This is a genomic window from Kitasatospora sp. NPDC092039, assembly GCF_044756065.1.
Classification (GTDB): domain Bacteria; phylum Actinomycetota; class Actinomycetes; order Streptomycetales; family Streptomycetaceae; genus Kitasatospora.
Genome location: NZ_JBIVSD010000002.1, coordinates 590,404 through 647,241, shown reverse-complemented (window position 1 = coordinate 647,241; position 56,838 = coordinate 590,404). Strand labels below are relative to the sequence as shown.

Here is a 56,838-nt window from a genome sequence, read left to right as displayed (position 1 = left end):
CGTAGCCGGCCGCACTCTGGACGCCCACGATCGCCTTCTCGTGGAACTCCTCCAGGCTGCTGGCGCCCGCGTAGGTGCAGGAGCTGCGGACGCCCGCGATGATCGAGTCGATCAGGTCCTCGACGCCCGGACGGGCCGGGTCCAGGAACATCCGGGAGTGCGAGATGCCCTCCTCGAACAGCGCCTTGCGGGCCCGGTCGTACGAGGAGTCCTGGGCGGTGCGGTTGCTGACCGCGCGGGCCGAGGCCATGCCGAAGCTCTCCTTGTACTGCCGGCCGTCGGCGGCGGTCTGGAGGTCGCCCGGGGACTCGTAGGTCCCGGCGAACCAGGAGCCGATCATCACGTTCGAGGCGCCGGCGGCCAGCGCCATCGCGACGTCGCGCGGGTGGCGCACGCCGCCGTCGGCCCAGACGTGCTTGCCGAGCCGGCGCGCCTCGGCGGCGCACTCCAGGACGGCGGAGAACTGCGGCCGGCCGACGCCGGTCATCATCCGGGTGGTGCACATCGCGCCGGGGCCGACGCCGACCTTGAGGATGTCGGCGCCCGCCTCGACCAGGTCGCGGACACCGGCGGCGGAGACCACGTTGCCGGCCACGACCGGGATCTGCGGGTCCAGGCCGCGCACCGCGCGCAGCGCGGTGATCATGGACTCCTGGTGGCCGTGCGCGGTGTCGACCACCAGCACGTCGGCGCCGGCCTCGATCAGCGCCTTCGCCTTGCCCGCGACGTCGCCGTTGATGCCGACGGTGGCGGCGATCCGCAGCTTGCCGGCCGCGTCCACGGCCGGGGTGTACAGGGTGGCGCGCAGCGCGCCCTTGCGGGTGAGGATGCCGACCAGCCGGCCCTCGCCGTCCACGACCGGGGCGAGCTTGCGGTGCGCCTCGGTGAGCTTCTCGAACGCGGCCCGCGGGTCGATGCCCTCGTCCAGCACCAGCAGGTCGCGGGACATGACGTCGGCCAGGCTGGTGAAGCGGTCCACGCCCTGGCAGTCGGACTCGGCGACCACGCCGACCGGCCGGCCGTCCTCGACCACCACGAGGGCGCCGTGCGCGCGCTTGGGCAGCAGCGAGAGCGCCTCGGCGACGGTGGCGCCCGGGTCGAGCGTGATCGGGGTGTCGAAGACCAGGTGGCGCTGCTTGACCCAGGAGACGACCTCGGCGATGACCTCGGTGGGGATGTCCTGCGGGATGGCGACCAGGCCGCCGCGGCGGGCGACGGTCTCGGCCATCCGGCGGCCGGCGATGGCGGTCATGTTGGCCACGACCAGCGGGATGGTGGTGCCGGTGCCGTCGTTGGAGGAGAGGTCGACGCCCTGCCGGGAGCCCACGGCGGAACGGCTGGGGACCATGAAGACGTCGTCGTACGTCAGGTCGTACGAGGGCGTGAGGTCGTTCAGGAAGCGCATGAAGAAGGGCTCTCTGGCTGGGGGATACACCTCGGGTGCGGTTGCGGCGATGCCGCCGGAGCGCACTCGGGCGCCCGGCACCCAGCATTCGATTCTCCGGGAAGAGCGGGGGCAAAAGCCAGTTCGAGGAGCATTGCTGGGGCTGTGCACAAACCCCGTCGAATGCTCCGCGCGTAGACATGGAGGATCGTCCAAGGACCCCCTCCGACGTCCGGTTTTCGCCCCGGTCCGGGCCGCTCCCGTAGCATTCACGCGGTAACGGGCATGGCTTCACGCGTGTGGGCGTGGCGAGACGGGAAAGCGGCAGCAGGCGTGAGCATCGGGCAGACGGACATCGAGCAGGACCTGATCGAGAGCACCGAGGAGGAGATCGACTACGGTCCCGGCCTCGACCCCGAACGGCTGAGGCTCTGCCTGGAGGTGCTCGCCGAGCTCGACGAGCTGCACGTGGACCACCCGGACGCGATCACCGTCCGCAAGGCCGTCGGCGGCATATTCCGGACCCTCAAGCAGCGCCGCCGCCAGGAGACCCGGGCCCGCAAGACCGCCAACGACCGCGCGGTCACGGCCCGCACCGCCACCGGCGCGCCCACCCGGATCGACGACGAGACGGCCGGCGCCTTCGGCCTGACCACCGTCACCACCACCGAGATCGCCGGCGTCCTGGAGCGTCCGCGCTCCTGCTACACCTGCAAGCAGCGGTACGTCGAGGTCGACGCCTTCTACCACAACCTGTGCCAGAAGTGCGCGGTGCTGAACCGGTCCCGCCGGGACGCCCGCGCCGACCTCACCGGCAAGCGCGCGCTGCTCACCGGCGGCCGCGCCAAGATCGGGATGTACATCGCGCTGATGCTGCTGCGCGACGGCGCCCACACCACCATCACCACCCGCTTCCCCAACGACGCGATCCGCCGCTTCAAGGCGATGCCGGACAGCGCCGAGTGGCTCCACCGGCTCAAGATCGTCGGCATCGACCTGCGCGACCCGGCCCAGGTGATGGCGCTGGCCGACGAGGTCGCCGCGGACGGCCCGCTGGACATCCTGATCAACAACGCCGCCCAGACCGTGCGCCGGCCGCCGGAGTCCTACCGCGAGCTGGTCAACGCCGAGTCCGCGCCGCTGCCGGCCGGCGAGCTGCCGCAGTCCACCACGATCGGCCGCTTCGGCAGCGGCGGCGTCGAGCTGCCCGCCCTCCCCCACCAGGCGGGCGGCGAAGCGCGGCCGATCGCCGCCGAGGACGTCACCTCGCTCGCCCTGGTCACCGGCTCCGCCACGCCCGCCCGGATCGCGGCCGGCACCGCGATCGACGCCGGCGGCCTGGTGCCCGACCTCGCGGACACCAACAGCTGGGTGCAGACCGTCTCGGAGGTCGGCCCGGTCGAGCTGCTGGAGGTCCAGCTCTGCAACTCCACCGCGCCGTTCATCCTGATCAGCCGGCTCCGCCCGGCGATGGCCGCCTCCCCGTCCCGCCGCAAGTACGTGGTCAACGTCTCCGCGATGGAGGGCGTGTTCTCGCGCGGCTACAAGGGCGCCGGACACCCGCACACCAACATGGCCAAGGCCGCGCTGAACATGCTCACCCGCACCAGCGCCCAGGAGATGTTCGAGGCCGACGGCATCCTGATGACCGCCGTCGACACCGGCTGGATCACCGACGAGCGCCCGCACCCGGACAAGATGCGGCTCGCCGAAGAGGGCTTCCACGCCCCGCTCGACCTGGTCGACGGCGCGGCCCGGGTGTACGACCCGATCGTGCGCGGCGAGGCGGGCGAGGACCTGTACGGCTGCTTCCTCAAGGACTACGAGCGCGCCAACTGGTGACCAGCTGAAGGAGATGGCGAGTTGAGCACAGCACCGACCGCACCGCTGCTCGGCGCCGGGATCGTCGTACCCACCGGGGACGGCCGGGTGCTGGTCGGCCGCCGGATCACCGCCGGCGAGCCGCCCACCTGGAGCCTGCCCGGCGGCAAGGTCGACCCGGGCGAGTCCTTCGAGCAGACCGCCGCCCGCGAACTCGCCGAGGAGACCGGCATCGTGCTGCCCGCGGAGGGGATGCGGGTGCTCGCCGTCCACCTGGACCACGAACTCGGCCGGCCCCGGCTGACCGCCGCCGTACTGGCACCGCCCAGCCTGGCCGAGGCCGTGGTCACCGAGCCGCACGCCTGCGCGGGCTGGGAGCGCTTCCCGGTGGACGCGCTGCCGGAGCCGATGTTCTACCCGTCCGCGCTGGTGCTCGGCAGCTGGCTGCCGGGGCTGGACGTGGTGCGGGCGGACGGGACGCACGGCTACCCCGTCGCCCGCTGAATGCCGAGCGCTGACGGCTGACGGCTGACGGCTGACGGCCGCCGTCAGGGAAGCGGGCCTCCCGGCCGGGATCGGGCGCGAACGGGACGCACGGCGCAGGCAGGGGGTGACCCCACGACCACCCCCTGCCCCGTACCCCGGCCCGGCGCCCCCACGGTCGACCGGACCACGGCCGCGCCCAGGCACGGGGAGCGCCGCCACAGCCCCAGCCTGCCCGGAGCGGGCGGCGGATGCCGAGGGCCGAACGTCCCGGCCGCGGGGCCGAGCGGCCCTGGCGGCGGCGCCGAGTGGCCCAGGCGGTGCTACGGACGCGCACGACTCTTGTGCGCGAGGGGTCGCCGGGTGGACATTGGGGCGGAACGCCGTGCGTTCCCGCGTCCCTGAGGAGCCCTCACCGTGTCCAGCACGCCCCGTCCGGCCCGGCCCGGGCCGCCCCCGCGGCGCACCGGCCGGCGGCTGCGGCGGGCCCTCGGTGCCCGGCACGAGCCGCTCGTCCGTCCCGTCGACCGCTCCCGGGCCCGGGCCTGGCTGTCCGCCGTGCTCGGCACGGTGCTCGCCCTCGCGCTGTCCGCGGGCGCCGCCCTGCTCCTCTACCGCGCCACCGTGCACCAGGCCGCCGTCGACCGCGGACGGCTGCGCCAGGTCGACGCCGTGGTCCGCGCCGTCCCGGGCCGCGACGCCACCGCCGCCGGCACCGCGACCGCCTCCGGCAGCCGCTTCGCCGGTGGCTACAGCAACCGGATCGACGTCGACGCCGCCTGGACCGGGCCCGACGGCACCGAGCGCCGCGGTACCGTCCAGGCCCCGCGCTCCGCCGCCGTCGGCGGCCGCGTCCCCGTCTGGGTCGACCCGTCCGGCGCCGCCTCCGCTCCCCCGGCCGACCGGGTGGCCCTGGCCGTCTCCGCCGCCTGCACCGGCGCCGGCGCCCTGCTCGCCCTGCTGGCCGTACTCGCCCTCGCCCTGCGTCTGCGCCTCCGCGCCCTCGACCGCCGCGCCGAATCCGCCTGGACCGCCGACTGGGCCCGCCTCGAACCCCTCTGGAGCGGCCGCGCGGGCCAGCGGCACGAGGACTGACCCGCCGACAGCCCCTGGCGGAACGCCGGCGGCCGGTTCCGCCCCCCGACGGCCGGCCCCGGCGTCCGGTCAGTCACTGGTGGCGCCCCGGCAGGAGATGCCGTCAGGAGCGGCGTCCGGGCCGGAGATGACCGTGCGGCGCCCCGAACCCCGGAAGGAGGGCGGGAAGTCGACGCCTCCCCCGCCCTGGGCCTCGGCGGCGCGGACGGTGCCCGGCGAAGGCCGGTCGGTGCCGAACAGCTCCCCGGCCTCGGCCCCCCGCCAACCGCCTGGACCCGTCCCCGCCGACCGCGCCGCGCCGGGAGGCGGCCCGGTCAGCGGGGACGGGTCCAGGCCGGGTCGGCCCTGGCGGCGTGATGGGTGAGGGCGGCGACGACGAGGAGGAGGGCGAGGGCCAGGGCGAGGGCGACGGGCACACCGGCGTGGAGGACGAGGAGGGCGCCGAGGAGGGCGCCGGCGAACATCCAGACGGCCGAGGCGAGGCGGCGGCTGCCGGTGAGGTCGGCGGCGAGGGCGGTGATGGTCATGGTCAGCACGGTGGTGGTGAGGTCGGGCACCTTCAGGGCGCGGACCACCGCGTTCTGGCCGCCCATGGCGAAGCCGAGCAGCCCGATCAGGGTGTAGCGGGCCGGGTCGGAGGTGTGGCCGCCCGCGGCCGCCAGCACGGTGGCCGCCGCGACCAGCACCGCCTGGACGGCGACGGCGGCGGTCAGCAGCTGCCCGCGGTGGCCGGGCAGCCGGCGGGCGAGGTGGCCGCCCGCGAGGGCGCCGAGCAGGAAGGCGGCGAGCGCGGCCAGCGAGGCGGTGGCGGAGAGGTTGGCCGCGCCGGCCAGGGCGAAGCCGAGGAACACCACGTTGCCGGTCATGTTGGCGACGAAGACGTGGCCGAGTTCGAGGTAGCTGACCGCGTCCACCACCCCGGTGACCACGGTCAGCACCAGCAGCATCGGGACCAGCGGCCCGTGCTCGGGGTCGGGGGTCGGCATCGGGCCTCCAGTCGGGTCGGGCGGGGTCGGACCAGGGTTCGGGTGGGGCACGGACGAGGGCCCGGACGCGTCACGGGTGGCTCCGTACGGCCCGTCAGGCGAGCGCCGGGTTGCCGGGGTCCTCCGGTTCGTCCTCCAGGTGCCAGTGCAGGTCGCGCACCCCCGGTTCCAACGACAGCCGGGTGACGACCTGTTCGAGCGCCGGGGCGACCGATCCGGTGATCGCGACGGTGGCCCGCAGGCTGGTGGCGTCGCCGCTGTCGGTGCGGCGGGCGCGCAGTCCGGTCGGGGCGAGCCCGGAGGCGGAGAGGGCCTGGAGCAGCAGGGCCCGGATGTGGGTCTCGGACTTGCGGTCGCACTCCAGGTGGACGGTGGCACGGCTGGTGGAGTCCGGGTCGCTGCCGGACTGCGGGGCCCGGTCGAGCAGCCGGCCCGCCGGGCGCAGCACCAGGTGGACGACGAGCACGGCGAGCGTGCCGAGGACGGCGAACTCCAGCTCGCCGGAGGCGGCCAGTACCCCGACGGCGGCCGAACACCACAGCGTGGCGGCGGTGTTGAGGCCGCGTACGCCGGCGCCGTCGCGCAGGATGACGCCACCGCCGAGGAAGCCGATGCCGGAGACGACGTACGAGGCGACCCGGGTCGGGCTGCCGGCGTCGCCGACGGCCTCGCTGTACAGCACGAACAGGGTGGCGCCGGCGGCGACCAGGGCGTTGGTGCGCAGGCCGGCCATCCGGGCCCGCCACTGGCGTTCGACGCCGATCAGCGCGCCGCAGGCGACGCCGGTGGCGAGCCGGATCAGGAAGTCGGCGGTGGTCAGGGTGTGCACGACGGCACCTCCTTCACGGGAGGAGGGTACGGACGGGTGGCGGCCCGCCGCCCACCGGCCGTCCGTGCGGACGGTGGCACCGGGCGGTGGCACGTGGTCGGCGCGGTCGGCCGTCCGGCGCGCGGTCCGGACGACCTCGATGATGGCGACCGCCGTCGCGGCCGGTGGGTAGGCGCGCAGGGGCGCCCGGGGGCGTGAGCTGCGAGCCGCAAGCCGTGAGGCGTGAGCTGCGAGCCGTCCCGAGCTTAGACCGGCCGCGAACGACCCCGACCGGGTTTCCGCTCCATCCTCGACAGCTTTGTAGAAGTTTGACCGAAGCCGAGCACCCCGCCCCGGAAACCCATCGGGAGCCCCGGGAAGCCCGGAGGCCCCAGGAAGCCCGCACGGGAACCGTCCGGCCTTGCGTCACGTCCTCCGGCATATATAGTTCACCGACATATGCAGTTGAGCAGCCCACGAGGGGGAAGTGTGTCCCACGCCGATCCGACCCGGCCCGCGCCCGTCCTGCGCCTGGCCAACGTCACCCGTGTGCACGGGCGGGGCGCCGCCGAGGTGCACGCCCTGCGCGGCATCGACCTGTCCGTCCACCCGGGCGAGTTCGTCGCCGTCATGGGCCCGTCCGGCTCCGGGAAGTCCACCCTGCTGACCCTGGCCGGCGGGCTGGACCAGCCCAGCGGCGGCGAGGTGCTGGTGGAGGGGGTCGCGCTCGGCGGCCTCGGCCGCGGCAAGCTCGCCGACCTGCGGCGCCGTTCGATCGGATACGTCTTCCAGGACTACAACCTGATCCCGGCGCTGACCGCCGCCGAGAACATCGCGCTGCCCCGCGAACTGGACGGCGTCCCGGGACGCCGGGCCCGCCGGGAGGCGCTGGCGGCGCTGGAGGAGCTGGGCATCGGCGAACTCGCCGACCGCTTCCCCGACGACATGTCCGGCGGCCAGCAGCAGCGCGTCGCCATCGCCCGGGCGCTGATCGGCGAACGCCGGCTGGTGCTCGCCGACGAGCCGACCGGCGCCCTCGACTCGGCCACCGGCGAGGCGGTGCTCGCCGTGCTGCGCGCCCGCTGCGACGCCGGCGCCGCCGCGATGATGGTCACCCACGAGGCGGCGCACGCCGCTTGGGCGGACCGGGTGGTCCACCTGCGGGACGGCGCGGTCGCCTCGGAGGCCACCGGCCGCCGGGCCTCCGCCCACCTCGCCGCGGTGCGCCCGTCCGGCGCGGTCGGCGAGGTGACGCAGTGAGGCTCGGAGCCTGGCGGGTCGCCCTGCGGATCGCCCGCCGCGACGCGCTGCGCGCCAAGGGCCGCAGCGCGCTGATCGCCGCCATGATCGCGCTGCCCGTGCTCGGCGTCACCGGCGCCGACGTGGTCCACCGCAGCGGGCAGTTGACCCCGTCCGAGCGGGTGGAGCGGGTGGTGGGCGGCGCGGACGCCCTGGTCACCTCGCTCGACCCGGGCCAGTTGGTCGAGCAGGCCCCGATCGCCGAGGACGGCGCCTTCTCAGTCCCGCTCCGCCCGGGGGAACAGCCGACGGCCGAACAGCAGAAGAGCGCGAGCACCGACCCGGTCACCCTGATCGGTTCGCTGCTGCCACCCGGCAGCGTGCTCGTCCCGGCCCGGCCCGGGCCAGAGGCGGGCGCCACCTCGCCCGAGGGCCTGGTCCGCGCCCTCACCACCGAGGCCGACCTCGGCGACCCGGTCTGGCGCGGCCGGCTCGACCTGGTCGAGGGCCGCGCCCCGGCCGCCCCGCGCGAAGTGGCCGCCACCCGGGCCTTCCTGGACCGCTCCGGGCTCAGGACGGGCTCCACCACCACCCTCCAGGGCCTGGAGGGCACCACCTACACCATCACCGGTGTGGTGGAGCACCCGAGTGAGCTGGGCCGGGTCGAACTCGTCGCCCGGCCGGGCGAGTTGATCGATCCGCTGAGCACCGCGCTGGCCGCCGGCGGCCCCGCCGCGGAGAAGCCCGCGACCACCCGCTCCAGCTGGCTGGTCCGGCTGCCGTCCGGCGCGGCCCTCGACTGGGCCGGGGTCCAGCGGTTCAACGCCCACGGCTACACGCTGACCGCGCGTTCGGTGGCGATCGCTCCGCCGCCGGAGCGGGCCGTCCCGTACTACCGCGACTCGTTCCGCTACAGCGACCCGGCGCCCGCCATGAACACCAGGATCGTCGTCGCCACCGTGACCGGGCTGGCGCTTCTGGAGGTCGCCCTGCTCGCCGGGCCCGCCTTCGCGGTCGGCGCCAACCGCTCGCGCCGCCAGCTCGCCCTGCTCGGCGCGGCCGGCGGCAGCCGCGCCCACGTCGGTGCGGTGGTGCTCGGCGGCGGTCTGGTCCTCGGCGCGGCCGGGGCGCTGGTCGGCGTGGTGCTCGGCACCGCGGTGGTCGCCGTGCTGCGGTCACGGATCGAGCAGTTCGGCGGCGTGCGCTTCGGGCACCTCGCGTTCCCCCCGCTGGACCTGCTCGCGATCGCCGGGATCGGCCTGTGCACCGCGCTGCTCGCGGCCGCGCTGCCCGCGCTGCAGGCCGCCCGCCGCAGCGTCACCGCCGGGCTCACCGGCCGGGACACCGTGCGCGGGCCCAGCCGCCGGGTCACCGTCGCCGGCGTGGCGCTGGTCGCCCTCGGCGCCGTGCTCGCGATGTACGGCGCGACCGCGGTCCCGCGCGAACAGTCCGGCGTGGGCGGCTACGGCGGCCGGGTGCTCACCGTGCTCGGCGGATCGGTGGTCGCCGAAATCGGCCTGCTGCTCTGCACCCCGATGCTGGTCGCCCTGATCGGCCGGGCCGCCGGCCGGCTGCCGCTCGGGCCGCGGCTCGCGCTGCGCGACTCCGCCCGGCACCGCTCGCGCACCGCTCCGGCGGTGGCCGCGGTGATGGCCGCGGTGGCCGGTGCCGTCGCCATCGGCGTCTACACCACCAGCACCGACGCCGAGAACCGGCGCGACTACGAGCCGGAGGCGCCGTACGGTGCCGTCCAGCTGATCAGCCACGCCGACGGGCCCCGGCTCGCCGAGGAGCGCGCCGAGCTGGAGAAGCAGCTGACCGGGCTCGGCCCGCGCGGCGACCTCGCCCAGGTGGTGTACCGCTTCTGCGACAACTGCCTCAGCGTCGTCCAGCTCAAGGCCCCGGAGGGCCGGCGCGGCCTCGTCGCCCCGCCGCACCTGGCCGCCGGTGACGCGAACGTGCTGCACAACCTGTTCGCCGTCCACGACCCGGCCGCCGAGGAGGCGCTCGCCGCCGGCAAGCTGCTGGTCTTCGACCCGCGAGTGGTGGGCGCCGACGGCAAGGCCGTGATGGTGCTGCGCGGCGGCGGCCCCCCGGTACGGCCGGGCGAGGTGCCCAAGCCCGACGTGCAGGAGGTCCCGGTCGAGGTGGTGCTGGTGGACAACCCGGCCGCCGCCAAGTTCGCCCAGGGCCTGCTACTGCCCTCCGTCCTGCCCCGGCTCGGGCTGTCCTCCTATCCGACCGGCTCGGTCTGGCTGCCCGCCACCCCGCCCGACCGCAAGGCGCAGCAGCGCGCCGAGGCGGCCACCGTCCAGCTGGACCGCTTCGCCAGGCTCCAGGTGGAACGCGGGTACCAGCCGAAGAGCGACGCGCTCACCCTGGCGCTCACCGGCTTCGCCGCACTGGTCGTGCTCGGCGCCGCCGGGATCGCCACCGGCCTGGCGGCCGCCGACTCCCGGCAGGACCAGGCCACCCTGGCCGCGGTCGGCGCGCCGCCGAGGATCCGGCGGACCATGGCGGGCCTCCAGTGCATGCTGATCGCCCTGCTGGGCGCGCTGCTCGGGGCGGTCAACGGGTTCGTGCCCGCGGTGGGGCTGTTGAAGTCCCGGGCCACCGGGTTCGGAGCCAAGCCGGCGCTGATCGCCGCGCCCTGGGGCGAGCTGCTGCTGATCGTGCTGGCGCTGCCGGTGCTCGCGGGGCTGCTCGCGGCGCTGTTCACCCGGTCCCGCGTCCCGCTCGGGCGGCGGCTGTCCTGAGGGCCCGGCCGTTCTGGGGCCTGACCGTCCCGGAGGCCTCGGACACGGCTTGGACACGCCCCGACCACCGGCCGACACCACTTGGGCACCACCCGGGCACCACCCGGAACACGCCGGGCGTCCACCCCCTTCACCCGGGGGCGGGCGCCCGGCGCTCGCCGTACCATGGGCCGCGTTCCGGCGGGCGAAGGGCGCCGGTGGTCGGCTCGGCGAGGGAGAAGAGGGCGGTGCTACGGGGGTTCGGCGATCTCGAGGCCGAGATCATGGACCGGTTCTGGTCCTGGGGCCGGCCCGCCACGGTGCGCGAGGTGGTGGACGACCTCCAGCAGGACCGGGCGGTCGCGTACACCACCGTCACCACGGTCGCGGACATCCTGCACACCAAGGGCTGGCTGCGCCGCGACAAGGTCGGCCGCGCCTGGATCTACGAGCCGACCTGCACCCGCGAGGAGTACACCGCCCGGCTGATGCACCAGGCGCTGGAGACCACCCCCGACCGTGCGGGCGCGCTGCTCCGCTTCGTCGACCGGATCACCGGGGACGAGGCCTCGGCGCTGCTCACCGCGCTCGAACAGGTGCGGGCGCGGGCCGCGGGGTGACCCGCGCGCCGCGTCCCCGGGGCCTGCGGCGGGCCGGTCGCGACCGGTGGTGACCGGGCCGACGGGCCCGGGACGGGAGTCCGCGAGATTTGCCGGGACCTTGACCCTCGCACCTGAACCCGCCTGCCCCGACCCGGCGTTGCCTACCGGTGCCGCAGGTACGCTCCGGCCGTCCCGCGCAGCCGGTCGTGCAGCCCGTCGTAGGCGCGGGCCCGGCCGAGCAGGCTCTTCGGCAGCTTGGCGACCATCGTGTAGTTGGTGTCGCAGACGTTCGCCGCCGGCGCCAGGCCGGCCTGGCTGACCAGCTGGTACGCGTCGAGCTGGTCCAGCCCGAGCAGTTCGCCGGTCCAGCCGACCAGGTCGTGCTGGCTGATCCGGAACGCGTCCTCCAGCGGACGGGCCGAGCCGGTGCTGATCAGGAAGTCGTCGTTCTCCAGCCGGGGCCAGGCCGGGCCGCCGCCCTTGACCAGGTCGACGATCACGGTGGTGCGCATCGCCGCCTCCACCGCCGTACCGCACACCTCGCCCTCGCCCTGGCGGGCGTGGCCGTCGCCGACGGCGAGCAGGCCGCCCTCGACGTTGACCCCGAAGTAGGCGGTGGTGCCGGCCCGCATCTCCGGGGTGTCCAGGTTGCCGCCGTGCGCGCCCGGGGTGATCGAGGCCAGCACCTCGCCGGCCGCCGGGGCGACGCCGACCGTGCCGTGCATCGGGTCGAGCGGCAGGTCCACCGTGAACCCGCCGTTGCGGGCCCGGAACCGGCACAGGCCCGCCTTGACGTCCAGGTCGTAGACCCAGACCCGCTCCTCCAGCGCCGGGTGCAGCATCGCGGTGCTGTGGGTGGCGGTCAGCGCGCCGAAGTGCGGGAAGGTGCTGGAGATGCCGTATTCCCGGGCCGGGGTGATCTCCACGAAGTGCACCGCGAGGACGTCCCCGGGCTCGGCGCCCGCCACCGCGATCGGGCCGGTGACCGGGTTGAGGTAGGGAAAGGCGCAGACCTGGCTGGGCAGGTCGCCGGTGCCGCGCACCTTGCCGCCGAAGCAGTCCTCGGTGGTCAGTTCGACGACGGTGCCGGGCGGGACGGTGACCAGCGGGGCGCGGCCGCCGAAGGTGTAGGCGTAGTCCTCGGGCGTCGGCGACAGTGTGACGATCTCGGGCAGGCTCACGGCTTCTCCTCGGCAGGGGTGGTGGTGGCGCTGTTCGCAGCGGCGGCGTTCGTCGCATCGGCATCGGTCGCGGCGGCGCCGGGGTCCAGGGCGGAATCGGCCTCGGTGACGGCCAGTCGGGGCGTGCGGCCGGTCGCCATCAGCCCGGCGAGCACGATCCCGCCGACGAGCAGCCAGACGAAGCCGAGCCGCTGGGCCGCGATGTCGGCGTTGACCACGACGTACCCGAGGATCGCGAAGCCGAGCGCCGGGGCGATCAGGTGCCGCCAGTAGTCCTTGCTGCGTCGGCGGATCAGGTAGTGGACGACGACGGCGACGTGCAGGACCAGGAAGGTGGTCAGCGCACCGAAGTTGACCAGGGTGCTCAGCAGCGTGATGCCGTCGTCGCGGGAGGCCGTGTAGAGGCCGAGCACCAGCGAGATCCCGGCGGTCAGCAGGGTCGCGTTGACCGGCACCCGGCGGGTGGGGTGGATCCGGGCCAGGAACGAGGGCAGCTGGCGGTCGCGGGCCATCGCGAACAGCAGCCGGGAGGTGGCCGCCTGGGCGACCAGCGAGTTGGCGAAGCCCCAGGCCACGGCGGTGGAGGCGGCGGTCAGGGTGGCGAGCCAGCCCCCGGCGGCGGTGCGGGCCGCGTCGTAGAAGGCGGTGCCGTTCGGGTCGCCGTCCCGGATCAGCGCGTCGGGGTCGGCGACCAGCAGCGAGGCGACCCAGGTCTGCACGATGAACAGGGTGCCCGCGAGCAGCAGCGCGGCGACCATCGACCTGCCGACGGCCTTGGTGGAGTCCCGGTTCTCCTCCGAGAGGGTGGAGATGCCGTCGAAGCCCAGGAAGCTGAGCACCGCGATCGAGACCGCCCCGAAGGCCAGGCTCCACGAGAAGGTGTGCGGGTCGTACAGCGGCGTGAAGTCGAAGCCGCGGCCCTTGCCGTCGGCCAGGGCGATCACGCCGATCACCACGAACACGGCCAGCACGACGAGTTCGCCGACCAGCATCGCCTTGTTGACCTTGCTGGTGGTCTCGATGCCCAGATAGTTGACCACGGTGTTGAGCAGCACGAAGCCGACCAGCCAGAGCCAGACCGGGACGGACGGCACCAGCGAGTTCATCGCGACGCCGGCGATCAGGTACAGCAGCCCCGGCACCAGCACGTAGTCGAGCAGGATCATCCAGCCGGACAGGAAGCCGACCGGGGCGGCGATGCCGCGGCCCGCGTAGGTGTAGACCGAGCCGGCCATCGGGAAGGCGCGGGACATCTGGGCGTAGGACAGGGCGGTGAACATCATCGCCACCATGCCGAGGACGTAGGCCAGGGCGACCATCCCGCCGGAGCCCTGGAAGACGCCGCCGAAGATGCCGAACGGTGCGATCGGCACCATGAACACCAGCCCGTAGACGAGCAGGTCGGTGAAGCCGAGCGAGCGGCGCAGCTCCTGCTGGTAGCCGTAGCTCTCGATGCCCTGGGGCGCGGGTGTGTCGGCCATGGTGCTCTCTCTCCGTGACGACCCTGCGGGTGTGTGGGGAGACTGTAGAGGCAACTATTTCCAGATGGAAGGGTTTTGTCGGGGCGTTCCTCCTGACGGGAACCAGGCACCCGGAGCCGCCGGCGCAACGCCCGGGGCTCCCGGCGCAACGCGCGAGGCTCCCGGCGGAGCACCCGGGGCTACCGCGACAGGACGGTGAAACCGAGGCCCTCGGCCCGGGCGAGGTGGATCGGCGCCCGGCCCGCACCCCCGCGGTGCAGCAGCCGCCCGGCGGCCGTCAGCAGGCCGTCCGGGGCCAGGGCTCGCCGGGCCACCAGCTCGGCGAGCAGGCGCAGCCCCTCGTACAGGCCCACCGCGTAGGCGTCCAGGACCGGCGCCCACGGGCCGCACAGCGCCCGGTGCCGCTCGGCGAGGCTCTGCCGGTGCTCCTCGGCCAGCGTCGCGAAGGAGGGCATCGCCGCGTACAGCGTCCCGGTGTCGTCGCCGCCGAGCGCGAGCAGGCCGTTCTCCTCCAGGGCGCCGGAGAGCCGCACCATCCGGCGGTCCAGCCCGCTGCGCCGAAGCCCCCGGTTGAAGTGCACCAGGTCGCGTCCGATCAGGCTGAGCAGCAGGGCGTCCGCGCGGGTGGCGCGCAGCGCGTCCAGCAGCGGTTCGAGCGCCTCCTCGACCGCCCCGAACGGGATCCTCCGCTCCAGCACCACCCGGGCGCCCGCCCGCGCCGCGAGCTCCTCCGCGGCCCGGTGGACGGAGCGCGGCCAGATGTAGTCGTTGCCGATCAGCGCCCACCGGCCGACGCGGTGACTCGCCGTCAGCTCCCTTACCGCTGCGGCGAGTTGGCGGTACGGATCGAGGCCGGTGCAGAGCACTCCGGGCAGCCGGGAGCCGCCCTCGTGCGGCGGGGTGTAGACGTACGCGACGCGGCCCGCGGCTACGGCCTCCACCGCCCGGTGCACATCGCTGGTGTGGCACCCGGCGAGCGCGTCCAGCGCCCCGGCGTCCAGCAGCCGCCGCACCTCCCCGGCGACCGGCCCCGGGGCGCCGCCGCCGTCCACCAGCACCAGCTCCAGGGGGCGGCCGAGCACCCCGCCGCCCGCGTTCACCTCGTGTGCGGCGAGCAGGGCGCCGTCCAGCGCGGACGGGCCGGTGAGCCCGAGCGGGCCGGACTGCGGCACGACGAGGCCCACCCGAAACGCCGCCTCCTGCCGGGCCGAGTGCAGCGCGTCGAGCGGATCGATCAACCTCACCTCGACGCTCACAGGGCGAGTATCGTCGTACCACCGATATCGGGAAAGGCCGGGAAGGGGAGCGTCCGATGACCGCAGCTGGTGCCGCACCGGGAGTCGACGCCCGCCCCGGCGATCCCGTCGGCCGGGCCGCCGGCCGGCCCACCGGCGACCCGGCGACCCGTCCGGCCGTCCCGGAACCGCTGCTGGTCGAGCTGGTCACGCTGGCCCAGCGCAGGCTCTCCGGCGGCCTCGCCGCCGCGCTGGCCGAGGAGGGCTGCACCGTCGACCAGTGGCGGCTGCTGCGCGCCCTCGCGGACGGCCGGGGGCACCCGATGGGCGAGCTGGCCCAGGCCCTGCTGATCCCGCAGGCGAGCCTGAGCCGGCTGGTGGACTCGCTGGCCGACTCCGGCTGGGCCTACCGCCGCCAGGACGACCAGGACCGCCGCCGGATCACCGCCCACCTCTCCCGCCAGGGCCGCGCCCGGCTGACCCGTCTGGACGCCCTCGCCGCCGCCCACGACGCCGCCGTCCGCCGGGCCTGCGGGCTCGCCGATCCGGCGCACCTGCTGCGACGGCTCGCCGCGCTCTGACCCGCCCGACCGGCCCCGGCCCCATCCCCCCACACACGACGACGGTGGCCCGCCCCCGCCGAAGCGGGCGCGGGCCACCGGAGGCGTACGTACCCGTCAGGCCGGGCGGACGGCGCCCATGTAGGGCATCGCGGAGATCGGCAGGACCTCGATGTTCTTGCCCGTGCGCGGGGCGTGGATCATCTTGCCGTCACCGATGTACAGGCCGACGTGGTGCAGGTCTTTGTAGAAGAAGACCAGGTCACCGGGCTGGAGGTTGGCGCGGTCGACGTGCGGGCCGTCCTTCCACTGCTCCTCGGACGTCCGGGAGATCGTGACGCCCGCCGCGCGGTACGCCTGACTGGTGAGGCCGGAGCAGTCGAAGGTGGCGGGGCCGGACTTGCCCCAGCCGTACGGCTTGCCCAGCTGGGCCTGGGCGAACGCAATGATGCTGCCGGCCCGGCCGGTGGCCGACGGCACCGGGGCGTTCATGTCCGGGCGGTCGGCGGAGCGGGAGGCGCGGTCCTTGGCCGCCGCGGTGGCGGCCTGCTGGGCCTCGGCCTTGGCCTTCTCGGCGCTCTGCTGGGCGTTGATCTTGGCCCGGTCCTCGGCGCTGAGCTTGTTCAGCATCTCCTGGGCCTGGGCCAGCTTGGTCTGGATGTCCTTCTTCTGCTCCGCCAGCTGGGTGCCGACCGAGTCGAGCGCGGCCAGGGTGGCGGTGGCCTCGGCGCGGTCCTGGTCGAGCTTGCGCTGCTCGTCCTGGGCCTGCTTGAGCAGGTTCGCCTGGGAGTCGGAGACCTGGTTCTGCACCGAGGCGCGCTCCAGGTAGGCGGACGGGTCGGAGTCGAGCATCAGCTGGACCGACGGGTCGATGCCGTTGGTGCGGTACTGGTCGGCGGCGACCGCGCCGAGCCGGGTCCGCAGCTCGTTCATCGTCTCCTGGCCGCGGACGACCTTCTCCTGGATCTGGTTGGCCTCGGCCTGGAGCTTCTGCTGCCGCGCCTGGAAGCCGTTGTGCTTCTCGATCGCCTGCTCGGCCTCCTCGTTGAGCAGGTCGACCTGCTCCTTGACGGAGGCGAGGTTCGGTGAGGGCTCGGCGTGGGCGGTGCCGGAGGCGAGGACCGCGCTGCCGGCCGCCATGGCCGTGGTGAGGACCGCCATACGGGCCCGGCTCGGGGGGCTGGGCTTGCGACGCTTTCCCATGCCGGTCGCTCTCCTTCGGGGGAATCTGGGGACGGTCCGGACGGGCCGGGGGAACGGCTCGGCCGGGGCCGGTGGACGGCGAAGGCGGGCAGGGCGAGCAACGGGGGGGTGCTGCCCCGCCCACCTTCTTCGAAGTAACTTAATAGATGAGGGGCCGGGTTCCGCAATCCCCCTGATCATGACGTTCCGGCAGCATGACGGGCCATCGATCGCGTTCCGTGCCATCGGCGTTGACCGCGGACGCCGTCCACCGCCGACGGCGGCCGGCACGCACCCGCCCCGCACCTCCGGCCACCCGTCGCGGCACCCCGTCCCGACCCGGGTATCGGCCGCCCCGGCACCCCGTGGCACTCCCCGCCGCGAGGAGTGCTCGAAATCAGCCAAATCGAGGGAAAGGTCACACGGGCTCCCCCTCCTGCGGCCCTGCGAACGGGCGCTAACCTGCGCACATGAAGGTCCCGCCCGAAAGGCTCCCCCTCGCCGCCGAGTTCCCGGCCGCGCACCGTGAGCAGTGGCAGCAGCTCGTCCAGGGTGTGCTGCGCAAGTCCGGTGCCCAGCCCGAGGACGGCCCCGCCGCCGAGCAGGCGCTCACCACCCGGCTGCAGGACGGGCTGAGCGCCCGCCCGCTGTACACCGCCGAGGACACCGCCGCCGACCCGGGCTTCCCGGGCTTCCCGCCGTTCGTGCGCGGCGGCCGACCGCAGGGCGCCGCCGTGACCGGGTGGGACGTTCGCCAGCGGCACGCCGACCCGGACCGCCGTCGCGCCAACGAGGCCGTGCTGGCCGACCTGGAGCACGGCGTGAGCTCGCTCTGGCTGGAACTGGGCGGTGCCGGCCTCCCGGTCGACGCCCTGCCCGAGGCACTGGCCGGCGTGTACCTGGACCTGGCCGCCGTGGCACTCGACGCCGGACCCGAATTCACCCACGCCGCCGAGCAGTTGTTCAAGCTGTACGAGGAGCGCGAGGTCTCCCCCGGCGCCGCCGCCGGCAACCTCGGCGCCGACCCGCTCGGCCTCCAGGCCCGCACCGGCGACGGCGACCGCACCGAGGTGCTGCTCGCCGAGGCCACCTCGCTGGCCGCCCGCTGCGCCGCCGGGTACCCGGGCCTGCGGGCGCTCACCGTGGACGCCCTGCCGTACCACGAGGCGGGCGCCTCCCCCGCCCAGGAACTGGGCTGCTCGCTCGCCGCCGGCGTCGCCTACCTGCGCGCGCTGACCGCCGCCGGGCTCACCGTGGACGAGGCGCTCGGCCAGCTGGAGTTCCGCTACGCCGCGGACGCCGACCAGTTCCTCACCATCGCCAAGTTCCGTGCCGCGCGCCGCCTCTGGGCCCGGGTCGCCGAGGTCTCCGGGGCCGGCGCGACCGCCTCCGCGCAGCGCCAGCACGCCGTCACCTCCCGGGTGATGATGACCGCCCGCGACCCGTGGGTGAACATGCTGCGCACCACGGTCGCCTGCCTGGCCGCGGGCGTCGGCGGCGCCGACTCCGTCACCGTGCTGCCCTTCGACAGCGCCCTCGGCCTGCCGGACGCCTTCGCCCGCCGGATCGCCCGCAACACCCAGGCGATCCTGCTGGAGGAGTCCCACCTGGCCCGCGTGATCGACCCGGCCGGCGGCTCCTGGTACGTCGAGCAGCTGGGCGAGGAGCTGGCGCTGGCCGCCTGGGCGTGGTTCCAGGAGATCGAGCGGGCCGGCGGCCTGCGCGCCGCCCTGTCCGCCGGGCTGGTCGAGGAGCGGATCGCCGCGACCTGGGCGGAGCGCTCGGTGAAGCTCGCCAAGCGGCGCGAACCGATCACCGGCGTCAGCGAGTTCCCGCACCTGGACGAGCAGCCGCTGGTCCGCGAGCCGGCCCCGGCCGCACTCGGCGGCGGGCTGCCGCAGGTGCGCCGCGCCGAGGCCTACGAGGCGCTGCGGGACCGCTCGGACGCCCACCTCGCCGCGACCGGCGCCCGTCCGACGCTGTTCCTCGCCTCGATCGGCACCGCCTCCGCGCACACCGCGCGCACCACCTTCGCCGCCAACCTGTTCCAGGCCGGCGGCATCGCGACGGTCTCCGCCGAGTCCGTCGACCCGGCGGCCTTCGCCGAGGCGTTCACCGCCTCCGGCGCGACCGTCGCCTGCCTCTGCTCCAGCGACGCGCTGTACGCCGAGCACGCCGCCCCGGTCGCCGGGGCCCTGAAGGCGGCCGGCGCCGACCGGGTGCTGCTGGCCGGGCGACCCGCCGAAGTACCGGACGGCGTGGACGAGTTCATCTTCGCGGGGAGCGACGCGGTCGCCGTCCTCACCTCCCTGCTGGACCAGATCGGAGCCGCTCGATGATCCCCGACTTCACCGGAATCGAGCTGGACGGCGGCGCCGCCGCCGGCGTCACGGACGAGCAGTGGCAGGCCGCCTGGCGCCGGTCCACCGGCAAGGACATCGACGAGCTGCTCTGGGACACCCCCGAGGGCATCGGCGTCAAGCCGCTGTACACCGGCGCCGACCTGGCCGGACTGGACTTCCTGGAGACCTACCCGGGCGTCGCCCCGTACCTGCGCGGGCCCTACCCGACCATGTACGTCAACCAGCCCTGGACCGTCCGCCAGTACGCGGGCTTCTCCACCGCCGAGGAGTCCAACGCCTTCTACCGCCGCAACCTCGCGGCCGGCCAGAAGGGCCTGTCGGTCGCCTTCGACCTGCCGACCCACCGCGGCTACGACAGCGACCACCCCCGGGTCACCGGCGACGTCGGCATGGCGGGCGTGGCGATCGACTCGATCTACGACATGCGCCAGCTGTTCGACGGCATCCCGCTGGACCGGATGTCGGTGTCGATGACCATGAACGGCGCCGTGCTGCCGGTCCTCGCGCTGTACATCGTCGCGGCCGAGGAGCAGGGCGTACCGCCGGAGAAGCTCGCGGGGACCATCCAGAACGACATCCTCAAGGAGTTCATGGTCCGCAACACCTACATCTACCCGCCGCAGCCGTCGATGCGGATCATCTCGGACATCTTCGCGTACACCTCGCAGAAGATGCCCCGGTACAACTCGATCTCCATCTCCGGCTACCACATCCAGGAGGCCGGGGCGACCGCCGACCTGGAGCTGGCCTACACCCTGGCCGACGGGGTGGAGTACCTGCGCGCGGGCCTGGACGTGGGCCTGGACGTGGACGCCTTCGCGCCGCGACTGTCGTTCTTCTGGGCGATCGGCATGAACTTCTTCATGGAGGTCGCCAAGCTGCGCGCGGCCCGGCTGCTGTGGGCCAAGCTGGTCAAGCAGTTCGACCCGAAGAACCCCAAGTCCCTCTCGCTGCGCACCCATTCGCAGACCTCCGGCTGGTCCCTCACCGCCCAGGACGTGTTCAACAACGTCACCCGCACCTGCGTGGAGGCGATGGCGGCGACCCAGGGCCACACCCAGTCGCTGCACACCAACGCCCTGGACGAGGCGCTCGCCCTGCCCACCGACTTCTCCGCCCGCATCGCCCGCAACACCCAGCTGCTGCTCCAGCAGGAGTCGGGCACCTGCCGGGTGATCGACCCGTGGGGCGGCTCGGCGTACGTCGAGAAGCTCACCCACGACCTCGCCGCCAGGGCCTGGGAGCACATCCAGGAGGTCGAGGCGGCCGGCGGCATGGCCAAGGCCATCGACGCCGGCATCCCCAAGCTGCGCGTCGAGGAGGCCGCCGCCCGCACCCAGGCGCGGATCGACTCCGGCCGCCAGCCGGTGATCGGCGTCAACAAGTACCGGGTGGAGAGCGACGAGCAGATCGACGTGCTCAAGGTCGACAACTCCTCGGTGCGCGCCCGCCAGATCGAGAAGCTGCGCCGGCTGCGCGCGGAGCGCGACGAGGCCCTCGTCCAGGACTCCCTGCACGCCCTCACCCGGGCCGCCGAGGCCGGTCCGCAGCGCGGCGGCTCGCTGGACGGCAACCTGCTGCACCTGGCCGTCAACGCGGCCCGGGCCAAGGCCACCGTCGGCGAGATCTCGGACGCCCTGGAGAAGGTGTACGGCCGCCACTCCGGCCAGATCCGTACCATCTCGGGTGTGTACAGAGACGAAGCGGGCCCGTCGGCCTCCCTCCAGCGCACCCGTGACCTGGTCGAGCGGTTCGAGCGGGCCGAGGGCCGCCGACCGCGCATCCTGGTCGCCAAGATGGGCCAGGACGGCCACGACCGCGGCCAGAAGGTGATCGCCACGGCGTTCGCCGACATCGGCTTCACCGTGGACGTCGGCCCGCTGTTCCAGACCCCGGCCGAGGTCGCCCGCCAGGCCGTCGAGGCGGACGTCCACATCGTCGGCGTGTCCTCGCTGGCCGCCGGCCACCTCACGCTGGTGCCCGCGCTGCGCGCCGAACTCGCCGAGGCGGGGCGGGAGGACATCACCATCGTGGTGGGCGGGGTCATTCCGCCGCAGGACTTCGACGCCCTGTACGAGGCGGGCGCGGCCGCGGTCTTCCCGCCCGGGACGGTCATCCCGGACGCCGCGTACGACCTGCTGAAGTCCCTGGCGGCCGACCTCGGCCACGAGCTGTGATCGCCTGATCGTATGCCTCCGCGGACGATCGACCTCGACAGCTACGTGACGGGTGTGCTGGACGGCTCGCGCGCCTGGATCGCGCGCGCCGTCACCCTCGTCGAGTCCTCCCGGCCGGACCACCGCGCGCTCGCGCAGCAGCTGCTCCAGCGGCTGCTGCCGCACGCGGGCGGGGCGGTCCGGGTGGGCATCACCGGGGTGCCCGGTGTCGGCAAGTCGACCTTCATCGACTCCTTCGGCACCATGCTGACCGGCCAGGGCCACCGGGTCGCGGTCCTCGCCGTCGACCCGACCTCCAGCCGGACGGGCGGCTCCATCCTGGGCGACAAGACCCGGATGGAGCGGCTCGCCGTCGACCCCGCCGCCTTCGTCCGGCCGTCGCCGACCTCGGGGACGCTGGGCGGCGTCGCCAAGGCCACCCGGGAGTCCATGGTGGTGATGGAGGCGGCCGGGTACGACGTGGTGCTGATCGAGACGGTGGGCGTCGGGCAGTCCGAGACGGCGGTGGCCGGGATGGTGGACACCTTCCTGCTGCTCAGCCTGGCCCGGACCGGGGACCAGCTGCAGGGCATCAAGAAGGGCGTGCTGGAGCTCGCGGACGTCATCGCCGTCAACAAGGCGGACGGCCCGCACGAGACCGACGCCAAGGCGGCGGCCCGCGAACTCGCGGGCGCGCTGCGGCTGTTGCAGGCACCGGACGCGGCGTGGACGCCGCCCGTACTGACCTGCAGCGGCCGCGACGGCGCCGGCCTGGACACGCTGTGGGAGCGGCTCCAGCAGCACCGCAAGGTGCTGGACGCGACGGGCGCGCTGGCCGCCAAGCGCCGCGACCAGCAGGTCGAGTGGACCTGGTCCATGGTCCACGACCAGCTCTACGCCCGCCTCCACGAGAACCCCGAAGTGCGGCGCCTGACCCCCGAGTTGGAGGCCCGGGTCCGCGCCGGCACCCTCCCGGCCGGCCTGGCCGCCCAGCAGATCCTGGACGCCTTCTTCGCCTGACCCGGCGCGCACCGGTCGAGCGCCGTGCCCCCGCGTGGGGCACGGCGCTGCTCAGCCCCGGCGGACGGCCTGGCGGGTGCGGCGGGCCAGGCGGTGGGCGCGTTGGACGGCGACGAAGGCGGGCATGGAACCGGCCTGGGTGAGGCGGTACTTGAGGCGGAGTTGGGGGCTGAGGCCGGCCTGGGCCTCGGGGCCGATGGCACGCAGGAGGCGGGTGACGTGCTGCTGGTAGGCGGCGCGGTAGGCGCGGTCGCCGTCGGGGACGGTCCAGAAGAACATCGGGATCTCCTCGACCAGGCAGTTGCGGTCGTAGGCGCGCAGGTGGTCGGCGAAGACGGGTTCGGGGCGGGCGAGGAGCCACTCGCGGACGAGTTCCATCGAGCGGACGCGGTCGACGACCCCGCGCGGGTCGGTCTTCTTCTGGGTGATGGAGAGGTCGCCGTCCTCGCGCACGCGCCAGTGGTAGACCGGGTCGGCGAGGACGTCGACGCGTTCGGCGAGGAAGTGGTGGGGCACGCTGACCGGGGCGTCCTCGTACAGGATGCCCTTTGGGTACAGGATGCCCGCGCCGTCGAAGAAGGAGCGCCGGTAGACCTTGTTCCAGGCGGTGCGGTCGGTGACGAGCGCCGGCAGTTCGCTGACGTGGGTGCGCAGCCGGGTCTCGCGGAACGGGCGGCGGTGGCCGTGCGAGGGGGTGAGGCCGGTGGTGCGCAGCCGCAGGGCGTTGCCGGCGGCGAAGTCGGAGCCGGTCCCGTCCAGGGTGTCGATCATCAGCTGGTAGGCGTGCGGCGGTAGGGTGTCGTCGCTGTCGACGAAGGCCAGGTACTCGGTGCCGGGGGTGAGGTGGCGCCAGCCGGTGTTGCGGGCGGCGCCGAGGCCCTGGTTGTCCTGGCGGACCAGCCGGAAGCGCGGGTCCCGGGCGGCGTGGGCCGCTGCGACGGCCGGGCCGCCGTCGGTCGAGCCGTCGTCGACCATGACGCACTCGAAGTCCTCGAAGGTCTGCGCCGCGATCGAGTCCAGGCACTCCTGGAGGTAGCGCTCGACGTTGAAGATCGGGACGACGAGGGAGAGACGCGGGGCCATCGGGCGCCCTTTCGCTCAGCAGCGGCGGCGGCAGCAGCGGACGGGCCGGGCGGCCGTCGTCGGCCGGTCACCGGCAGTGGTCCGAGCGAGCGTAGGGAGCGCACACGACCGGCGGGCGAACGGCGGGTGGCGTCCGGCCTGCGGCGGAGTGTAGCAGCGCCCCCACCGTCGACTCCCGTGGTGCGAACACCCGTCAGGGGCGGGGCCCCGGACCGCCCGACCGGTCCGGGGCCCCGCGTCACCTGATGCCGGTCAGGCGCTCTTGACGGCCGCGAAGCGGTCCGAGACGTCCTGCCAGTTGACGACGTCCCACAGGCGGGTGACGTAGTCCGGGCGGACGTTGCGGTACTGGAGGTAGTAGGCGTGCTCCCAGGCGTCGAAGGCCAGCAGCGGGGTGGTGTTCTGGCCGACGTTGCCGTGGTGGTCGTAGACCTGCTCGACGATCAGGCGCTGACCCAGCGGCTCCCAGGACAGGATGCCCCAGCCGGAGCCCTGCACGCCGGTGGTGGCGGTGGTGAGCTGCTTCTTGAAGGCCTCGAAGCTGCCGAAGTGCTCGGTGATGGCGTCGGCCAGCTCGCCCTCGGGGCGGTCGCCGCCCTCGGGCGAGAGGTTCTGCCAGAACAGCGAGTGCAGCACGTGGCCCGACAGGTGGAAGGCGAAGGTCTTCTGCAGGCCGACCAGGCCGCCGAACTGCTCCTTGTCGCGGGCCTCGGCCAGCTGGTCCAGGGTGTCGTTGGCGCCCTTGACGTAGGCGGCGTGGTGCTTGGAGTGGTGCAGCTCCAGGATCTCGGCCGACATCGCCCGCTCCAGCGCGGAGTAGTCGTACGGCAGGTCGGGAAGCGTGTAGGTGCCCATCAGGACACGGCCCCTTTCGGCGGGTTGAACGGTGGTGATCGTGCCGGGACAACACTATTGCGTATCAGTTGCAAGAACGAAGCATGGGCTCCTGCTTATTCCTCACACCCCGTCGGGCACAATGGTCACCGTTCCGCGTAATGACCGACAAGGGTGAATGACTGTGACAGGGTCGCCGGTGGTACTGGGCATCGAGTCCTCCTGCGACGAGACGGGAGCGGGCCTGGTCCGTGACGGCGTGCTGCTCGGGCAGGCGGTGGCCTCGTCGATGGACGAGCACGCCCGCTACGGCGGGGTGGTGCCCGAGATCGCCGCCCGGGCGCACGTCCACGCGATGGCACCGGTGGTCCGGGAGGCGCTGGACCGCGCCGGACTCACCCTGGCGGACGTCGGCGCCGTCGCGGTGACGACCGGTCCGGGACTGGCCGGGGCACTGCAGGTGGGCGTGGCCGCCGCCAAGGGGTACGCCTTCTCGCTCGGCGTCCCGCTGTACGGCGTGCACCACCTCGCCGGGCACGTCGCCGCCGCCACCCTGGACGGCGGCCCGCTGCCCGACCCGTGCGTGGTGCTCATCGTCTCCGGCGGCCACACCTCGCTGCTGCTGGCGCGCGACCTGGCCCGGGACCGGATCGTCCACCTCGGCGACACCCTGGACGACGCGGCCGGCGAGTGCTTCGACAAGGTCGCCCGGGTCCTGGGCCTCCCCTACCCGGGCGGCCCGGCGATCGACCGCGCGGCGCGCGAGGGCGACCCGACGGCCGTCCGGCTGCCGCGCCCGCTGACCGGGCCGCGGGACGACCCGTACGCGTTCTCCTTCTCCGGCCTGAAGACGGCCGCCGCCCGCTGCGTCGAGGCCGGACGCGAGCCCCGGGTGGCGGACGTGGCGGCCGCGCTGCAGGAGGCGATCGCGGACGTGCTGACCCGCAAGGCGGTGCGGGCCTGCCTGGACCACGGGATCGGCACCCTGGTGGTGGTCGGCGGCGTCGCGGCCAACTCCCGGGTGCGGGCGCTGGCCGAGCGGCGGTGCGCGGCGGCCGGGATCGCGCTGCGGGTGCCGCCGCTGCGGCTGTGCACGGACAACGGCGCGATGGTGGCGGCGGTGGGCGACCTGCTGGTCCGCTCGGGCGCGGAGCCGGCCCCCGCGGACGTGTCGGTGGATCCGTCGGCGCCGCTGGAGTTCGCGGCCCTCGCCCCGCGGGCGACCTGAGCGGAACCCGCCCGGGATGGCCACCGGCCCGGCACCCACCCGGACCTGGCAACGTTTCGGTCTCGCCGCCCGGCAATCCGTTCCCGGGGCTTCCCTCCGCGTTCTCCGTTGTGCCATTTTACATGTCACACAGCAAGGCCCGTGCGCCCCACGCAGCGCGGCCACCCCCACCCCAACGGCCCCGGAGGCCCCCACAGATGCGTCCCTCCTCGACGGCTAAGGACGGCGCGCGCAGACTCCCTGCGCTCGGCACCGCCCTCCTCCTCTCGCTCGGCCTGTTCGCACCGGCGGCGCACGCCGCCACCGCCGCCGCCCCGGCCGGGCAGCCGCTCGCCCCGGCCGCCTCGGCCGGCAAGGCCGCGCCGCGCGCGATACCCGTCCCCAAGTCCCCCGACACCCCCAGGGACGCCCGCCCGCTCGCCTCGGACCCGCAGGCCAGGGCGACCGCCCCGACGGCGGGCAGCTCCGTCGGCGCCGCCCCGGCGGCCCGGGCGCTCACCGCCGCCTGCGACGTCTCGGCCTTCACCGGCAAGTCCGGCGCCGCGCTGGTCCAGCAGGTCAAGGCGGCCGGGCTCGACTGCGTCAACTCCCTGTTCACGCTCACCGGCAACGACGCCAAGGGCGCCTTCAACGAGGCCCAGATGGTCACCGTCGCCAACGCCCTGCGCGACACCGCCGCCACCTACCCCGGCGACAACTCCACCTCGGCCGGACAGCTGGTGCTCTTCCTGCGGGCCGGCTACTACGTGCAGTGGAACAACGCGGACGCCGTGGGCCCGTACGGGACCGGCCTCAAGACCACCATCCGCGGCGCGCTGGACGCCTTCTACGCCGCCCCGCGCAGCAAGGACGTCACCGACGCCAACGGCGCGACCCTCGCCGAGGCCGTCACCCTGATCGACAGCGCCCGGGAGAACGCCCGCTACACCGGCGTCGTCAAGCGGCTGCTGAACGACTACACCGACAGCTGGCCCACCGCGATGACCAGCGCCGTCGGCAACACCGAGACGGTCATCGAGCGCGGCTTCGAACTGCCGGAGTTCGTCTCCGCCCTCCAGGCCGACCCCGCCTTCGCCACCACCGTGTCCTCCTTCGTCACCCGCAACAGCGCCGTGATCAACGGCGGCGACGTGGTCACCAGGGTCGGCATCCAGCTGGGCAACCTGGTCGCCCACGACGCGCTGCGCGCCCAGGGCCGGCCGATCCTCAAGGACCTGATCAACCGCTACCCGCTGGTCGGCGCCACCGGTCCGCTCACCATGAACCTGCTCTGGTTCACGGAGAACAAGGACAACGGCAACTGCTCCTACTACGGCACCTGCGACGTGCCGGCCAAGCTCGTCCCGCTGGTGCTCACCGTCGACCACACCTGCAACGCCAACCTGCGCGTCCGCGCCCAGGACATGACCGCGCAGCAGCTCGCCGACACCTGCGCCAGCCTGGTCAACCAGGACGCGTTCTTCCACAGGGTCGTCAAGGACAACGGCGCCGTCCCCGGCGACAACAACACCAGCCTCGAGGTCGTCGTCTTCGACGACTACTACAACTACAGCCTGTACGCGTGGGAGATGTACAAGATCGCGGTCGACAACGGCGGCATGTACGAGGAGGGCGACCCGGCCAAGGCCGGCAACCAGGCCCGCTTCATCGCCCACGAGGCCTCCTGGCTGCGCCCGTCGTTCCAGATCTGGAACCTCAACCACGAGTACACCCACTACCTCGACGGCCGGTACGACATGTACGGCGACTTCGAGGCCGGCATGACCACCCCGACCATCTGGTGGGTCGAGGGCCTCGCCGAGTACGTCTCCTACAGCTACCGCGGCGCGCACTACGACGACGCGGTCGCCCAGGCGGCCAAGGGCACCTACGCCCTGAGCACCCTGTTCGACACCACGTACGACAACGCGGACTCCACCCGCATCTACAACTGGGGCTACCTGTCCGTCCGTTACATGCTCCAGTCGCACCCGCAGGATGTCGCCGCGCTGCTCGCCGAGTACCGCGCCGGTGACTGGAACGGCGCCCGCACCCTGCTGAAGACCACCATCGGCACCCGGTACGACGCCGACTTCGCCGCCTGGCTCAAGCAGTGCGGCGCCGACGCCTGCGGCTCGCTGCCCACCGACCAGGCCCCCCTGTGCACCGCCGCCGACGTCCGGCAGTACGACAAGAACTGCCGCCGGGACAACGTGGCCGCCACCACCGGGAACTACGCCTACAGCTTCCTGTACCTGCCGGCCGGCGTGCGGCAGCTGACCGTCACCACCAGCGGCGGCACCGGCAACGCCGACCTGTACTACAACGGCGGGACCTGGGCCACCACCGGCTCGTACCTGGCCAAGTCCACCAACAGCGGCAACGGCGAGACCCTCACCATCACCAACCCGCCGTCCGGCTGGGTGTACTTCAGCCTCTTCGGGCAGCAGGGCTTCGGCGGCGTCACCGTCACCACGTCCTACAACTGACCGCTCGCACCGTTCGCGTCGTATCGCACAGCAGGGCCCCGCGAAGCCGCGGGGCCCTGCCGCGTTCCCGTTCCGGGCCCCCACCGCACGTTCCCGGAGGTTATAACGATTCGACCACCGAATAGCCCGTTAACAAGGCGCAGAGATCGCATACTTCTCTGCGGAAGGGGTGTCCGGACGGCGAACTTTCGGTTAGGGTCCATGAACAGATCAACCCGTTCGGCCGCCGGCAACGGAATGCCGAATATCTCTGACGGCACGGGCGCGGCATTTCCGCCGGGCCCGCGATCCCAGAAATGGAGAGTAGTCATGAAGATGATCAAGGCGCTCGTGAAGAAGTTCAAGAAGGACGAGGACCTCGCGAACCACGCGTGGGTGCTGCACGTCATCTGACGTGGTCAGCCGTCGGCGGGGGCCCGGGTCGGCCGATCCCCCGCCGGCGCCGCGGCGCGTCCGGAATTCCCCCGGAGGCCGCCCCGAAAGCATTTCCCAGGCATTTCGAAATGGAGGCCGGAGTCCCGTGGAAGAAATGACGACGGCGACCGCACCCAGCCATTCCATCGTGTTCGCCCCGAGGATTCAGGACCTGCTGGCCACGACCGGCAAGGTGTTCCGGATCGACCCGGCCAAGGTCGGCGTCGCGGACTCCCGGCTGATGGCCGAAATCGTCGCGGCCCGCCCCGTGCTTTCCACCGAGCGGTCGGTCTACAAACCCGCCGCCGGCGCCGACATCCCCCACGACAGCGCGACCCGGACGATCCGGGCGCTGGGGCAGGACGCCATGGCGGGCATCCGGACGCCCCCGCCGCCGGCCCGCGCGATGGCCGGCCCCTGGCCGTACGCGGGCACCTCCTACCTGCGCCGCTGGCTGTTCTCCACCGACCCGCTGCCGGTCTCCCTGCTGTCGAAGCGCGGCGTCACCCGCTCCGACGCCCTCTCCCGGCTGGTCGACCGCGCCGTCACGGTCTGGCCCGGCTCCGCCGACCAGGACGGGCGCACCGCACTGGCCGGGCTGATCCACGACGCCGACGACCCGCTGGAGCGCAAGCAGGCCGTCGCGATGTACCGGCGGGCGACGGCCACCCTCTGCGACGGCGTGGCCGCGCTGGCCGGTAACGCCCTGTGGCTGATGGGCCCCGACCGGGACCGGCCGGAGGCCCGCGCCGGGCTCACCGCGGTCCTCTGGGAGACCCTGCGGCTCCTCCCGCCGGCCTGGATGCTGTACCGCAACGGCGGCGCGGCGTACGCCGGACTCCACCCGGAGATCCGGCCGGAGGACGACGTCGCGCTCTTCCCGCTGCTGATGCACCGCCACCGCGACTACTGGGCGGACCCGCTGGAGTTCCGCCCCGAGCGGTGGGACGGCGTCGCCGACCCGGAGAGGACGCCCGGGTTCATGCCGTTCGGCTTCGACGGCGCCCGCTGCTGGGCCAAGCACCTGGTGGTGCCGCTGGCCGAACGGCTGCTGACCGCCGCCCTGGACAACCGCCTCGTCGTCCACACCCCCCAGCCGCAGGCCCAGGTGCCGCTGCGCTCCCTGCTCTCCGTACGGTTCGAGGCGAGGGTCGGCACCTGACGCCCCGGCACCCCAGCGCACCCCCGGCGCCAGGCGCACCCCCGGCGCCCCGGAAGACCCTGACCACCACGGGACACACCATGGAATCGCCCACACTGGCCGACTGGGTCGGCGACGTCCGCGGCTTCACCGGCCGCCAGTGGCAGCGCGAGCCCGCGCTCTTCCCCCGGGCGGACCCCGGGGCCGGCGCCCCGCCGTTCGACCTCGACGAACTGGACGCCGCCTTCGACGGCGGGCTGCTGCGCACCCCCTACCTGGAGCTGGTCCGCTCCGACAAGGTCACCATCCCGCCCGAGGCCTTCACCACCCCGCGCGTGGTCAACGGCGTCACCCACCACGGCTTCGCCGACCGCGCGAAGGTGCTCGCGCTGCTGCGCGGCGGAGCGACGCTGCTGCTGCGCCGCGTCGACCAGTGGCACCGCCCGACCGGCGACCTGGTGGCCCGGCTGTCCGAGGAACTCGACCGGCCGGTGGAGGCGTTCTTCTTCGTCACCCCGGCCGGCGGCCAGGGCCTCGCGGTGCACCGCGACGACGCCGACGTGTTCGTCCTCCAGGCCGCCGGGCGCAAGACCTGGTACGTCCACGACGCACCGGCGGCGGCGGACTGGCGGCTCGGCGAACTCCCGGACGGCGAGCGCTCCCCGCTGCGCCTGCACGGCGTCCTCGAACCCGGCGGCGTGCTCTACGTCCCACGTGGCTTCGCGCACCGCGCGGTCGGCGCCGGAGGCCTGTCCGCCCACCTGTCGCTGACCGTCCGCGACCTCTCCCTCCAGGACCTGCGCACCGCCCTGGCGGGGCAGTTGGCCGAAGGCCTCGGCCTGCCCGACCGCCCGCTCGGCGAGGCCGCGATCACCGAGGCCTGCGCCGCCCTGCTCGACCACGCCCGGGCCCGGCTCGACGCCCTCGGACCGGAGGACCTGCTGCGCGCCGCCCGGGCCCGCCCGCCGGCCCCCCGGGCCACCACGGAGACCCTCGCCGAGGCGGCCCGGGCCTGGGAGCCCGGTGCACCCGCCGCCGGACGCACCGGGCCGTCCTCCGTCAGCCGGACCTGGCGCAAGCTGCGCGACGCGGCCCGCGCCAGGGGCTGACGGCCGGACCGGTCAGCCGTTCTCCCCGGCCCGCTGGGCGGGGATCGAACGGTCCCGCTGGAGGTCCAGCAGTTCTCGGAACAGGCCGTCCGGGCGGGCGGCCAGCTCGGACCAGGTCCCGGACTGGACGATCCGGCCCTGGTCCATCACCAGCACCCGGTCCGCGACCGCCGCGTTGGCGATGTTGTGGGTGACCAGCAGGATGATCCGCCCGGGGGCCAGGTCGCGCAGCGCGTGCAGGATGCGGTGCTCGGCCCGCGGGTCCAGGTCGGAGGTCGGCTCGTCCAGGATCAGCAGGCCGGGGCTGCGCTCCGTACGGTAGAGCGCCCGGGCGACCGCCGCGCGCTGCCAACCCCCGCCGGACAACTCGGCGCCGCCCCACCACCCTTGGGCCAGCAGGGTGCGCCAGCCGGAACGCAGCCGGGCGACCACCTCGTCGAAGCCGGTACGGGCCGCGGCGTGCTCGACGTCCGCCATCGGCCGCTCGGTGAGGTGCCCCAGGTGGACGTTCTCGGCGGCGCCCAGCGGCCAGCGGGCGAACTCCTGCGGCACCCGGGCCACCCGGGCCCACATGGCGTCCGCGTCCAGCTCCTCCACCGGGACGCCGTCCCAGGTGATCCGGCCGGACTGCGGCAGGTAGAGGCCGGAGAGCAGTTTCAGCAGCGTCGACTTGCCGCTGCCGTTCTGCCCGATGACGGCGACCACCTCGCCGGCCCGCAGGGTCATGCTGACCCCGCGCAGCGCCGGCTCCTGCTGTTCGCCCGGGTAGCGGTGGACCAGGTCGGTGACCTCGACCGACGCCGGTGCCGCGGGGACCAGTTCACCGCGCCGGATGCGGTGGCCGCCGGCCTCGTCCAGGAAGGTGAAGTAGTCGTCCAGGTAGAGGCCCATCCGGTAGAGCCGGGCGCCGTTGCCGACCAGGCCGTGCAGGCCGGTGGCGGCGGTGCGCAGCGCGAAGGTGGCGGTGCCGGCGGCGGCCAGGTCGATCCGGCCGCTCGCGACCAGGTAGAGCAGGGTGCCCCAGATCAGCGCGCTGCCCGCGCCGGTGCCGAGCGCGGCCAGCAGCGACACCCCGGCGGCCTCCCTGGTCGCCCGGTCGGTGGCGGCGACGATCTTCTCCTCGGCGCGCCGGTACTTGGCCATCAGGAACGGCGTGACCTGGTCCGAACGGACCTGGTCGGCCCGGGTCTTGTCGACCAGGAACCAGCGGTAGACGCGCAGCGCCCCGCGGTCCTCGTTGGTGGTCACCGCCGCCAGGTAGTGGATCCGGGCGGTGCGGACGGCGCCGACGCCGGTGGGCACCGAGCCGAGCAGCAGCAGCGGCACCAGCCAGGGGTGCAGGGTGGCCAGGACGCCCGCGGCGGCGGCCAGCGAGACGGTGGAGGCGATCACGTCCTGGGCGTTGGAGAGCAGGTCGGGCGTGGTGGAGGCGCCCCGGTCGGCGGCCTCCCACTGCTCGTTGTACGCGGGCTCGTCGTACGCCTTCAGCTCGGCGGCGCACCCGGCCGCGATCAGCGCCAGCTCCGCCTCCCGGGTGATCCGCGGCGAGACCCGCCCGGACAGGCCGACCACGGCGATGCCCAGGACGGCGCGCAGCGCGGCGGAGACGGTGAGCAGCAGCAGCGAGGGCGCGGCGGTGCGCAGGTGCTCGGTGACCGGGCCGGGCACCAGCAGCGCGCCGAGGGTGCCGGTGGTGGCGTACAGCGCGAGCGCCCCGAACACGCCGGCCAGCGCCTGGCAGACCAGCAGCAGCACGGTGGACGTCCGGTCCGCCGCCCAGGCCAGCGTCAGCGCCCGCCGCACCAGGTGCGGCAGGCGGCGCAGCATGGCGCTCGCCGACATCGCGGCGCCGGCCCGGGCGCGGCGGTCCCCGGGGAAGCGCAGGCGCAGCTCCTCGTCGTGCTCGGGCTCGTCGCGCTCGGGCCCGTCCGTCCCGACGGGGGCTCGGTGGGGATTCACGTCCTGCTGGGACACGGTGTTCCTCCCTGGTACGGCGGCCGGGGCCGCGGTGGATCCGCACCCGGGCAGCCCTCGGCGCCGGGCGGGCGCGGTGGGCCGGCAGCGGTGCCGGCGGGCACGCCGCGAGGGGCGGTCCGCCGGTGCGGACCCCGATCCTGGCAGCGGCCCGCGGGGCCGACCGGCGTGTCCCGGTCGGTCTCACTCGATCCGGGCAAATCCGTGTCGGCGACGGCGAGTTGGTGGCAGTCGATCACCGGGGAGGTCCGTGATGTTCGATTCGCCCCGCGGGCGCCGGGGTGGCAGCGGGCCGTACCGAGGGTCACGATGGAAGCCCGGCCACCGCCGGTCCCGGCCCGATCGGAGCGCCATGAGCGACCAGCACAACGTCGTCCTGCTGACCTTCCCCGACGCCGGTGCCTGGCGCCCGGCGTTCGACGAGGCGCAGCACCTGCCGGGCCTGCGGATGGTGGCGGCGATGGAGCGCAGCGCCGACGGACTGCTGGAGGTCAGGGACACCTTCACCCGGGGCGCGGGCATGGCCACCGTCGGTTCGGGGGTGCTGGGCGGCCTGATCGGGCTGCTCGGCGGGCCGGTCGGCGTGCTGCTGGGCTTCGCGGCGGGTGCGGCGCTCGGCAACGCGGCCGAGGAGCACCAGGCGGCCGAGGGCGGCGCCGGGCTGATCGTGCTCTCGCCCCGGGTGCCGGACAGCGGCGCGCTGCTCGTTCTGGAGGTCAGGGAGTCCGCGCCGGGACCGGCCGACGAGCTGGCCGCCCGGCACGGGGCCGCGGTCGAGCGGATCGACGCCCACGACTTCGCCGAGCGGATCCGGGCGGCCGAGCAGCGGGCGGAGGAGGAGACGGCGGCCGAGCAGGCGGCCGGCGGTGAGGGCCAGGGCCGGAAGGGTGAGGGATAGCGACGGCGGGAGCCCGGGGACGTCGTCCCCGGGCTCCCGCCGTCAGCTGCCGCTGCTACGGCCGGTCAGCCGCCGGTCGGACGAGGTCGAAGCGGTCCGCGTTCATGACCTTGACCCAGGCCGCGACGAAGTCCTCGACGAACTTCTCCTTGGCGTCGTCGCTCGCGTACACCTCGGCGACGGCCCGCAGCTCGGCGTTCGAGCCGAAGACCAGGTCGGCGCGGGTGCCCGTCCAGATGACCCGGCCCGACTCGTCCCGGCCCTCGAAGGTGTGGGCGTCCTCCGAGGTGGCCGTCCAACTGGTGCCCAGGTCCAGCAGGTTGACGAAGTAGTCGTTCGTCAGCACGCCGGGGGTCCTGGTGAACACGCCGTGCGCGGACCCGCCGTGGTTGGCCCCCAGCACCCGCAGGCCGCCGACCAGCACGGTCAGCTCGGGCGCGCTGACGCCCAGCAGGTTGGCCTTGTCGAGCAGCAGGTACTCGGCCGGCAGCCGGTTGCCCTTGCCGACCCAGTTGCGGAAGCCGTCCGCCCGGGGCTCCAGGGCGGCGAAGGACTCGGTGTCGGTGAGCTCCTGCGGCGCGTCCACCCGGCCGGGCGTGAACGGCACCTCGACGGCGAGGCCGGCCGCCTTGGCGGCCTGCTCGACGCCGACGCCGCCGGCCAGCACCACGAGGTCGGCGATCGAGACCTGCTTGTCGCCGGCCTGCGCGTTGAACTCCTGCTGCACGCCTTCCAGGGCGCGCAGCACCGAGGCCAGCCTGTCGGGCTCGTTGACCTCCCAGCCGATCTGCGGCTGGAGCCGGATCCGGCCGCCGTTGGCACCGCCGCGCTTGTCGCTGGAGCGGAAGGAGGAGGCGGCCGCCCAGGCGGCGGAGACCAGGTCGGACACCGGGAGGCCGGTCGCGGTGATCCGCCGCTTGAGGTCGGCGACGTCGGCCGCGCCGATCCGCTGGTAGGTGACCTCCGGCAGCGGGTCCTGCCAGAGCAGCTGCTCGCTCGGGACCTCCGGGCCGAGGTAGCGGACCACCGGGCCCATGTCGCGGTGGGTCAGCTTGTACCAGGCGCGGGCGAAGGCGTCGGCGAACTCCTCCGGGTTCTCCAGGAAGCGCCGGGAGATCGGCTCGTAGACCGGGTCGAAGCGCAGCGACAGGTCGGTGGTGAGCATGATCGGCACGTGCCGCCGGGCCGGGTCGTGGGCGTCCGGGACGGTTCCCTCGCCGGCGCCATCCTTGGGCTTCCACTGGTGGGCGCCGGCCGGGCTCTTGGTGAGCTCCCACTCGTAGCCGAACAGCGTCTCGAAGAAGCTGTTGTCCCAGGTGATCGGGGTGGGCGTCCAGGTGCCCTCCAGACCGCTGGTGATGGCGTCGCGGCCGACGCCGGTGCCGTAGCCGCTCTTCCAGCCGAGGCCCTGCTGCTCGATCGGGGCGTCCTCGGGGGCCGGGCCGACGTTGTCCGCCGGGCCGGCGCCGTGGGTCTTGCCGAAGGTGTGGCCGCCGGCGATCAGCGCGACGGTCTCCTCGTCGTTCATCGCCATCCGGTGGAAGGTCTCGCGGATGTCGCGGGCGGCGGCGATCGGGTCCGGGTTGCCGTTGGGGCCCTCGGGGTTGACGTAGATCAGGCCCATCTGCACGGCGGCGAGCGGGTTCTCCAGCTCGCGGTCGCCGGTGTAGCGCTCGTCGCCGAGCCAGGTGGTCTCGGGGCCCCAGTAGACGTCCTCGTCCGGCTCCCACTCGTCGACCCGGCCGCCGCCGAAGCCGAAGGTCCGGAAGCCCATGCCCTCCAGGGCCACGTTGCCGGACAGGACGATCAGGTCGGCCCAGGACAGGGCGCGCCCGTACTTCTTCTTCACCGGCCACAGCAGGCGGCGGGCCTTGTCCAGGCTGGCGTTGTCGGGCCAGCTGTTCAGCGGGGCGAAGCGCTGCTGGCCGCCGCCGGCGCCGCCGCGGCCGTCGCTGATCCGGTAGGTGCCCGCGCTGTGCCAGGCCATCCGGATGATGAAGGGGCCGTAGTAGCCGAAGTCGGCCGGCCACCAGTCCTTCGAGGTCGAGAGGACCTCCTGGATGTCCCGCTTGACGGCCGGGAGGTCGAGGGTCCGGAAGGCCTCTGCGTAGTCGAAGTCCGCACCGAGCGGATTGGCCACGGCCGGGTTCTTCGCGAGGATCTTCAGATTGAGCCGTTCCGGCCACCACTGGCGGTTCCCGCCGCCCTGGGTGGGGTGCGGCGCGCGCCCGTGGATCACCGGGCAGCCCTCCGCCTTCGCCTCTACGCCGGTTGCATCGTGGATGTCAGACATGGGAATCCTTCCCTCACAAGGCGGATCACGGTGTCTTCTGCTGCCTACGGCACCTACTGCTGCTGTCTGGTCCTAGCGCGCCACGTGCTGCCCCCGCTCGCCGCCGCGTACGGCGGTGACGGGAGTCACGTGCTGCTGCTACCCAGGCTAGCGCCGGAGCCGATCCTACGATGGACGGAATCCAAGTCAAGAAAGACACCAAAGCCATATCCGATCGGGATTCGGAAGGAGCCGGATCCGAATTGGTAAACTCCGGTCCTCCCCTTGACCTGAATAGGTGAACCGTTATGAGTGACCTGCTGGAGCGGCTGCGCGGGCGCGGCTGGCGTCTCACCTCGCAGCGGCGTGTCGTGGCCGAGGTCCTGAATGGCGAGCACGTGCACCTGACCGCCGACGAGGTGCACGCCCGGGCGGCGGAGCGCCTGCCGGAGATCTCCCGGGCGACGGTCTACAACACGCTCGGTGAGCTCGTCACCCTGGGTGAGATCATCGAGGTGTCCACCGACGGGCGCGCCAAGCGTTACGACCCCAACGCGCACCGGCCGCACCAGCACCTGATCTGCACCGGCTGCGGCGCCATCCGCGACGTCCACCCGCAGGGCAACCCGCTGGCCGACCTGCCGGCCGAGCAGCGCTTCGGATTCGCCGTGTCCCAGGCGGAGGTCACCTACCGGGGGCTGTGCCCGGCCTGCTCGGGCTGAGCGTTCCCGTCGTCCCGTCGGTCGGGCAGAACCGCTAAGCCGAGCAGAACCGCTCGGCCGGGCAGGACCGCCCGGCCGGGCACGGGCCGGTCAGCAGCCGCCGCCGGCCGAGCAGGACCCGCCGACGGGGGCGGAGCCGAGCGTGATGGGCTCGGGTGCGGCGGCACTGCCGCAGCAGCCGCCCTGGTCCCCGGCGGGTTCGTCGTAGAGGCCCGCGCCGCCGCAGACGCCCGTCTCGGGGAGGGTGAGTTCGACGCGGGCGGCGGCCTCGTGGTCGCCGGCGAGCGCCGCGGCCACCGAGCGGACCTGCTCGTATCCGGTCATCGCGAGGAACGTCGGGGCGCGGCCGTAGGACTTCATGCCGACGAGGTGGACGTCCTTCTCGGGATGGGCGAGCTCGTTCGCGCCGTGGGGGTAGACGGTGCCGCAGGAGTGCTGGTTGGGATCGATCAGCGGGGCGAGTGCGACCGGGGCCTGGAGGCGGTCGTCGAGTCCGAGCCGCAGCTCGGTGAGGAAGGACAGGTCGGGTCGCAGGCCGGTCAGTACGACGATCTCGTCCAGGCCCTCGGCGCGGTGGCCGTCCTCGGAGACCAGGGTCAGCCGGCCGTCGGCGGCCCGTTCGACGGCGGCGGTGCGGAATCCGGTCAGCGCGCTGGCGTGGCCGCCCTCGACGGCGGCCTTGGCGGCGAGGCCGAGGGCGCCGCGGGCGGGGAGCTGGTCGGTGCTGCCGCCGCCGAAGGTGGAGCCGGTGATGCCGCGCCGCAGCACCCAGACGACGTGGGTGCCGGGCTCCTCCTTCGCGAGGGCGGCGAGGTGGGCGAGGGCGGTGAACGCGGAGGCGCCGGTGCCGACGACGGCGGTGCGCCTGCCCGCGTACCGGGCCCGGACGGACGGGTCCGCGAGGTCGGGGACGCGGTAGGAGACGCGGTCGGCGGCGGCGCGCTCGCCGAGGGCGGGCAGGCCGTCCGCGCCGAGCGGGTTCGGGGTGGACCAGGTGCCGGAGGCGTCCACCACCGCGCGGACGAGGAAGCGCCCCTCGCCGCCGTCGGCGCGGGTCACGTGGACGGTGAAGGGCTGCTCGTCGCGGCCGGCGTCCACGATGCGGTCGCGCCCGGCACGGGCGACGCCGGTCACCCGGACGCCGTAGTGGACCCTGTCACCGAGAGCGTCGGCGAGGGGCTGCAGGTACCGCTCGGCCCAGTCGCCGCCGGTCGGGTACGCGGCGCCGTCGGGCCGGGTCCAGCCGGTGGGGGTCAGCAGCTTCTCCGCGACGGGGTCGACGACCTCCGCCCAGGGCGAGAACAGCCGCACGTGCGACCAGGAGCGCACGGCGGTGGCAGCGGACGGTCCGGCCTCGAGGACGAGCGGCTCGAGGCCGCGCTCCAGGAGGTGGGCGGCGGCGGCGAGGCCGATCGGGCCGGCGCCGATGACGAGGACGGGCAGGGCGGTGTCGGAGGTCATGGCGGTCTTCTCCCCTTCGTCGGGCGGAGGGCGCGGCCCGCCGTCCACCTGATTCGACAGACGTCGATATGCTGACAGCTCCGACCTTGCCACCGGGATTCGATGGATGTCAACATAGACGCATGTCGAATTCGAGGGTTGAGCTGCCGGTCGTCGCGCCGGAGGTCGTGCCGTGCTGCCCGCCGCTGACCGCGGCGGAACTGTCCGAAGCCGACGCGGCGAGGATGGCGGCGATGTTCAAGGCCCTGTCGGACCCGGTGCGCCTGCGGCTGTTCTCCAAGGTCGCCTCGCACGAGGGCGGGGAGGCGTGCGTGTGCGACATCCAGGACGTCGGCGTCTCGCAGCCGACCGTCTCGCACCACCTGAAGAAGCTGCGCGAGGCCGGCCTGCTCGCCTCCGAGCGGCGCGGGACGTGGGTGTATTACCGGGTCGAGCCGTCCGTGGTGGCCGGCCTGGCCGCCCTGCTCGACCTGAACCGCTGACCCCGCGCCTCCCGGAGGACGTCCGCCGCCCATCGCGCGGCGGGCGACCTGCCCGCGCGGCCCCGGCGTTCGCGCGGCGGGTCGTCAGTCCGCGGGGGCGAACCTCCTGCGCCGGGCCAGGGAGACGCGGACCAGGGCGATCAGGACCGGGACCTCGATCAGCGGGCCGACGACGCCGGACAGGGCCTGGCCGGAGGTGACGCCGAAGGTGCCGATCGCGACCGCGATGGCGAGTTCGAAGTTGTTGCCGGCCGCGGTGAACGCGAGCGTCGCGGTGCGGTCGTAACCGAGGCCGAGGCCCTTGCCGAGGGCGAAGGCGCCGAACCACATGATCGCGAAGTAGGCCAGCAGCGGCAGCGCGATCCGGGCGACGTCCAGTGGCCGGGAGGTGATCGTCCCGCCCTGGAGGGCGAAGAGGACCACGATCGTGAACAGCAGCCCGTACAGCGCCCAGGGGCCGATCCTCGGCAGCACCTCCGCCTCGTAGCGCTCGCGGCCGAGCCTCCTCTCGCCGAGGCGGCGGGTGAGGAAGCCGGCGACCAGCGGGACCCCGAGGAAGACGGCCGCGTTGAGGGCGATCCTCCCCGTGGAGACATCGAGGTGCCGACCCTGGCCGAGGCCCAGCCAACCGGGCAGCAGGTCGAGGTAGAACCAGCCGAGCACACCGAACATGACGACCTGGAACACGGAGTTCAGGGCGACGAGGACGGCGGCGGCCTCGCGGTCGCCGCAGGCGAGGTCGTTCCAGATGACCACCATGGCGATGCAGCGGGCGAGACCGACGACGATCAGGCCGGTGCGGTACTCCGGAAGGTCCGGCAGGAGGATCCACGCGAGGGCGAACATCACCGCCGGACCGACCAGCCAGTTGACCACCAGCGAGGAGGCCATCAGCCTCCGGTCGCCGGTGACGGCGTCGAGCCGGTCGTAGCGGACCTTCGCCAGGACCGGGTACATCATGACCAGCAGACCGAGCGCGATCGGCAGGGAGATCCCGCCGATCCCGACCTCGGCGAGGGTGTCGTTCAGGCCGGGGACCAGGCGGCCCAGGCCGAGGCCGACGGCCATCGCGGCGAGGATCCACACCGCGAGGTAGCGGTCGAGGAAGGACAGCCCGCCGGCGACCGACGCCGGTTCGGGCCCGGTGGCCGGCGCGGGTTCGGTGGCCGACGCGGGTTCGGTGCGGGAAGTCAACAGGACCTCTTCGTGCCGGCGTTGGCACGGGCGGTGGAGGCGAGGTCGGCGAACTGCCCCGACAGCGACTCCAGCACCTCGGGCCTGAGCCGGTAGTACGTGAACCGGCCGCACGGCTCCGTGTCCACCACCCCGGCCTCCCGCAGCACCTTGAGGTGGTTGGAGAGGTTGGTCTGGCGGGCGCCGGTCTCCTCCACCAGGTGCGTGGTGCACAGGGTCTCGCGGGCCAGCAGGGTCACGATCCGGAGCCTGAGCGGGTCGGACAGCACCCGCAACAGATCAGTGTCGACTGACATCACCATGGACTGATACTTTCACACCGACCGGGGCTGACACCAGCGGCGACCGACCGTCCCGCCGCCGACGCCCGACCGCCCCGGCCACCGTCGAGGAACCGCCCCGGGCCGGACGCCCGGCACCGAACGAAGGACCGCCCACCCGTGACCGCCGCGCCGCTCGCCTCCGTGCTGTTCGTCTGTGTCCACAACGCCGGCCGCTCCCAGATGGCCGCCGGCTTCCTCACCCACCTCGCCGGCGACCGCGTCGAGGTGCGCTCCGCCGGCTCCGCCCCCGGCCGCGAGGTCAACCCGGCGGCCGTCGCCGCGATGGCCGAGGTCGGTATCGACATCTCCGACCAGAAGCCGAAGATCCTCACCGTCGAGGCCGTCCACAGCTCCGACTACGTCATCACCATGGGCTGCGGCGACGCCTGCCCCTACTTCCCCGGCAAGGAGTACCTCGACTGGAAACTGGACGACCCGGCCGGCCAGGGCGTCGAGGCGGTCCGCCCGATCCGCGACGCCATCAAGGCCCTGATCGAGCAGTTGGTCGCCGGCATCGACGCCAAGGCCGCCGCAGCCGAGGAGAGCTGACCTCGTGAGCCGTCCCCGGCGCCGCCCCGCGCCGGCGGCCGGTCGCGACGCGCCGCGGCTGCGCCCGTCGACCGCCGGCATCCCGTAGGGTCGGCCAGATGGCGAAGTACTTCGACGTGCACCCCGACTCCCCCCAGCCGCGCACCATCGGCACCGTGGTCGACAGCCTCCGCTCCGGGGCCCTCATCGCGTACCCGACCGACTCCTGCTTCGCGCTGGGCTGCCGGCTGGACAACCGCGACGGCCTCGAACGGATCCGGTCGATCCGGCGCCTCGACGACCGCCACCACTTCACGCTGATGTGCGTGGACTTCGCGCAGCTGGGGCAGTTCGTCCAGCTCGACAACGCCGTCTTCCGCGCCGTCAAGGCCGCGACACCGGGCAGCTACACCTTCATCCTCCCGGCCACCAAGGAGGTGCCGCGCCGCCTGATGCACCCGAAGAAGAAGACGGTGGGAGTCCGGATCCCCGACCACGCCGTCACCAGGGCGCTGCTCGCCGAGCTCGGGGAGCCGCTCCTGTCCAGCACCCTGGTCCTGCCCGGCGACGACGAACCGATGACCCAGGGCTGGGAGATCAAGGAGCGCCTCGACCACGTGCTGGACGCCGTGGTGGACTCGGGCGACTGCGGCACGGAACCGACCACTGTCGTCGACTTCTCCGGCGGCGCGCCGGAGATCACCCGACGGGGGGCCGGCGACCCGTCGCGCTTCGAGTGACGGGCCGGGCGCACCCGGGGGGCCGCCTCGACTCCGCTTGACGTACGGCGGCCTGCGGCCGTTCCCGAGGCCGGGAACCGGAAGCCGCGGCGGCCGGCCCGGGGAACGCCGCCCCGTCCCGGCCGGCGGAGGCGCGGTGGACCGCCGGCCCGGTCGGCGGCCGCCGCCGAGGCGGTGCCCGCCCGGGCACCGACCGGGCACCGACCGGGCCGCGCTCAGTCCGCGAGCTTGTCGCTCAGCTGGCTGCGGGAGGTGATCCCGAGTTTCGGGAAGATCCGGTACAGGTGGGTGCCGATCGTCCGGGGCGACAGGTGCAGCTGACGGCCTATCTCCTTGTTGGACAGGCCTTGCGCCGCCAGCTGGGCGATCTGGACCTCCTGAGGCGTGAGCAGGTCCCGGCCGACGGGGCTCTGGCTCCTGCTGCCCTCGCCGGCCGAGCGGAGCTCCTGGGCCGCCCGTTCCCGCCAGGGCTCCACGCCCATGGCCGCGAAGGACTCCCGGGCCGTCCGCAGCGGATTGCGGGCCTCCGTCACCCGGCGGCGGCGCCGGAGCCAGGTGCCGTAGGCGAGCATGAGCCGGGCGCGGACGAAGGGCGTCCGGGACATGTCCAGGTCGAACGCCGACCGGAAGTGCTCCTCGGCGTGCTCGTCGTCGGCGAGCAGCGCCCGGGCGAATCCCAGGTTCACCCGGACCGTCTGGACCTCGCTCGCCCCGGCGGACGCGACGAGCTGTCGCAAGGCGGTCCTCGCCAGGGCTCGCTGCTCGTCGCCGGTGGCCGCCTCGGCCAGCTCCGTGATCGCCATGGTCTGCATGAACGGGTGGTAGGAGGGATCGGCCGGGTCGAAGACCCGCCAGACGCAGGAGAACGCCTCGGCGTGGTGGCCCGCGGCGAGGCCGATGAGGCCGCGCGTGATCTGGACGTACGCCAGCTTGGAGGGGTCGACCACCGTCAACCCCTGGCCCTCCGCCTCGCCGATCGCGGCCAGCGCGGTGTCCAGGTCTCCGCGCAGGGCGGCGAACTGCGCCGTCGCCACCCGTGCGCCGGTCAGCCAGCGCGGCTGCGCGTTCTCCTCGGCCAGCCGTGCCGCCTCGGCCGCCGCCGGGAGTCCGGTCTCCCGGTCGACGGTGTGCACGGTGGCGAGGGCGAGGAACACCAGGCTCTGGGCCAGCGGGCCCAGACGCCCCTGCCGGCGCAGGCCGTCCGCCGCGTGGCGGACGAACCCGGTGACCTGGTCGTAGGCGTTCACCATGATGGCCGCATTGGCCAGGGCGGCGGCGGTCAGGACGTCGTACCCGCCCTCGCGTTCGAGGCGCCGCAGCCGGTCGAGCACCGTCGCCGACGCCTCCACCGGGGCGGCGCCCGCCAGCGTGCACACCAGGTCCGGGTGGAGTTCCGGCACCGGCAGCCGCTCGGCGGCCGCCACGACCCGCTCCCGCACGTCCCGCCCCGGGTCCGCCCACCAGCAGCGCCGCGCAGCCGCGCGCAGCAGCCGCAGGGCGAGTTCGGGATCGCCCGCCTCGGCGGCCTGCTCCGCCGTGGCGATCAGCAGGTGGAGCCGGGACGTGCGCGTGTCGGACTCCGACTCGAGCCAGTCGCGCAGCAGGACCACGCGGGCTCGCTCCAGCCCGGCCGGGCCCAGGGATTCGGCCTGCTGCACCAGATCCGACGCGCGACCCGTCTGGCCGAGTTCGAAGCGCAGTTCCGCGGCACCGAGGAGGCGGGCCACCCTTCCCGCGGGGGCCTCGCTCAGCGCGGTGGCACGTTCCAGTGCGGTCAGGGCCGTCGCGGGGGCACCGAGTTCCCGCGCGTCGAGAGCCGCCTGGTCCAGTTGCCGTGCCACCGCTTCGTCGGGTCGGCCGCCGGCCGCGGCCCGGTGCCACGCCTGCCGGTCGGGCTGTCCCCGCAGGGTGCGGGCGAGCGCGCCGTGGGCGGCCAGACGGTCCGCGAGCGAGGCCGACCGCAGAACGGCGGAGCGCAGCAGGGGGTCGGTGAAGTCGGCCCGGAGCCTGTCGATGCGCACCAGGCCGGCGGCCATGGCGGGCTCCAGGGAGCCCGCGGACACCTCGGTGCCGGTCAGGGCCGACGCCGCGGCGAGCACCTCGGCCAGCGCACCGTCCTCGGCGGTGGCCGCGACCAGCAGCACACGGTGCGTCTCGGACGGAAGACCGGCCAGCCGCGAGGAGAAGGCGCGTTCGAGCCGGGCGGTGAGGGGAAGCTCCGGCGACGCCGGGGAGTCCGACGGCACCCCGTTCGTCCCCAGGGCGACGGGCAGCTCGATCAGTGCGAGGGGGTTGCCGGCCGACATCTCCGCCACCAGGCGGCGCGTCCCCGGTGCGAGACCGGGGTTGCGGGCGTCCAGCAGGGCGTCGACCGCGCCCCGGTCCAGGGGCTTGAGGTGGAGTTCGTCCAGGTCGGGGGCGCCCGGCCACGCCGTACGGTCCTCGCGGACGGCGACGAGCAGGCCGAGGGGCGCGGAGCCGACGCGGCGTGCGAGGAACCCGAGGACGTCCAGGGTCGGCGTGTCCATCCACTGGGCGTCGTCCACGACCAGCAGCACGGGAGCCTCGGCGGCCGCGTCGCCGAGCAGGCCGAGGACGGCCAGGGCGATCACGAAGAACCGGGCACCTGAGGCGCTGTAGGACGGATCCGCCATGCCGAAGGCGCCGAGCAGCGCCTGTGCCTGCGCGGAGGGAAGGCGCGAGACGCGCCCCGTCATGGCGTGGGTCAGCTGGTGCAGCCCCGCGAACGGCAGATCGGTCTCGGACTGGACACCCGACGCCCTGAGGACGGTGAACCCCGAGGCCCTGGCGCGGGCGACGGCGTGGTCCAGGAGGGCGGACTTGCCGATCCCGGGAGCCCCGCGCAGCAGCAGCGCGTCGCCGCGTCCGGGGAGCCCGTCGACCAGTTCGTCGACGACCGACAGCTCGGCCTCCCGGCCGAACAGTCCGGAGCCTGACATCCGATGTTCCTCTGCGCCCGCGCCAACGTCCTGACCTGGACCGTTGCAGTGTACGTGCGCGCAGAGCACCGCCGGAACGCGCCGGGAACCGTGTGTCCGGCACCACACCGCCCGCAGTCGCTTCGCAGTCATCCGGCCGCCGACGTAAGTCATCCGGTGTTCCATGCTGGATGCGCCGGCGGGCCGACGATTCGCCCGCCGGCCGGTCCGGACACGCGGCCTGGGCGAGTGGGCCCATGACCTCCGTGACCGGCACCGCCGAGGTACCGGACGGCCTGCGACGGATCGCCCGTGGCACCGTCCGGGGCCCGGTGTCCTGATGCCCCTTCGACCTGACCTGAGAGGAACCCGGTGTCCGCATCATCTCTCTCCACCGCCTTGCTGTCCGCCTCCGACCGGGCGGAGAGCTGGCACGACGCCGTGTCCCACGCCTTCGTGCCGATGGCGGTGAGCCTCCTGGAGGAGGTGCCCTCGCCCGGTGAGATCGTCGGCCACCGGCTGGGCCCGGTGCGGATATCGAGGGTCCAGGCCGGGCCGCAGGTGGTGACGCGCAACAGGCGCCTGATCGCCGACGGCGACTCGCCGTCGCTCATCGTCAGCCTGCAGGAGCGGGGCACCGCGATCAAGGAGCAGGACGGGCGGGAGGCGCTCGTCCGGCCCGGCGAGTTCTCCATCACCGACACCTCGCGGGTCTTCCGGAAGACGCTCGAGGACGACTTCGTCTTCACCTCCTTCCACTTCCCCCGCACGGAACTGGACGTGCCGGAGAAGGACCTGCGGGAACTCACCGCGACGGTGTTCAGCGGGGCCGAGGGCAGCGCCGCACTGCTGGGGACCTACCTGTCCAGGATGGCGCGCGAGGCACCGGGGCTGGACGAGGCCGTCGGGCGCCGGGCCGCGGCGACGGCGCTCGACCTGCTGGCACTCCTGGTCGACGACCGGCGCGGGCGCGCCCGCACGCGGGGCTCGCGGACCGCGGCCTCGCTGGAGCGGGTCAAGGACCACATCCTGCGCCACCTCCGCGATCCGGACCTGTCTCCGTCGGGGATCGCGGAGGCGAACTTCATGTCGGTGCGCCTCCTCCACAAGCTGTTCCAGCAGGAGGGCGTCACGGTCGGCGGGTGGATCCGGACGCAGCGGCTGGAGCGCTGCAGCCGGGACCTCCTGCGGCCGCTGGCCGGGGAACTCGGCGTGGCGGGGATCGCCCGACGGTGGGGCTTCGCCAACTCCAGCCATTTCAGCCGCGCCTTCCGCGACGCCTACGGCATGACACCGAGGGACTGGCAGATCAGCGGCAGGCCGGCGGAGTGACGCCCACCGTGCGCCCGGTCGCAATCCTCCGGCCGCTCACGTGGACGCCGGTGGCGGCGCACCGCCGGGCACCACCCGAGGTGGCGCATCGACCGTGGACCGGCTCGGGGTGTCAGAGCTCGTCGCGGCTCCAGTCCCCGTTGTCGGCGTGGGGGACCCCCATGGTCAGCCGCACGTACCGGCGCAGGGTGGCGTTGTTGTCGATCAGCCCGACCTCCGGGATCCGCAACGGGACCGCGGCCGCGGGGTTCCTCCCGTTCAACTGCCGGTCCGATCGGACCACCGGACAGGCCGTGGAGGCGCAACGCGGTACAGCACACGCCGGATGCCTACTGACGATCAAGTTCATTTATGCTGACATACTTTGACGATTCGTCAGCTTACTGGTGCAGACCGCTGCACAGGACCGGTACCGGAAGTCGTCGCCGCACTCCGGAAGACCCGGTGCTCGCCGCCGGGCCTCCACAGCCGTGCAGGATCCGCACAGCCGCAGGCGCTGACGGTCAAGTCGGCCGCGCGTCCGGCCTGCCGCTCAGCCGGCCGCGGGAGGAGGTGCTGCCGGGGAACCGGCCCCCTGCCGACGTCGTACGGCAGTCACCGGTCCACCACCGTACGGCCGGCGGAATGCCCTCCCCGGCGCCAGCGGACGGGCAGGCTCTTCAACCCGTTCTGGAAGTTGGAGACGAGCCGCGTCGGCGGCACGCCCGCAGTGAGCTCCAGGTCGGGCAGCTCGGCGACGACCCGCCGGAGCAGGGCCGACATCTGGATCCTGGCGAGTTGTGCTCCCACGCAGAAGTGCGGGCCGAAACCGAAGCTGACGTGGTCGTTCGGCGTACGGGTGATGTCCAGGCGGTCCGGTTCGGCGAACACCGATCCATCGCGGTTGGCGGAGGCGTGGTACACGACCACCTTGTCACCGCGGCGGATCGGCTGCCCCCCGAGTTCGACGTCCCGCGCGGCGGTGCGCCGGAACTCCATGACGGGCGGCCAGAACCGCAGCAGCTCCTCCACCGCCGACGCGACCAGGTCCGGCCGTCGGCACAGCAGACGGTACTGGTCGGGGTGGGTGAGCAGGGAGTACAGCCCACCCGGCAGACCGTTGCGCAGGGTCTCGTTGCCGGCCACCGCGAAGAGGAAGAACATCGTCTCGAACTCGGCGACGCTCAGCCCGGCTTCCCGCATCCGGGCCACGATGCTCCCGGGCGGCGGCTGTTCGGCCAGGGCGTGCGCGTAGGCGAACATGTCCGCGAGGGCGGCGCGCGAACGCGGGTTGACCGGGCGGCCGTCGGGGGTGGTGAGCGCCTCCGGGCGGCGGGCCAGCGCGGCCCTGCCGAGGTCGGTGAGCCGGGACGGGTCGGCGGTGCTGGACCGGGCGTGGTCGGGGTCCTGGTAGCCGATGACCCGGTTCGACCAGTCGACCAGCAGCTGGCGGTCCTGCTCGGGCACGCCGAGGATCCGGGCGAGCGTCCACACGGGCAGGTCGGCGGCGAGCGGCACGAAGTCGGCCTCGCCGCGCGGGCGGACGGCGGCGACGAGTTCGGCCGCCCGCCGCTCGATGCCCGCGCCCAGCTCCCGGAGCGCCCGCGGGGTGAACGCGGCCGCGACGGCCCGGCGCAGCCGGGAGTGGTCGGGCGGGTCCTGGTTGAGCATCATCGCCCGGGCGAACTCCAGGTCCGCCGGCGTGTCGGGGTCGCGGATCTGGGTCGCCCCCAGGTGCGAGGAGAAGTCCCCCGGGCTGCGCAGCACGTGCTTCACGTCCGCGTGCCGCAGCACCGCCCAGTACCCCGGCCCGCCGGGCCAGCCACCGACGGGCGGCTCCTCGACCCGACAGACGGGAGCGGACTCCCGCAGCTCCCGGAGGAGTTCGTACGGCACGCCGCAGGCGTAGGTGTCCGGGAGGAAGATCTGGTTCACGTACGCCTGGTCGAGGGTCACGTGCACGGACGGTACGGCAGGCCCGCCACGATGTCATGGACGGCGGCGAGTTGGTCGCCCCCCGGCGGGCCGGCCGGGCCCGGCCGGTCGCCGACCTGGGCGGCTACTTAGCGGCCTGCCCCCGGACCGGAACGGCGCGGCCCGGGGGCCCCCGCCCCCCGCGGGCCCGGCCCCCCCCGGCCGGCGGCACAAATGAAAACAACCCCAACCCCGGGGGCGGGGGGCCGGCGGGGCCGGGCGGGGCCCCCCCGGGGGGGGCAATTTGGGGCCCGCCCCCGGCCCCGCACGGCCGGGGCGGGCCCCCCCCCCCCCCGGGCGGCACGGCAGCGCCGTTCCGGCTTCCATAATGGAAGCCACGACAACGCGGGGCGGTGGGGGCGAGCACGTGCAGCAGGGGTGGCGGGTCCGGAACGGGATCGACGGCGGGACCGTCAACGGCGATGCCTTCCAGGCCGGGGAGATGACCTTCAACCAGTACCCCGCGCCGACGGCCGAGGTGCGGTGGCCGATGGTGATCGGGCGGATCCCGCCGAAGGCGACGGCCTTCCAGCCCCGCGCGGAGCTGCGGCGGGAGATCGACGAGGCGCGCGGGGAGTACGGGACCGTCGTGCTGAGCCAGGTGCTGGCGGGCGGCGGGGGCGTCGGGAAGTCGCAGCTGGCGGCGCACTACGCGCGCGAGGCGATCGACGCGGGCACCGACCTGGTGCTGTGGGCCGACGCCGCCGAGCCGTCCGCCGTGACGGACCTGTACGCCCGGGCCGCGTCGGCGGTCCGGGCACCGGGGGCGAGCGGCGAGGCCGAGCAGGACGCCGAGCGCTTCCTGGCCTGGCTGGCCGCCACCGAGCGCGGCTGGCTGATCGTCCTCGACAACACCACGGAGCACACGCCCGAGCAGCTGTGGCCCGCCACCAGCCGGGGCGGCCGGGGCCGGGTCATCGCGACCACCCGGCACCGGGGCGCCGCCAGTACGGGCGGAGACCGGATGCTCGTGGACGTCAGCACGTACTCCGCCGCCGAGTCGGCCGCCTACCTGCGGGAACGGCTGGAGCGGGCGAAGTGCGCCCGCTTCCTGGACGAGCACGCGGAGGAACTGGCGCAGGAGCTGGGGCACCTGCCGCTCGCGCTGGCGCACGCGGCGGCCTACATGGTGAACACCCGGCGCAGCTGCGGCCGGTACCTGGAGCTCTTCCGCGACCGCTCGCGCAGCCTGGACGCCGTCCTGCCGGCCCGCTCCGGTGCCGACGGTTACCGGGGCCCGGTGACGGCGGCGCTGCTGCTGGCGCTGGACGCGGCACGGCAGGAGGAGCCGGTCGGGCTGGCCGGGCCGGTCCTCCGGCTGGCGGCGCTGCTCGACCCGGCCGGGCATCCGGAGGAGTTGTGGCGCACGGAGCCGGTGCTCCGGCACCTCGGCGGCGTTCGCGGCGCGCCCGTCACGGCGGAGGACGCGTTGGACGCGCTCGCTGTGCTGCACAACTACAGCCTGGTCACCCTCACGGAGACCGCCGGCCGGGAGGTGACCCTGCACGCGCTCACCGCGCGGGCGGCCCTCGACATCGGTTCCGGGAGGCGACTGTCCACCCACGTGGCCGCCGATGCCCTCCTCGAACTCTGGCCGGCTGCGGACTACAGCGCGGCCGGTCTGGCGGCGGCCCTCCGGGCCAACGCCGACGTGCTCGCCGGGCACGGCGCGGCCGAGCTGGTCCAGCCGTCCCTGGGGATCCACCCGCTGCTGTTCCGGTGCGGACTCAGCCTCGTGGAGGCCGGCCTGTACTCGACCAGCATCCAGCACTGGCTCGGCCTCGCCACCACGAGCGGGCGCGTTCTGGGCGACGACCACCCCGACACCCTCACCGCCCGCAACAACCTCGCGCACTCGTACTGGGAGGCCGGACGCACCGACGACGCGATCACCCTCCAGGAGCAGGTCCTCGCCGACCGCCGGCGCATCTTCGGCGCCGACCACCCCGTCGTCCTCATGGCCCGCCACAATCTCGCCGCCAGCTACTCGGACACCGGCCGCGTCGACGACGCGATCACCCTCCAGGAGCAGGTCCTCGCCGACCGCCGGCGCGTCCTCGGCGCCGACCACCCCGACACCATCACGGCTCGCAACAATCTCGCCGCCAGCTACTCGGACATCGGACGCGTCGACGACGCCATGAGCCTCCAGGAGCAGGTCCTGGCCGACCGCCGGCGCGTCCTCGGCGCCGACCACCCCGCCACCCTGCTCGCCCGCCACAGCCTGGCCGTCATCTCCTGGAACGCCGGGCGCCCGGACCGGGCGGTGGAGATGATCCGCGAGACGGTGGAGGATCTCGACCGCGTCCTCGGACCGGACCATCCGTCGACCGTGCTGGCCAGGGAGAACCTGCTCGAAGTGACCCGGGGCCCTCAGCCCGACGCCGCCCAGGACAGCAGCAGCCGCAGTCCGTCGTCCGACGGCGAGCCCGGGTCGGCGGTGTAGGTGACCAGGGCCTGGCCGGGGTCGTCGGCGGGGCGGAGGGTGTCGTAGGCGAGGTCCAGGGTGCCGGCCAGGGGGTGGCGGAAGGCCTTCCGGCCCGAGGTCTTGTCGGCGACCGGGTGCTCGGCCCACATCTGCTGGAACTCCCCGCTGCCCAGGCAGAGTTGGCCGACGAGTCCGGCGAGCAGCGGGTCGTCGGGGCGGCGGCCGGCCTCCAGGTGGAGGAAGGCGACGTTCTCCCGGGCGCAGGTGGCCCAGTCGGCGTAGAGCTCGCGGGAGGACGGGTCGAGGAAGGTGATGCGGGCGATGTTGCGGTCCTCGACGGGCAGGGCGCCGTAGTCGCCGAAGAGCGCCACCGCGGCGCGGTTCCAGGCCAGGATGTCCATCCGGTGGCCCATCACCACGGCCGGGGTGTCGTGGAGTCGGGCCATCAGGTGCAGCAGGGAGGGGCGCGGCTGCTGGCGGGCGGCGGGGCGCCGGGGGCGGGCGGCGGGGCGGGCGAGGCGGTGGAGGTGGCCGGACTCGTCGGGTTCCAGGCGCAGGGCGCGGGCCACGGCGTCGAGGACGGCGTCGGAGGGGTTGCCGACCCGGCCCTGTTCGAGCCGGGTGTAGTAGTCGACGCTGACTCCGGCGAGGTGGGCGAGTTCCTCGCGGCGCAGCCCGGCGACGCGGCGGCGGCCGCCGTAGTCGGGGAGGTCGACGTCCTCGGGCCGCAGGCGGGCGCGGCGGGTGCGGAGGAATTCGCTCAGGGCGCTGCTCGGGTTCACGGTACGGATTGTCGCCCGGACGGGCGCCTCCGTGCCTGGTCCTGCCAGGACCAGGCACGGGCGGCCACCGCACGGGCGGGCACCCGGCGGACACGGCAGGGGCGGGCACCCGACGGGGCGGTCGGCGCCGGGCACCCCGGGGGAACGGTCAGCCGGTCAGGGACGGGAAGGCCGGGACGAGGCCGCCGTCGATCACGACGTCCTGGCCGGTGATGTACGAGGAGCGCTCGGAGAGCAGGAAGGCGACCGTCTCCGCGACGTCCTCGGCGGTGCCCAGCCGGCCGAGCGGGACGTGGCCGCGGATCGGCTCGTGGTCGGCCGGGTCGGGGACGGCCGCGTGGAACATCTCGGTGACGATGTAGCCCGGGCTCACCGAGTTCACCCGGATGCCGCGCCCGGCCAGTTCGCTGGCGAGGGTGCGGGCGAGGCTGAGCACGGCGGCCTTGGTGGCGGCGTAGACGGCGGCGCCGGGCAGCCCGCGGTGCGGGGTCCAGGAGGCGTTGAGGACGACCGAGCCGCCACCGGCCGCGGCCAGCAGCGGCAGGGCGTGCTGGACGGTGAAGAAGACGCCCTTGAGGTTGGTGGCGACGATCCGGTCGAACTCGGCCTCCGCGACCTCCTCGACCGGATGGAAGCCGGCCACGCCCGCGTTGGCGAAGACGCCGTCGAGCCGGCCGTACCGCTCCCGCACGGTGTCGGCGAGCCGGGCGAGGTCCGCCGGTACGGAGGCGTCGGCGCGGACGGCGAGCAGCCTTTCGCCGGCGTCGAGCGTCGCCGCGGCGCGGGCGAGCCGGGCGTCGTCGCGGCCGGTGATCACGACCCGGGAGCCGGCGGCGAGCAGGTGGCGGGCGGTGGCGAGGCCCATGCCGCTGGTGCCGCCGGTGACGAGGACGGTGGAGTTCGAGGAAGTGGAGTCCATGGCGTCCACCCTCGCGACCCGCGCCGGGCGGGTACCAGGCCCGCTCCGACCCTGGGTCCGGCAGAACCACCCGGCCGACCGGGAATCGGAGCGGCCGTACGGTGGTTGGCCCCAGGCGACGGTCCAACACGGCACTCGCGAACGGGGCTTCCCATGAAGATCGGCATCATCGGCGCGGGCAACATCGGCGGCAACCTGACCAGGCGGCTGACCGCGCTCGGGCACGACGTCTCGGTGGCCAACTCCCGCGGCCCGGAGACGCTCAAGGACCTGGTCGAGGAGACCGGCGCGAAGGCGGTGACGGTCTCCGAGGCGGCCCGCGGGGCGCAGGTCGTGGTCGTCACCGTCCCGCTGAAGAACGTGCCGGACCTGCCCTCCGGGCTGTTCGCCGAGGCCGCCGAGGGCGTCGCGGTGATCGACACCGGCAACTACTACCCGAAGGAGCGCGACGGCCGGATCGACGCGATCGAGGACGGCGGGCTCACCGAGAGCCGCTGGACGGAGCAGCACCTCGGGCACCGGGTGGTCAAGGTGTTCAACGGCACGTACGCGCAGGACCTGCTGGAGCGCCCGCGCCCGGCGGGGGACCCGGAGCGGCTCGCGGTGCCGGTCGCCTCGGACGACGAAGCGGCCAAGCGGGTGGTCCGGGCGCTGGTCGACGAGCTGGGCTTCGACACCGTGGACGCGGGCGGGATCGACGAGTCCTGGCGCCAGCAGCCGGCCACCCCGGTGTACGGGCTGCGCGCCGGGGTCGAGGAGGTGACCCGGGCGCTCGCGGAGGCTTCCCCGGAGCGCCCGGCGGCCCACACGGCCTGAGTCAGCGGAGCCGGCGCGCCCCCTCCGCCGGGACGGCGGTGAGGGTGCGCGGCTCGGCGTACCCGGCTTCCCGGAACGCGGCGGTGGCTCCGGCGGCGACGCGCTCGGCGGCGTCCGCGTCCACCAGGGCGATGACCGAGCCGCCGAAGCCGCCGCCGGTCATCCGCGCGCCGTGGGCGCCGGCGGCCAGGGCGGCCTCGACGGCGAGGTCGGTCTCCGGGCAGGAGACCCGGTAGTCGTCGCGCAGCGAGGCGTGCCCGGCGGTGAGGACCGGTCCGAGCGCGGTGAGGTCGCCGGCGTCCAGCCGGGCGACGGCGGCCTCCACCCGGGCGTTCTCGGTGACCACGTGCCGCACCAGCGGGCGCAGTTCCTCCGGCAGTCGGGCGAGCGCACCGGCCAGCCCGGACGGCTGGAGCGAGCGCAGCGCGGGCAGCCCGAGCTGGGCGGCGGCGCGTTCGCAGCCGGCCCGCAGCGCGGCGTAGGCGCCGTCGCCGAGGTCGTGCTTCACCCGGGTGTCCAGGACCAGCAGGGCGAGGCCGGCGCCCGCGAGGTCGACCGGCACCTGACGTGCCGTCAGGTCACGGGTGTCCAGGAAGAGCGCGGACCCGGGGCGGCAGCACATCGAGGCCATCTGGTCCATGATCCCGCAGGGCACGCCGACGAAGGCGTTCTCGGCCCGCTGGGCCAGGACGGCCAGGTCCGCGGCCGGAAGGCCCAGCCCGTACAGGTCGTTGCAGGCGGTGGCGACGACGCACTCCAGCGCGGCCGAGGAGGAGAGCCCGGCGCCACTGGGCACGTCGCTGTCCAGCCGGACGTCCGCCCCGCCGACCGGGTGTCCGGCCTCGCGCAGCGCCCACACCACCCCGGCCGGGTAGCCGGCCCAGCCGGGCACCGCGCCGGGGGCGAGGTCGTCGACCCGGAGCACCATGAGTTCGCCGCCCTGGGCGGACCAGAGCCGCAGCAGCCCGTCCTCCCGGCGGGCGACCTGGGCCCGGACGGTCTGCGGCAGGGCGACCGGGAGGACGAACCCGAGGTTGTAGTCGGTGTGTTCGCCGATCAGGTTGACCCGGCCGGGGGCGGCCCACTCCCCCTCGGGGGCACGGCCGAACAGCTGCTGGAAGGAACTCATGCCGCGACCTCCCGCAGCCGACGGGCCGCGTCCTCGGGGGCGACGTCGTTGACGAAGGCGTCCATCCCGGACTCCACCCCGGCCAGGTACTTGAGCTTGTCGGCGGTGCGGCGGACGGTGAACAGCTCCAGGTGCAGGGCGAGTTCGTCCCGCTGACCGGCGGGGGCCTGGTGCCAGGCGGAGATGTACGGGGTCCGGCCGGTGCCGAAGAGCCGGTCGAAGCGGCGCAGCAACTCCAGGTAGAGGGAGGGGAACTCGTCCCGCTGGCCGGCGTCCAGGGCGGTCAGGTCGGGCACCCTGCGGTGCGGGTACAGGTGCACCTCGTACGGCCAGCGGGCGGCGAACGGGACGAAGGCCGTCCAGTGCTCTCCGGCGAGCACGACCCTGCCGCCGTGGGCCCGTTCGGCGGCGAGCAGGTCCTCGAAGAGGTTGCGGCCGGTGGCGGCCCGGTGTTCGGCGGCGCGGACGGCCATCCGGGCGGTGCGCGGGGCGGTGAAGGGCAGGGCGTAGACCTGGCCGTGCGGGTGGGCGAGGGTGACGCCGATCTCGGCGCCTCGGTTCTCGAAGCAGTAGACCTGCCGCACGCCGGGCCGGGCGGAGAGTTCGGCGGTGCGGTCGGTCCAGGCGTCCAGGACCAGCCGGGCGCGCTCGGGGGTGAGGTCGGCGAAGGAGGCGTCGTGGTCGGCGGTGAAGCAGACCACCTCGCAGCGTCCGGCGCCGGGGCCGCTGGTCCACAGGCCCTCGGCCGCCCGGACGGGCTCCGCGGGCGGCCCGGCCAGCGAGGGGAAGCGGTTCTCGAAGACGGCCACCTGGTAGTCGTCCGCCGGGATCTCGCTGAGCCGGCCGTCCCGGGACGGGCAGAGCGGGCACTCCTCGGCCGGCGGCTGGTAGGTGCGCGCCTGGCGGTGGGCCGCGATGGTGACCCAGTCGCCGGTGGCCGGGTCCAGCCGGACCTCGGAGCCGGGGGCCTGCGGGTCGAGCGGCCGTTCGTCCACGGCGTCGCGGGGGGCGGCGGCGCCGCCGTCGTAGTAGATCAGCTGCCGACCGTCCGCGAGGGTGGTCACGGTCCTGACGGTGAGGCTGACGGGGGTGGGCTGGGTCAGGGACGTCCCGGGCATGGCCCTTCTTCCTCTGAGTGGAGCCGTTGGAATCAACAGAAAGCTACAATCTCAAACATTATCCACCAGGACCACTCACCAGAGGTGGTCGAAGGAGGCGTCCCGATGGCTGACAGCGCCCAACCGCTCGCCGGGCAGCGCCGCGTGCTGATCCTGGAGCGGATCCGCGCGCGCGGCGGGGTCCGGGTCACCGAACTGGTCCGGGACCTCGGGGTGTCCGACATGACCGTCCGGCGCGACCTGGACGCGCTGGCCCGCCGCGGCTTGGTGCACAAGGTGCACGGCGGCGCGGTCCGGGTCGAGGCGCCGGCCACCGGCGAGCCCGGGTTCGAGACCAAGGCCCACTGGGAGCTGCCCGCCAAGGACGCGATCGCCCGCGCCGCGGCGGCGCTCGTCCCGCCGGGTTCGGCGGTCGGACTGGCCGGCGGAACGACCACCTTCGCGGTCGCCCGGCACCTGCGCGCCGTCGAGGGCCTCACCGTGGTCACCAACTCGCTGCGGATCGCCGAGCTGCTGGAGCAGCCCGCCGAGGACGGCACCCCGGCCACCGCCACGGTGATCCGCACCGGCGGCGTCCGGACCCCCTCGGACGCGCTGGTCGGGCCGGTGGCCGACCAGGCGATCCGCTCCCTGCACGTCAACCTGCTGGTCCTGGGCTGCCACGGCCTCTCCCCCGAGGCCGGACTGACCACCCCGAACCTGGCCGAGGCGGAGACCAACCGCGCCTTCCTCCGGTCGGCCCGGCGGGTCGTGGTGGTGGCCGACCACACCAAGTGGAACTCGGTCGGCCTGGCCTCCTTCGCCGACCTGGACCAGCTGGACGTCCTGGTCACCGACGACGCCCTGCCCGCCGAGCAGCGGGCGGCCGCCGCCCGGCTGGTCGGCGAGCTGATCGTGGCGGCGCCGGCGGACCGCCCCGACCGGCCGGGCGGGGCGGACTAGCCGGGCGGGAGGGTCCGGCCGGTCCCGCCGGAGCGCCCCGAACTCCCGCGCACCACCAGCTCGGTGGGCAGCTCCAGCCCGTGGGCCGGCGCCGCCTCGCCGCGCACCTGGTCCAGCAGCCGGTCGACCAGCGCCGTGGCGATCGCCCGCAGCGGCAGCCGGACCGAGGTCAGCGCGGGATGGAGGTGCCGGCAGAGCGGCGTGTCGTGGAACCCGGTGACGGCCACCCCGTCCGGCCCGACCGCCAGCCCCTCCGCCCGGACGGCCTCGTACGCGTCCAGCGCCAGCAGGTCGCTGCCGGCCGCGAAGGCGGTGGGCCGGTCCGGTCCGCCCAGCAGCGCCCGGACGGAAGCCGCCACGGCGGCGCCGCTCGCCGCCGAACCGGTCCCCGGACCCGTCTCCGCCGCGTCCGTCGTGACCGCGTCCGCCATCACCGCGTCCGCCGTGACCGCGGACAGGCCCAGCCGGTGGGCCTCGGCGAGGAACCCGGCCCGCCGGGCGGCCATCCAGGGCAGCTCCTCGGCGCCCCCGAGGTAGCCGATCCGGCGGTGGCCGAGGGCCGCGAGGTGCCGCACCACCCCGGCCATCGCCGCCTCGTTGCCGATGTCCACCCAGTGCTGGGGCTCGCCGGGCCCGGTCCGCCCGAAGCTGACGAACGGCACGCCGAGCCGGGCCGCATGGGCGATCCGGACGTCCTCGCGCAGGACGTCCGCCAGCACCAGCCCGTCCACCTGACGGGCCGCCACCAGCTCGTCGATCGCGGCGACCGGGTCGGCCGCGCCCTGCCCCGGCCGGAACAGCAGCACCCGCTGCCCCGCCGCCCCGGCCGCGTCCACCAGGGCCTCCAGGAAGCCGGCCATCAGCGGGTTGGGGTCGAGCGGGTCGTCCACCGGAGCGAGGTAGCCGATGGTGCGCCGGGCGCCGCTGCGCAGCGAGCGGGCCGACTGGTCGGGCTGGTAGCCGAGTTCGCGGATCGCCGCGTTCACCCGCTCCAGCGTCTCCGGGCGGACCCGCCGCGGCGCGTTCAGCGCGTTGGAGACGGTCTGTCGGGAGACCCCGGCCGCCCGGGCGACCTCCTCGATCGTGGTGGCGCCGCGGCGCGGCCGGTGCGGTCCCTCGGGCATGCGGTTCTCCAGGGGTGGTCGGGGGTGGGGGGGGGGGGCGGGGCCCCGCCCCCCCCCCCCCCCGGGGGGGGGCCCGGCGCGGGGGCGGCCGCGCCGGGGGGGGGGGGGGGCCCGGGGCCCCCCCCCCCCCGCCGGCCCCGGGGAGCGGGCCCCC

The 56,838-nt window shown here is 74.3% G+C and carries 47 protein-coding genes (2 of these 47 cut by a window edge); 25 read left to right on the top strand and 22 right to left on the bottom strand.

The genetic code is table 11. The features are described from left to right. Positions 1–5 carry the 3' portion of a DUF5995 family protein gene (locus ACIQI7_RS05910; RefSeq protein WP_401105542.1) on the top strand. The gene continues 952 nt to the left of window position 1, outside the view, so only the last 5 of its 957 coding nucleotides appear in the window; its start codon lies beyond the left edge, outside the window; the stop codon is at positions 3–5. On the opposite strand, the gene ACIQI7_RS05905 is transcribed toward ACIQI7_RS05910, so the two are convergent. Next, positions 1–1,405: the 5' portion of a GuaB1 family IMP dehydrogenase-related protein gene (locus tag ACIQI7_RS05905; protein ID WP_401105540.1), read on the bottom strand. It extends 35 nt beyond the left edge of the window; 1,405 of the gene's 1,440 nt are visible here — the first part of the coding sequence; its start codon is at positions 1,403–1,405; its stop codon lies beyond the left edge, outside the window. The genes ACIQI7_RS05910 and ACIQI7_RS05905 overlap by 40 nt on opposite strands. Positions 1,406–1,723: 318 nt before the next feature. On the opposite strand from ACIQI7_RS05905, the gene ACIQI7_RS05900 reads away from it, so the two are divergent. The 3 genes from ACIQI7_RS05900 to ACIQI7_RS05890 all read left to right on the top strand — a co-directional run bounded on the left by ACIQI7_RS05900 (position 1,724) and on the right by ACIQI7_RS05890 (position 4,783). Continuing rightward, entirely contained in the window at positions 1,724–3,226 is a 1,503-nt protein-coding gene (locus tag ACIQI7_RS05900) for an SDR family NAD(P)-dependent oxidoreductase (RefSeq protein WP_401105690.1), read from the top strand. Positions 3,227–3,247: 21 nt separating this feature from the next. Continuing rightward, positions 3,248–3,709: an NUDIX hydrolase gene (locus tag ACIQI7_RS05895; protein ID WP_387751701.1), complete on the top strand. Its 462-nt coding sequence runs from the start codon at positions 3,248–3,250 to the stop codon at positions 3,707–3,709. A gap of 396 nt (positions 3,710–4,105) precedes the next feature. Next, positions 4,106–4,783 carry a hypothetical protein gene (locus tag ACIQI7_RS05890; protein WP_401105537.1) on the top strand — a complete coding sequence of 226 codons (678 nt, stop codon included), beginning with the start codon at positions 4,106–4,108 and terminating at the stop codon, positions 4,781–4,783. 314 nt (positions 4,784–5,097) lie between these two features. Here the strand turns inward: ACIQI7_RS05890 and ACIQI7_RS05885 are convergent, their stop codons facing one another. Together ACIQI7_RS05885 and ACIQI7_RS05880 are read right to left on the bottom strand one after the other, a co-directional pair. Continuing rightward, positions 5,098–5,769 (bottom strand): DUF1275 family protein, encoded by a 672-nt coding sequence (locus tag ACIQI7_RS05885; RefSeq protein ID WP_401105536.1) that lies wholly within the window; start codon positions 5,767–5,769, stop codon positions 5,098–5,100. A gap of 94 nt (positions 5,770–5,863) precedes the next feature. Continuing rightward, positions 5,864–6,598 carry an MgtC/SapB family protein gene (locus ACIQI7_RS05880; RefSeq protein WP_387751693.1) on the bottom strand — a complete coding sequence of 245 codons (735 nt, stop codon included), beginning with the start codon at positions 6,596–6,598 and terminating at the stop codon, positions 5,864–5,866. A gap of 438 nt (positions 6,599–7,036) precedes the next feature. Between ACIQI7_RS05880 and ACIQI7_RS05875 the strand changes: the two genes are divergently transcribed. The 3 genes from ACIQI7_RS05875 to ACIQI7_RS05865 all read left to right on the top strand — a co-directional run bounded on the left by ACIQI7_RS05875 (position 7,037) and on the right by ACIQI7_RS05865 (position 11,171). Next, entirely contained in the window at positions 7,037–7,837 is an 801-nt protein-coding gene (locus ACIQI7_RS05875; RefSeq protein ID WP_401105534.1) for an ABC transporter ATP-binding protein, read from the top strand. Then, positions 7,834–10,572: an FtsX-like permease family protein gene (locus ACIQI7_RS05870; RefSeq protein WP_401105533.1), complete on the top strand. Its 2,739-nt coding sequence runs from the start codon at positions 7,834–7,836 to the stop codon at positions 10,570–10,572. The genes ACIQI7_RS05875 and ACIQI7_RS05870 overlap by 4 nt, the downstream gene beginning before the upstream one ends. Positions 10,573–10,799: 227 nt before the next feature. Then, the gene (locus ACIQI7_RS05865; RefSeq protein WP_401105531.1) at positions 10,800–11,171 is read left to right on the top strand and encodes a BlaI/MecI/CopY family transcriptional regulator; all 372 of its coding nucleotides are present in this window, start codon (positions 10,800–10,802) and stop codon (positions 11,169–11,171) included. A 143-nt stretch (positions 11,172–11,314) separates the two neighbouring features. On the opposite strand, the gene ACIQI7_RS05860 is transcribed toward ACIQI7_RS05865, so the two are convergent. From ACIQI7_RS05860 to ACIQI7_RS05850, 3 genes are all read right to left on the bottom strand, one after another. Then, positions 11,315–12,334: an acetamidase/formamidase family protein gene (locus tag ACIQI7_RS05860; RefSeq protein WP_401105529.1), complete on the bottom strand. Its 1,020-nt coding sequence runs from the start codon at positions 12,332–12,334 to the stop codon at positions 11,315–11,317. Then, the gene (locus ACIQI7_RS05855) at positions 12,331–13,815 is read right to left on the bottom strand and encodes an APC family permease (RefSeq protein WP_401105527.1); all 1,485 of its coding nucleotides are present in this window, start codon (positions 13,813–13,815) and stop codon (positions 12,331–12,333) included. Before ACIQI7_RS05855 ends, ACIQI7_RS05860 begins: the two co-directional genes overlap by 4 nt. Positions 13,816–13,994: 179 nt before the next feature. Further along, positions 13,995–15,071: an ABC transporter substrate-binding protein gene (locus ACIQI7_RS05850; RefSeq protein WP_401105525.1), complete on the bottom strand. Its 1,077-nt coding sequence runs from the start codon at positions 15,069–15,071 to the stop codon at positions 13,995–13,997. Positions 15,072–15,127: 56 nt separating this feature from the next. Between ACIQI7_RS05850 and ACIQI7_RS05845 the strand changes: the two genes are divergently transcribed. Continuing rightward, positions 15,128–15,631, top strand: coding sequence for a MarR family winged helix-turn-helix transcriptional regulator (locus ACIQI7_RS05845; protein ID WP_401105523.1), 504 nt, complete (start codon positions 15,128–15,130; stop codon positions 15,629–15,631). A 96-nt stretch (positions 15,632–15,727) separates the two neighbouring features. On the opposite strand, the gene ACIQI7_RS05840 is transcribed toward ACIQI7_RS05845, so the two are convergent. After that, positions 15,728–16,813, bottom strand: a complete 1,086-nt coding sequence (locus ACIQI7_RS05840) for an NlpC/P60 family protein (RefSeq protein WP_401105521.1) — start codon at positions 16,811–16,813, stop codon at positions 15,728–15,730. 449 nt (positions 16,814–17,262) lie between these two features. Here ACIQI7_RS05840 and mutA point away from each other — a divergent pair, with 449 nt between their 5' ends. The 3 genes from mutA to meaB are packed head-to-tail and all read left to right on the top strand — an operon-like array spanning position 17,263 to position 22,331. Beyond that, the gene (gene mutA / locus ACIQI7_RS05835; protein ID WP_401105519.1) at positions 17,263–19,131 is read left to right on the top strand and encodes a methylmalonyl-CoA mutase small subunit; all 1,869 of its coding nucleotides are present in this window, start codon (positions 17,263–17,265) and stop codon (positions 19,129–19,131) included. Next, the gene (scpA, locus tag ACIQI7_RS05830; protein WP_401105518.1) at positions 19,128–21,332 is read left to right on the top strand and encodes a methylmalonyl-CoA mutase; all 2,205 of its coding nucleotides are present in this window, start codon (positions 19,128–19,130) and stop codon (positions 21,330–21,332) included. The genes mutA and scpA overlap by 4 nt, the downstream gene beginning before the upstream one ends. A 12-nt stretch (positions 21,333–21,344) precedes the next feature. Beyond that, the gene (gene meaB / locus ACIQI7_RS05825) at positions 21,345–22,331 is read left to right on the top strand and encodes a methylmalonyl Co-A mutase-associated GTPase MeaB (RefSeq protein WP_401105516.1); all 987 of its coding nucleotides are present in this window, start codon (positions 21,345–21,347) and stop codon (positions 22,329–22,331) included. Between the two features lie 51 nt (positions 22,332–22,382). On the opposite strand, the gene ACIQI7_RS05820 is transcribed toward meaB, so the two are convergent. Beyond that, a complete protein-coding gene (locus ACIQI7_RS05820) occupies positions 22,383–23,414 on the bottom strand; it encodes a glycosyltransferase family 2 protein (RefSeq protein WP_401105514.1) in 1,032 nt (343 codons plus the stop codon). A gap of 252 nt (positions 23,415–23,666) precedes the next feature. Next, entirely contained in the window at positions 23,667–24,269 is a 603-nt protein-coding gene (locus ACIQI7_RS05815; RefSeq protein WP_387751659.1) for a superoxide dismutase, read from the bottom strand. A gap of 163 nt (positions 24,270–24,432) precedes the next feature. Here ACIQI7_RS05815 and tsaD point away from each other — a divergent pair, with 163 nt between their 5' ends. From tsaD to ACIQI7_RS05790, 5 genes are all read left to right on the top strand, one after another. Beyond that, complete coding sequence (tsaD, locus tag ACIQI7_RS05810) at positions 24,433–25,476, top strand: tRNA (adenosine(37)-N6)-threonylcarbamoyltransferase complex transferase subunit TsaD (RefSeq protein ID WP_401105513.1); 1,044 nt, start codon at positions 24,433–24,435, stop codon at positions 25,474–25,476. A gap of 197 nt (positions 25,477–25,673) precedes the next feature. Then, on the top strand, positions 25,674–27,944 hold the full coding sequence (locus ACIQI7_RS05805) for a M9 family metallopeptidase (RefSeq protein ID WP_401105511.1): 2,271 nt from the start codon (positions 25,674–25,676) through the stop codon (positions 27,942–27,944). A gap of 201 nt (positions 27,945–28,145) precedes the next feature. Beyond that, positions 28,146–28,337: a hypothetical protein gene (locus ACIQI7_RS05800; protein ID WP_401105509.1), complete on the top strand. Its 192-nt coding sequence runs from the start codon at positions 28,146–28,148 to the stop codon at positions 28,335–28,337. A 136-nt stretch (positions 28,338–28,473) separates the two neighbouring features. Further along, a complete protein-coding gene (locus tag ACIQI7_RS05795) occupies positions 28,474–29,520 on the top strand; it encodes a cytochrome P450 (protein ID WP_401105507.1) in 1,047 nt (348 codons plus the stop codon). Between the two features lie 80 nt (positions 29,521–29,600). Next, positions 29,601–30,608, top strand: coding sequence for a JmjC domain-containing protein (locus tag ACIQI7_RS05790; RefSeq protein ID WP_401105504.1), 1,008 nt, complete (start codon positions 29,601–29,603; stop codon positions 30,606–30,608). 12 nt (positions 30,609–30,620) lie between these two features. Here ACIQI7_RS05790 and ACIQI7_RS05785 read toward each other — a convergent pair whose 3' ends face one another. Next, positions 30,621–32,582 (bottom strand): ATP-binding cassette domain-containing protein, encoded by a 1,962-nt coding sequence (locus tag ACIQI7_RS05785; RefSeq protein ID WP_401105502.1) that lies wholly within the window; start codon positions 32,580–32,582, stop codon positions 30,621–30,623. Positions 32,583–32,934: 352 nt separating this feature from the next. On the opposite strand from ACIQI7_RS05785, the gene ACIQI7_RS05780 reads away from it, so the two are divergent. Further along, positions 32,935–33,480: a hypothetical protein gene (locus tag ACIQI7_RS05780; protein ID WP_401105500.1), complete on the top strand. Its 546-nt coding sequence runs from the start codon at positions 32,935–32,937 to the stop codon at positions 33,478–33,480. 55 nt (positions 33,481–33,535) lie between these two features. Here ACIQI7_RS05780 and katG read toward each other — a convergent pair whose 3' ends face one another. Then, positions 33,536–35,773 (bottom strand): catalase/peroxidase HPI, encoded by a 2,238-nt coding sequence (gene katG, locus ACIQI7_RS05775; RefSeq protein ID WP_401105498.1) that lies wholly within the window; start codon positions 35,771–35,773, stop codon positions 33,536–33,538. Between the two features lie 287 nt (positions 35,774–36,060). Here katG and ACIQI7_RS05770 point away from each other — a divergent pair, with 287 nt between their 5' ends. Next, entirely contained in the window at positions 36,061–36,474 is a 414-nt protein-coding gene (locus ACIQI7_RS05770) for a Fur family transcriptional regulator (protein ID WP_401105496.1), read from the top strand. A gap of 90 nt (positions 36,475–36,564) precedes the next feature. On the opposite strand, the gene ACIQI7_RS05765 is transcribed toward ACIQI7_RS05770, so the two are convergent. Continuing rightward, entirely contained in the window at positions 36,565–37,935 is a 1,371-nt protein-coding gene (locus tag ACIQI7_RS05765; RefSeq protein WP_401105494.1) for an FAD-dependent oxidoreductase, read from the bottom strand. Positions 37,936–38,057: 122 nt separating this feature from the next. Between ACIQI7_RS05765 and ACIQI7_RS05760 the strand changes: the two genes are divergently transcribed. After that, on the top strand, positions 38,058–38,417 hold the full coding sequence (locus ACIQI7_RS05760; protein WP_401105492.1) for an ArsR/SmtB family transcription factor: 360 nt from the start codon (positions 38,058–38,060) through the stop codon (positions 38,415–38,417). 84 nt (positions 38,418–38,501) lie between these two features. Here ACIQI7_RS05760 and arsB read toward each other — a convergent pair whose 3' ends face one another. Both arsB and ACIQI7_RS05750 read right to left on the bottom strand, forming a co-directional pair. Next, positions 38,502–39,614, bottom strand: a complete 1,113-nt coding sequence (gene arsB, locus ACIQI7_RS05755; RefSeq protein WP_401105688.1) for an ACR3 family arsenite efflux transporter — start codon at positions 39,612–39,614, stop codon at positions 38,502–38,504. Beyond that, positions 39,608–39,913 carry an ArsR/SmtB family transcription factor gene (locus ACIQI7_RS05750; protein ID WP_401105490.1) on the bottom strand — a complete coding sequence of 102 codons (306 nt, stop codon included), beginning with the start codon at positions 39,911–39,913 and terminating at the stop codon, positions 39,608–39,610. Before ACIQI7_RS05750 ends, arsB begins: the two co-directional genes overlap by 7 nt. 138 nt (positions 39,914–40,051) lie before the next feature. On the opposite strand from ACIQI7_RS05750, the gene ACIQI7_RS05745 reads away from it, so the two are divergent. Together ACIQI7_RS05745 and ACIQI7_RS05740 are read left to right on the top strand one after the other, a co-directional pair. Next, positions 40,052–40,483: an arsenate reductase ArsC gene (locus ACIQI7_RS05745; RefSeq protein WP_401105488.1), complete on the top strand. Its 432-nt coding sequence runs from the start codon at positions 40,052–40,054 to the stop codon at positions 40,481–40,483. 98 nt (positions 40,484–40,581) lie between these two features. Next, positions 40,582–41,202: an L-threonylcarbamoyladenylate synthase gene (locus tag ACIQI7_RS05740; protein WP_387751633.1), complete on the top strand. Its 621-nt coding sequence runs from the start codon at positions 40,582–40,584 to the stop codon at positions 41,200–41,202. Positions 41,203–41,417: 215 nt separating this feature from the next. Here the strand turns inward: ACIQI7_RS05740 and ACIQI7_RS05735 are convergent, their stop codons facing one another. Further along, a complete protein-coding gene (locus ACIQI7_RS05735) occupies positions 41,418–44,162 on the bottom strand; it encodes a helix-turn-helix transcriptional regulator (RefSeq protein ID WP_401105486.1) in 2,745 nt (914 codons plus the stop codon). A 351-nt stretch (positions 44,163–44,513) separates the two neighbouring features. Between ACIQI7_RS05735 and ACIQI7_RS05730 the strand changes: the two genes are divergently transcribed. Then, on the top strand, positions 44,514–45,473 hold the full coding sequence (locus ACIQI7_RS05730; RefSeq protein ID WP_401105484.1) for a helix-turn-helix domain-containing protein: 960 nt from the start codon (positions 44,514–44,516) through the stop codon (positions 45,471–45,473). A 112-nt stretch (positions 45,474–45,585) separates the two neighbouring features. On the opposite strand, the gene ACIQI7_RS05725 is transcribed toward ACIQI7_RS05730, so the two are convergent. Both ACIQI7_RS05725 and ACIQI7_RS05720 read right to left on the bottom strand, forming a co-directional pair. After that, the gene (locus tag ACIQI7_RS05725) at positions 45,586–45,735 is read right to left on the bottom strand and encodes a hypothetical protein (protein WP_401105482.1); all 150 of its coding nucleotides are present in this window, start codon (positions 45,733–45,735) and stop codon (positions 45,586–45,588) included. Between the two features lie 332 nt (positions 45,736–46,067). Next, the gene (locus tag ACIQI7_RS05720) at positions 46,068–47,408 is read right to left on the bottom strand and encodes a cytochrome P450 (RefSeq protein ID WP_401105479.1); all 1,341 of its coding nucleotides are present in this window, start codon (positions 47,406–47,408) and stop codon (positions 46,068–46,070) included. 346 nt (positions 47,409–47,754) lie between these two features. On the opposite strand from ACIQI7_RS05720, the gene ACIQI7_RS05715 reads away from it, so the two are divergent. Then, positions 47,755–49,872, top strand: coding sequence for a tetratricopeptide repeat protein (locus ACIQI7_RS05715; RefSeq protein WP_401105477.1), 2,118 nt, complete (start codon positions 47,755–47,757; stop codon positions 49,870–49,872). Here the strand turns inward: ACIQI7_RS05715 and ACIQI7_RS05710 are convergent. Next, complete coding sequence (locus ACIQI7_RS05710) at positions 49,800–50,636, bottom strand: helix-turn-helix domain-containing protein (protein ID WP_401105475.1); 837 nt, start codon at positions 50,634–50,636, stop codon at positions 49,800–49,802. The two genes, ACIQI7_RS05715 and ACIQI7_RS05710, sit on opposite strands and share 73 nt — an antisense overlap. Positions 50,637–50,784: 148 nt before the next feature. Beyond that, entirely contained in the window at positions 50,785–51,555 is a 771-nt protein-coding gene (locus tag ACIQI7_RS05705) for an SDR family NAD(P)-dependent oxidoreductase (protein WP_401105473.1), read from the bottom strand. Between the two features lie 153 nt (positions 51,556–51,708). Between ACIQI7_RS05705 and ACIQI7_RS05700 the strand changes: the two genes are divergently transcribed. After that, positions 51,709–52,371 (top strand): NADPH-dependent F420 reductase, encoded by a 663-nt coding sequence (locus ACIQI7_RS05700; RefSeq protein ID WP_401105471.1) that lies wholly within the window; start codon positions 51,709–51,711, stop codon positions 52,369–52,371. A 1-nt stretch (position 52,372) separates the two neighbouring features. Here the strand turns inward: ACIQI7_RS05700 and galK are convergent, their stop codons facing one another. After that, entirely contained in the window at positions 52,373–53,500 is a 1,128-nt protein-coding gene (gene galK, locus ACIQI7_RS05695; protein ID WP_401105469.1) for a galactokinase, read from the bottom strand. Then, positions 53,497–54,618 carry a galactose-1-phosphate uridylyltransferase gene (gene galT, locus ACIQI7_RS05690; RefSeq protein ID WP_401105467.1) on the bottom strand — a complete coding sequence of 374 codons (1,122 nt, stop codon included), beginning with the start codon at positions 54,616–54,618 and terminating at the stop codon, positions 53,497–53,499. The genes galK and galT overlap by 4 nt, the downstream gene beginning before the upstream one ends. Before the next feature lie 105 nt (positions 54,619–54,723). On the opposite strand from galT, the gene ACIQI7_RS05685 reads away from it, so the two are divergent. Further along, positions 54,724–55,560, top strand: a complete 837-nt coding sequence (locus ACIQI7_RS05685) for a DeoR/GlpR family DNA-binding transcription regulator (RefSeq protein ID WP_401105465.1) — start codon at positions 54,724–54,726, stop codon at positions 55,558–55,560. Here ACIQI7_RS05685 and ACIQI7_RS05680 read toward each other — a convergent pair. Beyond that, positions 55,557–56,684, bottom strand: a complete 1,128-nt coding sequence (locus ACIQI7_RS05680; protein WP_401105463.1) for a LacI family DNA-binding transcriptional regulator — start codon at positions 56,682–56,684, stop codon at positions 55,557–55,559. The genes ACIQI7_RS05685 and ACIQI7_RS05680 overlap by 4 nt on opposite strands. Positions 56,685–56,838 lie beyond the last annotated feature (154 nt).

Excerpts from the sequence above, each read along its gene's own strand:
- ACIQI7_RS05885 (WP_401105536.1), bottom strand. The coding sequence starts at position 5,769 with ATGCCGACCCCCGACCCCGAGCACGGGCCGCTGGTCCCGATGCTGCTG.
- ACIQI7_RS05875 (WP_401105534.1), top strand. The coding sequence starts at position 7,037 with ATGCAGTTGAGCAGCCCACGAGGGGGAAGTGTGTCCCACGCCGATCCG.
- ACIQI7_RS05855 (WP_401105527.1), bottom strand. The coding sequence starts at position 13,815 with ATGGCCGACACACCCGCGCCCCAGGGCATCGAGAGCTACGGCTACCAG.
- ACIQI7_RS05845 (WP_401105523.1), top strand. The coding sequence starts at position 15,128 with ATGACCGCAGCTGGTGCCGCACCGGGAGTCGACGCCCGCCCCGGCGAT.
- ACIQI7_RS05840 (WP_401105521.1), bottom strand. The coding sequence starts at position 16,813 with ATGGGAAAGCGTCGCAAGCCCAGCCCCCCGAGCCGGGCCCGTATGGCG.
- mutA (WP_401105519.1), top strand. The coding sequence starts at position 17,263 with ATGAAGGTCCCGCCCGAAAGGCTCCCCCTCGCCGCCGAGTTCCCGGCC.
- scpA (WP_401105518.1), top strand. The coding sequence starts at position 19,128 with ATGATCCCCGACTTCACCGGAATCGAGCTGGACGGCGGCGCCGCCGCC.
- meaB (WP_401105516.1), top strand. The coding sequence starts at position 21,345 with ATGCCTCCGCGGACGATCGACCTCGACAGCTACGTGACGGGTGTGCTG.
- ACIQI7_RS05820 (WP_401105514.1), bottom strand. The coding sequence starts at position 23,414 with ATGGCCCCGCGTCTCTCCCTCGTCGTCCCGATCTTCAACGTCGAGCGC.
- ACIQI7_RS05815 (WP_387751659.1), bottom strand. The coding sequence starts at position 24,269 with ATGGGCACCTACACGCTTCCCGACCTGCCGTACGACTACTCCGCGCTG.
- ACIQI7_RS05805 (WP_401105511.1), top strand. The coding sequence starts at position 25,674 with ATGCGTCCCTCCTCGACGGCTAAGGACGGCGCGCGCAGACTCCCTGCG.
- ACIQI7_RS05800 (WP_401105509.1), top strand. The coding sequence starts at position 28,146 with ATGAACAGATCAACCCGTTCGGCCGCCGGCAACGGAATGCCGAATATC.
- ACIQI7_RS05795 (WP_401105507.1), top strand. The coding sequence starts at position 28,474 with ATGACGACGGCGACCGCACCCAGCCATTCCATCGTGTTCGCCCCGAGG.
- ACIQI7_RS05790 (WP_401105504.1), top strand. The coding sequence starts at position 29,601 with ATGGAATCGCCCACACTGGCCGACTGGGTCGGCGACGTCCGCGGCTTC.
- ACIQI7_RS05780 (WP_401105500.1), top strand. The coding sequence starts at position 32,935 with ATGAGCGACCAGCACAACGTCGTCCTGCTGACCTTCCCCGACGCCGGT.
- katG (WP_401105498.1), bottom strand. The coding sequence starts at position 35,773 with ATGTCTGACATCCACGATGCAACCGGCGTAGAGGCGAAGGCGGAGGGC.
- ACIQI7_RS05770 (WP_401105496.1), top strand. The coding sequence starts at position 36,061 with ATGAGTGACCTGCTGGAGCGGCTGCGCGGGCGCGGCTGGCGTCTCACC.
- ACIQI7_RS05765 (WP_401105494.1), bottom strand. The coding sequence starts at position 37,935 with ATGACCTCCGACACCGCCCTGCCCGTCCTCGTCATCGGCGCCGGCCCG.
- ACIQI7_RS05760 (WP_401105492.1), top strand. The coding sequence starts at position 38,058 with ATGTCGAATTCGAGGGTTGAGCTGCCGGTCGTCGCGCCGGAGGTCGTG.
- ACIQI7_RS05750 (WP_401105490.1), bottom strand. The coding sequence starts at position 39,913 with ATGGTGATGTCAGTCGACACTGATCTGTTGCGGGTGCTGTCCGACCCG.
- ACIQI7_RS05740 (WP_387751633.1), top strand. The coding sequence starts at position 40,582 with ATGGCGAAGTACTTCGACGTGCACCCCGACTCCCCCCAGCCGCGCACC.
- ACIQI7_RS05735 (WP_401105486.1), bottom strand. The coding sequence starts at position 44,162 with ATGTCAGGCTCCGGACTGTTCGGCCGGGAGGCCGAGCTGTCGGTCGTC.
- ACIQI7_RS05715 (WP_401105477.1), top strand. The coding sequence starts at position 47,755 with ATGGAAGCCACGACAACGCGGGGCGGTGGGGGCGAGCACGTGCAGCAG.
- ACIQI7_RS05705 (WP_401105473.1), bottom strand. The coding sequence starts at position 51,555 with ATGGACTCCACTTCCTCGAACTCCACCGTCCTCGTCACCGGCGGCACC.
- ACIQI7_RS05700 (WP_401105471.1), top strand. The coding sequence starts at position 51,709 with ATGAAGATCGGCATCATCGGCGCGGGCAACATCGGCGGCAACCTGACC.
- galK (WP_401105469.1), bottom strand. The coding sequence starts at position 53,500 with ATGAGTTCCTTCCAGCAGCTGTTCGGCCGTGCCCCCGAGGGGGAGTGG.
- galT (WP_401105467.1), bottom strand. The coding sequence starts at position 54,618 with ATGCCCGGGACGTCCCTGACCCAGCCCACCCCCGTCAGCCTCACCGTC.
- ACIQI7_RS05685 (WP_401105465.1), top strand. The coding sequence starts at position 54,724 with ATGGCTGACAGCGCCCAACCGCTCGCCGGGCAGCGCCGCGTGCTGATC.
- ACIQI7_RS05680 (WP_401105463.1), bottom strand. The coding sequence starts at position 56,684 with ATGCCCGAGGGACCGCACCGGCCGCGCCGCGGCGCCACCACGATCGAG.